Origin of the sequence: Ramlibacter albus (assembly GCF_014297445.1) — a bacterium.
Taxonomy (GTDB): Bacteria; Pseudomonadota; Gammaproteobacteria; order Burkholderiales; family Burkholderiaceae_C; genus Ramlibacter; species Ramlibacter albus.
The window spans coordinates 276,959-330,712 of record NZ_JACORU010000006.1; the positions used below are offsets into that span (position 1 = coordinate 276,959).

The 53,754-nt window shown below is 68.7% G+C and carries 62 protein-coding genes and 1 pseudogene (2 of these 63 only partly in view); 36 read left to right on the forward strand and 27 right to left on the reverse strand.

Annotation, left to right across the window (positions count from 1 at the left end):
• A protein-coding gene (locus tag H8R02_RS17830; RefSeq protein ID WP_187082810.1) for a transglutaminase family protein crosses the window boundary here: on the forward strand, window positions 1–286 show its 3' portion. 3,182 nt of this gene lie to the left of the window's left edge; the window shows 286 of its 3,468 coding nt (coding positions 3,183–3,468); its start codon lies off the left edge, out of view; the stop codon is at window positions 284–286.
• On the opposite strand, the gene queC is transcribed toward H8R02_RS17830, so the two are convergent.
• From queC to H8R02_RS17845, 3 genes are read right to left on the reverse strand one after another with little or no spacing between them, the layout of a single operon-like run.
• Window positions 252–974 carry a 7-cyano-7-deazaguanine synthase QueC gene (gene queC, locus H8R02_RS17835; protein ID WP_187082811.1) on the reverse strand — a complete coding sequence of 241 codons (723 nt, stop codon included), beginning with the start codon at window positions 972–974 and terminating at the stop codon, window positions 252–254. The two genes, H8R02_RS17830 and queC, sit on opposite strands and share 35 nt — an antisense overlap.
• Complete coding sequence (locus tag H8R02_RS17840) at window positions 974–1,477, reverse strand: DUF3237 domain-containing protein (protein WP_187082812.1); 504 nt, start codon at window positions 1,475–1,477, stop codon at window positions 974–976. Before H8R02_RS17840 ends, queC begins: the two co-directional genes overlap by 1 nt.
• Window positions 1,461–2,432 (reverse strand): LysR family transcriptional regulator, encoded by a 972-nt coding sequence (locus tag H8R02_RS17845; protein WP_187082813.1) that lies wholly within the window; start codon window positions 2,430–2,432, stop codon window positions 1,461–1,463. Before H8R02_RS17845 ends, H8R02_RS17840 begins: the two co-directional genes overlap by 17 nt.
• An 87-nt stretch (window positions 2,433–2,519) precedes the next feature.
• On the opposite strand from H8R02_RS17845, the gene H8R02_RS17850 reads away from it, so the two are divergent.
• Window positions 2,520–3,497 carry a Bug family tripartite tricarboxylate transporter substrate binding protein gene (locus H8R02_RS17850; RefSeq protein WP_187082814.1) on the forward strand — a complete coding sequence of 326 codons (978 nt, stop codon included), beginning with the start codon at window positions 2,520–2,522 and terminating at the stop codon, window positions 3,495–3,497.
• Complete coding sequence (locus tag H8R02_RS17855) at window positions 3,497–4,387, forward strand: alpha/beta fold hydrolase (RefSeq protein WP_187082815.1); 891 nt, start codon at window positions 3,497–3,499, stop codon at window positions 4,385–4,387. Before H8R02_RS17850 ends, H8R02_RS17855 begins: the two co-directional genes overlap by 1 nt.
• 12 nt (window positions 4,388–4,399) lie before the next feature.
• On the opposite strand, the gene H8R02_RS17860 is transcribed toward H8R02_RS17855, so the two are convergent.
• Window positions 4,400–5,269 (reverse strand): nucleotidyltransferase, encoded by an 870-nt coding sequence (locus tag H8R02_RS17860; RefSeq protein WP_187082816.1) that lies wholly within the window; start codon window positions 5,267–5,269, stop codon window positions 4,400–4,402.
• A 133-nt stretch (window positions 5,270–5,402) separates the two neighbouring features.
• Between H8R02_RS17860 and H8R02_RS17865 the strand changes: the two genes are divergently transcribed.
• The 6 genes from H8R02_RS17865 (at window position 5,403) to H8R02_RS17890 (ending at window position 10,892) form a co-directional block, all read left to right on the forward strand.
• Complete coding sequence (locus H8R02_RS17865; RefSeq protein ID WP_187082817.1) at window positions 5,403–6,143, forward strand: metallophosphoesterase family protein; 741 nt, start codon at window positions 5,403–5,405, stop codon at window positions 6,141–6,143.
• 64 nt (window positions 6,144–6,207) lie between these two features.
• Window positions 6,208–6,459: a type II toxin-antitoxin system Phd/YefM family antitoxin gene (locus tag H8R02_RS17870; protein WP_187082818.1), complete on the forward strand. Its 252-nt coding sequence runs from the start codon at window positions 6,208–6,210 to the stop codon at window positions 6,457–6,459.
• Window positions 6,456–6,872 (forward strand): type II toxin-antitoxin system VapC family toxin, encoded by a 417-nt coding sequence (locus H8R02_RS17875; protein WP_187082819.1) that lies wholly within the window; start codon window positions 6,456–6,458, stop codon window positions 6,870–6,872. Before H8R02_RS17870 ends, H8R02_RS17875 begins: the two co-directional genes overlap by 4 nt.
• Before the next feature lie 42 nt (window positions 6,873–6,914).
• Window positions 6,915–9,527 (forward strand): circularly permuted type 2 ATP-grasp protein, encoded by a 2,613-nt coding sequence (locus tag H8R02_RS17880; protein WP_187082820.1) that lies wholly within the window; start codon window positions 6,915–6,917, stop codon window positions 9,525–9,527.
• Window positions 9,528–9,529: 2 nt separating this feature from the next.
• Entirely contained in the window at window positions 9,530–10,414 is an 885-nt protein-coding gene (locus tag H8R02_RS17885; protein ID WP_187082821.1) for a transglutaminase family protein, read from the forward strand.
• A 25-nt stretch (window positions 10,415–10,439) separates the two neighbouring features.
• The gene (locus H8R02_RS17890) at window positions 10,440–10,892 is read left to right on the forward strand and encodes a RidA family protein (RefSeq protein ID WP_187082822.1); all 453 of its coding nucleotides are present in this window, start codon (window positions 10,440–10,442) and stop codon (window positions 10,890–10,892) included.
• Between the two features lie 4 nt (window positions 10,893–10,896).
• On the opposite strand, the gene H8R02_RS17895 is transcribed toward H8R02_RS17890, so the two are convergent.
• From H8R02_RS17895 to H8R02_RS17925, 7 genes are all read right to left on the reverse strand, one after another.
• Window positions 10,897–11,196 (reverse strand): hypothetical protein, encoded by a 300-nt coding sequence (locus H8R02_RS17895; RefSeq protein WP_255429392.1) that lies wholly within the window; start codon window positions 11,194–11,196, stop codon window positions 10,897–10,899.
• 122 nt (window positions 11,197–11,318) lie between these two features.
• A complete protein-coding gene (locus H8R02_RS17900) occupies window positions 11,319–11,519 on the reverse strand; it encodes a hypothetical protein (RefSeq protein WP_187082823.1) in 201 nt (66 codons plus the stop codon).
• A 2-nt stretch (window positions 11,520–11,521) separates the two neighbouring features.
• Window positions 11,522–13,861, reverse strand: coding sequence for a DNA topoisomerase IV subunit A (gene parC / locus H8R02_RS17905; RefSeq protein WP_187082824.1), 2,340 nt, complete (start codon window positions 13,859–13,861; stop codon window positions 11,522–11,524).
• 1 nt (window position 13,862) lies between these two features.
• Window positions 13,863–15,008, reverse strand: coding sequence for a GGDEF domain-containing protein (locus H8R02_RS30830; RefSeq protein ID WP_187082825.1), 1,146 nt, complete (start codon window positions 15,006–15,008; stop codon window positions 13,863–13,865).
• A gap of 4 nt (window positions 15,009–15,012) precedes the next feature.
• A complete protein-coding gene (locus H8R02_RS17915) occupies window positions 15,013–15,828 on the reverse strand; it encodes a lytic transglycosylase domain-containing protein (protein ID WP_187082826.1) in 816 nt (271 codons plus the stop codon).
• Window positions 15,825–16,382, reverse strand: a complete 558-nt coding sequence (locus H8R02_RS17920) for a GNAT family N-acetyltransferase (RefSeq protein ID WP_187082827.1) — start codon at window positions 16,380–16,382, stop codon at window positions 15,825–15,827. Before H8R02_RS17920 ends, H8R02_RS17915 begins: the two co-directional genes overlap by 4 nt.
• 3 nt (window positions 16,383–16,385) lie before the next feature.
• Window positions 16,386–18,353, reverse strand: a complete 1,968-nt coding sequence (locus tag H8R02_RS17925; protein WP_187082828.1) for a DNA topoisomerase IV subunit B — start codon at window positions 18,351–18,353, stop codon at window positions 16,386–16,388.
• A gap of 134 nt (window positions 18,354–18,487) precedes the next feature.
• Here H8R02_RS17925 and H8R02_RS17930 point away from each other — a divergent pair, with 134 nt between their 5' ends.
• Complete coding sequence (locus tag H8R02_RS17930; RefSeq protein WP_187082829.1) at window positions 18,488–19,708, forward strand: MFS transporter; 1,221 nt, start codon at window positions 18,488–18,490, stop codon at window positions 19,706–19,708.
• Window positions 19,708–19,839: a hypothetical protein gene (locus tag H8R02_RS30485; protein ID WP_255429393.1), complete on the forward strand. Its 132-nt coding sequence runs from the start codon at window positions 19,708–19,710 to the stop codon at window positions 19,837–19,839. Before H8R02_RS17930 ends, H8R02_RS30485 begins: the two co-directional genes overlap by 1 nt.
• Here the strand turns inward: H8R02_RS30485 and H8R02_RS17935 are convergent.
• The gene (locus H8R02_RS17935; RefSeq protein WP_187082830.1) at window positions 19,836–20,438 is read right to left on the reverse strand and encodes a YdeI/OmpD-associated family protein; all 603 of its coding nucleotides are present in this window, start codon (window positions 20,436–20,438) and stop codon (window positions 19,836–19,838) included. The genes H8R02_RS30485 and H8R02_RS17935 overlap by 4 nt on opposite strands.
• A gap of 16 nt (window positions 20,439–20,454) precedes the next feature.
• On the opposite strand from H8R02_RS17935, the gene H8R02_RS17940 reads away from it, so the two are divergent.
• The 5 genes from H8R02_RS17940 to H8R02_RS17960 are packed head-to-tail and all read left to right on the forward strand — an operon-like array spanning window position 20,455 to window position 24,590.
• The gene (locus tag H8R02_RS17940; protein WP_187082831.1) at window positions 20,455–21,267 is read left to right on the forward strand and encodes an SDR family oxidoreductase; all 813 of its coding nucleotides are present in this window, start codon (window positions 20,455–20,457) and stop codon (window positions 21,265–21,267) included.
• Entirely contained in the window at window positions 21,267–21,803 is a 537-nt protein-coding gene (locus H8R02_RS17945) for a class I SAM-dependent methyltransferase (RefSeq protein ID WP_187082832.1), read from the forward strand. Before H8R02_RS17940 ends, H8R02_RS17945 begins: the two co-directional genes overlap by 1 nt.
• Before the next feature lie 13 nt (window positions 21,804–21,816).
• Window positions 21,817–22,698: a 4-hydroxy-tetrahydrodipicolinate synthase gene (gene dapA / locus H8R02_RS17950; protein ID WP_187082833.1), complete on the forward strand. Its 882-nt coding sequence runs from the start codon at window positions 21,817–21,819 to the stop codon at window positions 22,696–22,698.
• A gap of 16 nt (window positions 22,699–22,714) precedes the next feature.
• Window positions 22,715–23,809, forward strand: a complete 1,095-nt coding sequence (gene bamC / locus H8R02_RS17955; RefSeq protein ID WP_187082834.1) for an NlpB/DapX family lipoprotein — start codon at window positions 22,715–22,717, stop codon at window positions 23,807–23,809.
• Window positions 23,810–23,819: 10 nt separating this feature from the next.
• Window positions 23,820–24,590, forward strand: coding sequence for an MBL fold metallo-hydrolase (locus H8R02_RS17960; protein ID WP_187082835.1), 771 nt, complete (start codon window positions 23,820–23,822; stop codon window positions 24,588–24,590).
• Window positions 24,591–24,676: 86 nt separating this feature from the next.
• On the opposite strand, the gene H8R02_RS17965 is transcribed toward H8R02_RS17960, so the two are convergent.
• The 3 genes from H8R02_RS17965 to H8R02_RS17975 all read right to left on the reverse strand — a co-directional run bounded on the left by H8R02_RS17965 (window position 24,677) and on the right by H8R02_RS17975 (window position 26,719).
• On the reverse strand, window positions 24,677–24,928 hold the full coding sequence (locus H8R02_RS17965) for a hypothetical protein (RefSeq protein ID WP_187082836.1): 252 nt from the start codon (window positions 24,926–24,928) through the stop codon (window positions 24,677–24,679).
• A gap of 166 nt (window positions 24,929–25,094) precedes the next feature.
• Window positions 25,095–25,601: a hypothetical protein gene (locus H8R02_RS17970; protein ID WP_354004942.1), complete on the reverse strand. Its 507-nt coding sequence runs from the start codon at window positions 25,599–25,601 to the stop codon at window positions 25,095–25,097.
• Window positions 25,598–26,719 carry a JmjC domain-containing protein gene (locus tag H8R02_RS17975; RefSeq protein WP_187082837.1) on the reverse strand — a complete coding sequence of 374 codons (1,122 nt, stop codon included), beginning with the start codon at window positions 26,717–26,719 and terminating at the stop codon, window positions 25,598–25,600. Before H8R02_RS17975 ends, H8R02_RS17970 begins: the two co-directional genes overlap by 4 nt.
• Before the next feature lie 104 nt (window positions 26,720–26,823).
• Between H8R02_RS17975 and H8R02_RS17980 the strand changes: the two genes are divergently transcribed.
• The gene (locus H8R02_RS17980; protein ID WP_187082838.1) at window positions 26,824–27,312 is read left to right on the forward strand and encodes an FKBP-type peptidyl-prolyl cis-trans isomerase; all 489 of its coding nucleotides are present in this window, start codon (window positions 26,824–26,826) and stop codon (window positions 27,310–27,312) included.
• 10 nt (window positions 27,313–27,322) lie between these two features.
• On the opposite strand, the gene H8R02_RS17985 is transcribed toward H8R02_RS17980, so the two are convergent.
• The 3 genes from H8R02_RS17985 to coaBC form a co-directional block, all read right to left on the reverse strand.
• Entirely contained in the window at window positions 27,323–27,826 is a 504-nt protein-coding gene (locus H8R02_RS17985) for an outer membrane lipoprotein (RefSeq protein WP_187082839.1), read from the reverse strand.
• Window positions 27,827–27,951: 125 nt separating this feature from the next.
• Window positions 27,952–28,398, reverse strand: a complete 447-nt coding sequence (gene dut / locus H8R02_RS17990; protein ID WP_187082840.1) for a dUTP diphosphatase — start codon at window positions 28,396–28,398, stop codon at window positions 27,952–27,954.
• Window positions 28,395–29,606, reverse strand: coding sequence for a bifunctional phosphopantothenoylcysteine decarboxylase/phosphopantothenate--cysteine ligase CoaBC (gene coaBC, locus H8R02_RS17995; RefSeq protein WP_187082841.1), 1,212 nt, complete (start codon window positions 29,604–29,606; stop codon window positions 28,395–28,397). Before coaBC ends, dut begins: the two co-directional genes overlap by 4 nt.
• A 70-nt stretch (window positions 29,607–29,676) precedes the next feature.
• Between coaBC and pyrG the strand changes: the two genes are divergently transcribed.
• The 8 genes from pyrG (at window position 29,677) to H8R02_RS18035 (ending at window position 35,610) form a co-directional block, all read left to right on the forward strand.
• A complete protein-coding gene (gene pyrG / locus H8R02_RS18000; RefSeq protein WP_187082842.1) occupies window positions 29,677–31,359 on the forward strand; it encodes a CTP synthase in 1,683 nt (560 codons plus the stop codon).
• Window positions 31,356–32,213: a 3-deoxy-8-phosphooctulonate synthase gene (kdsA, locus tag H8R02_RS18005; protein WP_187082843.1), complete on the forward strand. Its 858-nt coding sequence runs from the start codon at window positions 31,356–31,358 to the stop codon at window positions 32,211–32,213. The genes pyrG and kdsA overlap by 4 nt, the downstream gene beginning before the upstream one ends.
• 12 nt (window positions 32,214–32,225) lie before the next feature.
• The gene (locus H8R02_RS18010; RefSeq protein ID WP_187082844.1) at window positions 32,226–32,534 is read left to right on the forward strand and encodes a DUF1330 domain-containing protein; all 309 of its coding nucleotides are present in this window, start codon (window positions 32,226–32,228) and stop codon (window positions 32,532–32,534) included.
• A gap of 26 nt (window positions 32,535–32,560) precedes the next feature.
• The gene (gene eno, locus H8R02_RS18015; RefSeq protein ID WP_187082845.1) at window positions 32,561–33,844 is read left to right on the forward strand and encodes a phosphopyruvate hydratase; all 1,284 of its coding nucleotides are present in this window, start codon (window positions 32,561–32,563) and stop codon (window positions 33,842–33,844) included.
• Between the two features lie 6 nt (window positions 33,845–33,850).
• Window positions 33,851–34,126 (forward strand): septum formation initiator family protein, encoded by a 276-nt coding sequence (locus H8R02_RS18020; RefSeq protein ID WP_187082846.1) that lies wholly within the window; start codon window positions 33,851–33,853, stop codon window positions 34,124–34,126.
• Between the two features lies 1 nt (window position 34,127).
• Window positions 34,128–34,688, forward strand: a complete 561-nt coding sequence (pnuC, locus tag H8R02_RS18025) for a nicotinamide riboside transporter PnuC (RefSeq protein ID WP_354004943.1) — start codon at window positions 34,128–34,130, stop codon at window positions 34,686–34,688.
• Entirely contained in the window at window positions 34,685–35,311 is a 627-nt protein-coding gene (locus tag H8R02_RS18030) for an AAA family ATPase (protein WP_187082847.1), read from the forward strand. Before pnuC ends, H8R02_RS18030 begins: the two co-directional genes overlap by 4 nt.
• Before the next feature lie 95 nt (window positions 35,312–35,406).
• The gene (locus H8R02_RS18035) at window positions 35,407–35,610 is read left to right on the forward strand and encodes a signal peptidase (protein WP_187082848.1); all 204 of its coding nucleotides are present in this window, start codon (window positions 35,407–35,409) and stop codon (window positions 35,608–35,610) included.
• 1 nt (window position 35,611) lies between these two features.
• On the opposite strand, the gene hslO is transcribed toward H8R02_RS18035, so the two are convergent.
• Entirely contained in the window at window positions 35,612–36,583 is a 972-nt protein-coding gene (gene hslO / locus H8R02_RS18040; protein WP_187082849.1) for an Hsp33 family molecular chaperone HslO, read from the reverse strand.
• A complete protein-coding gene (locus tag H8R02_RS18045; RefSeq protein ID WP_187082850.1) occupies window positions 36,583–37,107 on the reverse strand; it encodes a gamma carbonic anhydrase family protein in 525 nt (174 codons plus the stop codon). Before H8R02_RS18045 ends, hslO begins: the two co-directional genes overlap by 1 nt.
• A 17-nt stretch (window positions 37,108–37,124) precedes the next feature.
• Here H8R02_RS18045 and H8R02_RS18050 point away from each other — a divergent pair, with 17 nt between their 5' ends.
• Window positions 37,125–37,931, forward strand: a complete 807-nt coding sequence (locus H8R02_RS18050) for a ferritin-like domain-containing protein (protein WP_187082851.1) — start codon at window positions 37,125–37,127, stop codon at window positions 37,929–37,931.
• A gap of 12 nt (window positions 37,932–37,943) precedes the next feature.
• On the opposite strand, the gene dinD is transcribed toward H8R02_RS18050, so the two are convergent.
• Window positions 37,944–38,798: a DNA damage-inducible protein D gene (dinD, locus tag H8R02_RS18055; protein ID WP_187082852.1), complete on the reverse strand. Its 855-nt coding sequence runs from the start codon at window positions 38,796–38,798 to the stop codon at window positions 37,944–37,946.
• A 113-nt stretch (window positions 38,799–38,911) separates the two neighbouring features.
• On the opposite strand from dinD, the gene H8R02_RS18060 reads away from it, so the two are divergent.
• The gene (locus tag H8R02_RS18060; RefSeq protein WP_187082853.1) at window positions 38,912–40,483 is read left to right on the forward strand and encodes an N-acyl-D-amino-acid deacylase family protein; all 1,572 of its coding nucleotides are present in this window, start codon (window positions 38,912–38,914) and stop codon (window positions 40,481–40,483) included.
• 33 nt (window positions 40,484–40,516) lie between these two features.
• On the opposite strand, the gene infA is transcribed toward H8R02_RS18060, so the two are convergent.
• The 5 genes and pseudogenes from infA to H8R02_RS18085 form a co-directional block, all read right to left on the reverse strand.
• Window positions 40,517–40,792, reverse strand: coding sequence for a translation initiation factor IF-1 (gene infA, locus H8R02_RS18065; RefSeq protein WP_187082854.1), 276 nt, complete (start codon window positions 40,790–40,792; stop codon window positions 40,517–40,519).
• 23 nt (window positions 40,793–40,815) lie between these two features.
• Window positions 40,816–41,145, reverse strand: a pseudogene (gene rbp, locus H8R02_RS18070) (RNA-binding regulator); the annotation flags it as partial.
• Window positions 41,146–41,306: 161 nt separating this feature from the next.
• A complete protein-coding gene (locus H8R02_RS18075; RefSeq protein ID WP_187082856.1) occupies window positions 41,307–42,413 on the reverse strand; it encodes an amidohydrolase family protein in 1,107 nt (368 codons plus the stop codon).
• Window positions 42,410–42,706, reverse strand: a complete 297-nt coding sequence (locus H8R02_RS18080; RefSeq protein ID WP_187082857.1) for a hypothetical protein — start codon at window positions 42,704–42,706, stop codon at window positions 42,410–42,412. Before H8R02_RS18080 ends, H8R02_RS18075 begins: the two co-directional genes overlap by 4 nt.
• A 78-nt stretch (window positions 42,707–42,784) precedes the next feature.
• On the reverse strand, window positions 42,785–44,335 hold the full coding sequence (locus tag H8R02_RS18085) for a class I adenylate-forming enzyme family protein (RefSeq protein WP_187082858.1): 1,551 nt from the start codon (window positions 44,333–44,335) through the stop codon (window positions 42,785–42,787).
• 105 nt (window positions 44,336–44,440) lie between these two features.
• Between H8R02_RS18085 and H8R02_RS18090 the strand changes: the two genes are divergently transcribed.
• The 4 genes from H8R02_RS18090 to H8R02_RS18105 are packed head-to-tail and all read left to right on the forward strand — an operon-like array spanning window position 44,441 to window position 48,815.
• Window positions 44,441–46,162, forward strand: a complete 1,722-nt coding sequence (locus H8R02_RS18090) for a 2-hydroxyacyl-CoA lyase (protein WP_187082859.1) — start codon at window positions 44,441–44,443, stop codon at window positions 46,160–46,162.
• A gap of 10 nt (window positions 46,163–46,172) precedes the next feature.
• On the forward strand, window positions 46,173–46,844 hold the full coding sequence (locus H8R02_RS18095; protein ID WP_255429394.1) for a GntR family transcriptional regulator: 672 nt from the start codon (window positions 46,173–46,175) through the stop codon (window positions 46,842–46,844).
• A gap of 41 nt (window positions 46,845–46,885) precedes the next feature.
• Window positions 46,886–48,049: a sialidase/neuraminidase family protein gene (locus H8R02_RS18100; protein WP_187082860.1), complete on the forward strand. Its 1,164-nt coding sequence runs from the start codon at window positions 46,886–46,888 to the stop codon at window positions 48,047–48,049.
• A gap of 37 nt (window positions 48,050–48,086) precedes the next feature.
• Window positions 48,087–48,815: a GntR family transcriptional regulator gene (locus H8R02_RS18105; RefSeq protein WP_187082861.1), complete on the forward strand. Its 729-nt coding sequence runs from the start codon at window positions 48,087–48,089 to the stop codon at window positions 48,813–48,815.
• Here H8R02_RS18105 and H8R02_RS18110 read toward each other — a convergent pair.
• A complete protein-coding gene (locus H8R02_RS18110) occupies window positions 48,808–49,722 on the reverse strand; it encodes a LysR substrate-binding domain-containing protein (protein ID WP_187082862.1) in 915 nt (304 codons plus the stop codon). The genes H8R02_RS18105 and H8R02_RS18110 overlap by 8 nt on opposite strands.
• Before the next feature lie 108 nt (window positions 49,723–49,830).
• Here H8R02_RS18110 and H8R02_RS18115 point away from each other — a divergent pair, with 108 nt between their 5' ends.
• The 5 genes in view from H8R02_RS18115 to H8R02_RS18135 are tightly spaced (at most 7 nt apart) and all read left to right on the forward strand, a layout consistent with a single transcriptional unit that may run on beyond the window.
• Complete coding sequence (locus tag H8R02_RS18115) at window positions 49,831–50,796, forward strand: Bug family tripartite tricarboxylate transporter substrate binding protein (RefSeq protein WP_187082863.1); 966 nt, start codon at window positions 49,831–49,833, stop codon at window positions 50,794–50,796.
• A gap of 7 nt (window positions 50,797–50,803) precedes the next feature.
• Window positions 50,804–52,486, forward strand: a complete 1,683-nt coding sequence (gene mdcA, locus H8R02_RS18120) for a malonate decarboxylase subunit alpha (RefSeq protein WP_435531284.1) — start codon at window positions 50,804–50,806, stop codon at window positions 52,484–52,486.
• Window positions 52,487–52,491: 5 nt separating this feature from the next.
• Window positions 52,492–52,824, forward strand: a complete 333-nt coding sequence (mdcC, locus tag H8R02_RS18125; RefSeq protein WP_187082865.1) for a malonate decarboxylase acyl carrier protein — start codon at window positions 52,492–52,494, stop codon at window positions 52,822–52,824.
• Window positions 52,821–53,633: a biotin-independent malonate decarboxylase subunit beta gene (locus H8R02_RS18130; RefSeq protein ID WP_187082866.1), complete on the forward strand. Its 813-nt coding sequence runs from the start codon at window positions 52,821–52,823 to the stop codon at window positions 53,631–53,633. Before mdcC ends, H8R02_RS18130 begins: the two co-directional genes overlap by 4 nt.
• Window positions 53,630–53,754 carry the beginning of a biotin-independent malonate decarboxylase subunit gamma gene (locus tag H8R02_RS18135; RefSeq protein WP_187082867.1) on the forward strand. 580 nt of this gene lie beyond the right edge of the window, so only the first 125 of its 705 coding nucleotides appear in the window; the start codon lies at window positions 53,630–53,632; its stop codon lies off the right edge, out of view. Before H8R02_RS18130 ends, H8R02_RS18135 begins: the two co-directional genes overlap by 4 nt.

The window sequence follows — 53,754 nt, forward strand, 5'->3', positions numbered from 1 at the left end:
GCTGCACCCGAGCATCGATGCGCACGCGCCGCTGACCATCGACCTCGTCGACACGTGGATGAGCCACTCGGTGGCCGGGTGCCAGTACCACGTGGCTCATCCGGGCGGGCGCAACTACGTGACCTTCCCCGTGAACGCCTACGAGGCCGAGAGCCGGCGCCTGGCGCGCTTCTTCCGCATGGGGCATTCGCCGGGGCGGCTGCAGGTGCCGCCGGCGACGATCGACGTGCCCGGCAGCAGGGAGTTCCCGTTCACGCTGGACTTGCGCCGCCCGCCGCGGGGCTGACCCGATACTGCTCCCATCCTCGCGCGCGCAGCGCGCACGCCGGGCACGTCCCGCAGCCGTAACCCCAGTCGTGCCGGTGCGCGCGGTCGCCGAGGTAGCAGGTGTGCGTGTGCTCGACGATGAGCTGCACAAGCGCTTCGCCGCCGAGCGATTCGGCCATCGCCCACGTCTGTGCCTTGTCGATCCACATGAGTGGCGTCTCGATGAGGATGCGCCGGTCCATGCCGAGCGAGAGCGCGACCTGCATCGCCTTCATGGTGTCGTCGCGACAATCCGGGTAGCCGGAGTAATCGGTCTCGCATACGCCCGTCACCAGCACTTGCAGGCCCCGCCGGTACGCCAGTGCCGCCGCCAACGTGAGGAACAGCAGGTTGCGGCCGGGAACGAAGGTGTTGGGCAGGCCGGAGCGCTCCATGTCGAATGCCATGTCGCGCGTGAGCGAGGTTTCGCTCACCTGGCCGAGCACGCCGAGGTCGAGCACGTGGTCGTCGCCCAGGCGCGCGGCCCAGGCGGGGAACTGCCTGCGCAGCTCTTCGAGCACCGTCTTGCGTGCTTGCAGCTCCACGGCGTGGCGCTGCCCGTAGTCGAACCCGATGGTTTCGACGCGCTGGTATTTCGCGAGCGCGTCGGCAAGGCAGGTCGTGGAGTCCTGGCCGCCGGAAAACAGGACGAGCGCCGTGGTGTGCATCACGCCTCCACGAGGTAGCCGCGAATGAGCACGGCCTCGCGCTGCGGCCGCAGCGACTGCAAGGTGCCAACGAACAGGCGGCGGTTCAGCCACTCGTGCCGGCCTTGCGGCGCCCGGACGGTGATGCGAGAGAGGGCATAGCGCTCGGGCTTCACGCTGTCATCGACCACCACTTCGTTCAGCACGGTCAGTACGGCGCCGTCGGCGGTTTCCATCTCGTACTCGGCGCGCAGCTCCTTCACGCCGTCGGCGCGCAGCAACTGGCGGTCGGCGCCACCCGCGCGCACAAGCCCGGCCATCGCCTCGAACCCCGCCGCTCCCCAGAAGCGGCCGCCGGTGATCGGAACGATGAAGCGCTCGCCCAGCGGGCCAGGCCCGAGCGCCTCGCGCGGCGCCACGTCGACGGCCGCCGTCCACACCAGCGTGGCCGTGGGCTGCGGCACCGTGAGCAGACCCGCCAGCTGCTGCAGCTCGCGCATCGCATCGTCACCGTGGTCTTGCATCTCTCGCCTTTCGCTTCACGGCCTTCGCCTCGTACTGTTCCAGGAACTGCGCCAGCCGCAACGCCGCCGCGCTGGCGTCGCGTTGCGGCAGCAGCAGGCCCAGCGGCTTGAAGGGCATCGGCTCCTTCATGCGCAGCACGGCGAGCTCGCCGCTTTCCACCAGGTGCCGCACCACGCTGTACGGTACCAGCGTCAACAAGCGCTGCCGCTTGAGCATCGCCCAGGTCGCGGCCGGCACCCGCGTTATGACCTGGCAGATGCGCAGCTCGCCCGGCAACGGCGCGGTGCGCGCATCGAATTCGACCCGCGCAGCGGCGCCGGCCGGGGCCGGTAGCCAGGTTTCTTCCAGCAGGTCCATCCAGCTGAGCTGGCGGCGCCGCGCGAGCGGATGCTGCGCGCTGCACGCTATCGCGAAAGTGTCCTCCAGCAGCGGCTTGAAAGCCCACCCCTCGGGCACCACGGCCGGCTCGCGGCAACCGACGAGGTCGACCTCGCCCCGCGCCACGGCGAGCATCGCGTCGTCGATCTCCGCCTCCTTCAGCTGCACCTGCACCAGCGGCCACTTCCCGTTGAACTCGGGAATGGCGCGCACCAGCAGGCCGTTGACCGTCGCAGTGGAAGCGACCAGCCGAACCACGCCCTCACCGAGCCCGCGCCGCGCGGCCACCGCCTCCGCGCTCGCGCCGAGGCCCACCAGCATCTGCCGCGCGAACGGAAGCACGTCGCTGCACGCCGGGGTGGGCCGCACGCCGCGCGCGTGGCGGTGGAACAGGGGCGTGTCCAGCAGGCGCTCCAGGTCCGCGAGCAGTTGCGTCACGCCCGGCTGCGTCATGCCCACCGATTCGGCCGTGCGGCGCACGCTGCCCAGCGTGGCCAGCTGCACCAGCACCTGGATGTGCCGGAAGCGCGCGCGAGCGAGCAGGCGGTTGGTGAGGACGGATGCGGGTGGGTGCACGTATAAGCAATGTTTATCGCAGGGCCTCCGATTCTATTTCTCGCTTAAGGGCGCGGCCAGCAGAATCCGGCCAGCAGGAGACAAGCCATGCCCACGACGTTCAACCGCCGCCAGGTCCTCGCGGCACTCGCCGGCACGCCGGTGTTCGCGCACGCCGCGGCCTACCCCTCGCGGCCCGTGAAGCTGGTGGTGGGTTCGCCCCCGGGTGGCCCGTCGGACTTCCTGGCGCGCACCTACGCGGACAACCTCGGCCCGCTGCTCGGCCAGAGCTTCCTCGTCGACAACAAGCCCGGTGCCAGCGGCACGCTCGCGGCCGAAGGCGCGGCGAAGGCCGCGCCGGACGGCCACACGCTGCTCGTCTCCGGCCCGGCCAGCGTGTCGGTGGCGCCGCACCTCTTCCCGAAACTCGGCTACGACCCCGAGCGCGACTTCATCCCGATCAACATGCTCGGCGCGGGCGCCTTCGTGATCGTGTCGCACCCGTCGCTGCCGGTGAAGACGATGGCCGAACTCATCGCGTACGCGAAAGCCAACCCGGGCAGGATCACCTACGGCTCCGGCGGCAACGGCTCGTCGGGCCACCTCGCCACCGAGCTGCTCTCCACCGTGGCCGGCATCAAGATGCTGCACGTGCCCTACAAGGGCGACGGCCAGGCCGTGAACGACCTGCTGGCCGGCCAGATCCAGCTGATGGTGACCGCGCCGAACGTGCCGGCAGCCAACGTCAAGGCCGGCAAGCTGCGCCTGCTGGCCGTGACCACGCGCGAGCGCGTGGCGTCGATGCCCGACACGCCGACGGTGCACGAGTCGGGCCTGCGCGACTTCGAGTACCTGGGCTGGATCGTCACCTTCGCACCGGCGGGCACGCCCAAGGCGGTGATCGAGCAGCTTTCCGCGGCGTGGAACAAGGTGCGCAACACGCCCACGGTGCGCCAGCGGCTCGAGGACCTCGCGATGGTCGCGCCCGACCGCCTGGTGTCGGGCGAGCCGCTCGCCACGTTCCTGCGCGCCGAGAGCGCGCGCCTGGGCAAGGTGATCCGCGACGCCGGCATCAAGTACGAGTGATGCAGCGCGTGCAATTGCCAAGCGGCGTCGAGCTGCACTACGAGCGCGCCGGCAGCGGCACGCCGCTGGTGTTCATCCACGGCGCGATGGGCGACTGGCGCTCGTGGGAGGCGCAGTGGGAGGCGTTCACCGCGCACTTCGACTGCATCGCCTACAGCCGGCGCTACAGCTTCCCGAACCGCAACGAGATGGCGTCGCCGGACCATTCGGCGCTGCATGAGGCCGAAGACCTGCGGCAGATGCTGGATGCGCTCGGCATCGAGCGCGCCATCCTGGTGGGCAGCTCCTATGGCGGTTTCACGGCGCTGGCCTTCGCCGTTTCGCACCCGCAGCGCGTGGTTTCGCTGGTGGCCGTGGAGCCGCCGATGATGCGCTATGCGCAGTTGAGCGAAGCGGGCCGCGCCGCGCGCGCGGCGTTTCGGCGCGACACGATCGAGCCTGCGAATGCCGCGTTCCGGGCCGGCAACGACGAACTCGCGGGCCGCATCATGACCGGCGGCATCAACGGCGCGAACGGCAGCGCGAACTCGCCCGAGCAGATGCAGCGCCGCCTGCAGAACCTGCGCGCGATGCGCATGCTGGCGCTGTCCACGGACGAGTTCCCCCTGCTTGCGCCGACGCAACTGGCCGCCTTGCCGATGCCGGTGCTGCTCATCTCCGGCGAGAACACGCCGCCGGTGCACCGCGAGATCTTCAACAACGTGGTGCAGGCGATGCCCCATGCCAGGGCCGTGCGCGTCCCCGGCGCGGGGCATGGCGTTAGCCGCGAACAGGCGGCGGTGTTCAACGAGCTGGTGCTGGGCTTCGTGCCGCGGGGAACCGTCATCCCGGACTCGATCCGGGATCCATGGCGGCGCGCCACGATGGATGCCGGGTCGGGCCCGGCATGACAGCCGGGCGCTTCAGTGCGCGGGCGGGTTCGCCTGCGCGCCATCGCTCGCGGGCGCGTCGACGGCGCGCGCCGGGATCGACGCCGTCCAGTGCTCCACATCCTCCTCGGTCATCGTGCTCAGGTCCGTGAGCCGGCCGTCCACGTAGCCCAGCTGCTCCACGTCGTGCAGGTACTGCTCGCGCGACAGCAGCGTGCCGGCGCACACGTGCGGGTCGCCGGGCAACGGTTGCCGCGTCTCGGCCGCCAGGCGCGCCAGGAGCTTGTGGATCACCCAGCTCGGGATGCGGTGGCGCTCGCCGGGGTAGATGAAGCCGAAGAGCGTAAGGTGCGCCAGCAGCACTCGCCAGTTGCCGTTGAAGCGGTCCACCAGGCCCGGCCAGTCGATCGTCTCCGCGTTCGCCTGGATCAGGTGCGCGATGTCCGCGCCGTCATAGCGCTCGCGCTCCATGATGAACGCCTTGGACAACAGGCTGTCCTCGAGGTTGGCCACGAGCACCGGCACGCCCAGCACGTCCGCGTGCAGGTTGCCGTGGAACCAGCGTTCGTCGACGGGGGTCAGGCCGTTGCCCGAATTGAAGATGAGGTCGATGAAGTCCTCGCCGTGGTAGACCTTCGCCAGCCAGTGCGGGTACGTCATGTCCACGCGCCACCCCTCGGCCTGCGCGAGGGCCGCTATGCGGTCGTAGTCCTCGCGGCGGATGAAGAGGTCCAGGTCCTTGGTGGAGCGGCGGATGCCCGTGTAGCAGGCATGCGCGAACGCGCCGCCCACCAGGAACGGGATCTTCGCGTCCACCAGCACCTGCAGCGCGCGCCGGTAGAACGCGGCGGTATCCGGGTCCACTTCCTCTTCGAGCGAGGGCGCCAATCGTGTCGAGCACATGGGGGAGAGGTTCGGGCAGGCGCCGGTGCCTATCAGGCGGCCGAACGCCCGAGTTGGACAGGACGATCCACCTCATGCAGCGTCAGCGCCGGACTACAGGTTTTCCGCGGCAGTAGCGGCAGCATCACGCCTCATGGGCAAATCGGCCGACAAGATCCGCTTCGCCGCCGTCGGCGACCTGCACGTCAACAAGGACGCGGCGGGCACGCTGCGCGCTTTCTTCGCACAGGCCGCCTCGGACGTGGACGCGCTGCTGCTGTGCGGCGACCTCACCGACTACGGCACCGCCGAGGAGGCGAAGGTGCTCGTGGACGAGCTTGCCCTCGTGAAGGTGCCCGTCGTCGCCGTGCTGGGCAACCACGACTACGAGTCGGGCACGCCCGAAGTGGTCGTCGACGCGCTCACGCATGCCGGCGTGAAGGTCCTGGACGGTGAGGCCGTCGAGATCGAAGGCGTGGGCATCGCCGGTGCCAAGGGCTTCGCGGGCGGCTTCGGCCGCGGCTCGCTCGGTGCGTGGGGCGAGCCGGCGATCAAGATGTTCGTGCAGGAGGCGCTGAACGAGGCGATGAAGCTGGAGTCGGCACTGGCCAAGCTGCGCACGCGGCGCAAGATCGCGCTGCTGCACTACTCGCCGATCGCGGGTACGGTCGAAGGCGAGCCCGTGGACATCTTCCCCTTCCTCGGCTCCAGCCGGCTCGAGGAGCCGCTGCTGCGCTACCCGGTCGATGCCATCTTCCACGGGCATGCGCACCGCGGGACGATGGAGGGCAAGACCATCAGCGGCGTGCCCGTCTACAACGTCGCCAAGCCGCTGCTCGCGCGCAGCCGGCCCAACGAGCCGCCGTTCCGGCTGTACGAAATCCCCCGGCAGTAGCTGGCTTCCCGTGCGGTGTCGCCGTAGAATATGACCAGTCTGGTCAGATTCGAGGAGTTCCGCCATGCGCAGTTGGCAGTTGCAGGATGCCAAGGCTCATATGTCCGAGCTGGTGAAGAGCGCGCAGCACGCTCCGCAGGGGATCACGCTGCACGGCAAACCAGTGGCGGTCGTCGTATCCCAATCCACTTTCGAAACCTTGTCTCAATCGAAACAATCGTTGCTCGACTTCATGCAGCAGTCGCCGCTCGCGGGTGACGACGAGCCCGACTTCGGGCGTGATCGCAGCAAGACGCGGCGGGTGCCGCGGCTTTGAGTTATCTCGTCGACACCAATGTGTTGTCCGAGCTGCGGCGCAAGGCGCCACACAAGGCCGTGCAGGCCTGGTTCGCTGACCGCCCCGCATCGACCCTGTTCCTGAGCGTGCTGACGCTCGGCGAATTGCGCAAGGGCATCGACGCTGTCACCGACGAAACGAGGCGCCTGAAGCTGCTCGACTGGCTCGAGGCCGACCTGCGCGCGTTCTTCACGGGCCGGGTCTTCGACGTGGATGCCGCCGTCGCGGACCGGTGGGGCAGGCTGCTCGCCGCGGCTGGCAGGCCGCTGCCGGCCATCGACAGCCTCCTTGCGGCGACCGCACTCCACCACGGGCTGGTACTCGTGACCCGCAACGTGCGTGACTTCAAGGATCTGGACGTCGAGGTCCTCGATCCGTGGGCGGCGGAGTGACGCACGCCTGCCACAACACAGGTTGCCCCGCCGCGCAAGCGGATGGGACAATGCCCGCGAGTGGACTCCTCCTTCAACGACTCGCTGTTCGGCGCCCCGCCCGATGAAAGCCCCGCGGACCTCGCGGCGGCACTGTCGCAGCCCGCGGTGCCGGGCCATTTCGACGAGTTGCGCGGCGCAGTCTTCGACGACTCCGCCACCGAAGACGCGGAGCTCGCGCCGTATTGGTCCCGCTTCTTCGAGCAGCTGGGCACCGAGGGCTTTCGCGACCTGAACCGCCGCACCGAGCAGCTGCAGCGGCAGGTTCGCGACAACGGCGTCACGTACAACGTCTACGCGGACTCGGGCGGCCCGCAGCGGCCCTGGTCGCTGGACCTCTTCCCGCTGATCGTGCCGCCCGCGAGCTGGCAGCGCATCGAAGCGGGCGTGCTGCAGCGCATGCGCCTGCTCGAAGACGTGATGGCCGACGTGTACGGCGCGCAGGAACTGCTCGCCGGCAACCTGCTGCCGCCCGCGCTGGTGCAAGGCCACCCCGGCTACCTGCGCGCGATGCATGGCGTGAAGCCGGCCGGCGGCACCTACCTGCACATCGGCGCCTTCGACCTCGCGCGCGGGCCGGACGGCAACTGGTGGGTGGTGTCGCAGCGCACGCAGGCGCCATCGGGCCTGGGCTACCTGCTCGAGAACCGCCTGATCATCTCGCGCCTGTTCCCCGATGCCTTCCGGGACCTGAAGGTGCAGCGCCTCGCCAGCACCTACCGCGCGCTGCTCGAAAGCCTCAAGTGGCAATGCCCCGGCGTCGGCGGCGAGCCGCGCATCGTGCTGCTCACGCCGGGCCCGTACAACGAGACCTACTTCGAGCACGCCTACCTCGCGCGTTACCTCGGCCTCACGCTGGTCGAAGGCAACGACCTCACCGTGCGAGACGAAAAGCTGTACCTCAAGACGCTCAAGGGCCTGCAGCGCGTGCACGGCGTGCTCAAGCGGCTTGACGACGAGTTCCTCGACCCGCTGGAGCTGCGCGCGGATTCCACGCTCGGCGTGCCCGGCCTGCTGCAGGCCATCCGCGCAGGCAACGTGCTCGTGGCCAATGCGCCGGGCTCGGGCTTCCTCGAATCGACCGCCGTCCTCGGCTTCCTGCCCGCGATCAGCCGCGAGCTGACCGGGCACGAGCTGCTGCTGCCCTCGCTGCCCACGTGGTGGTGCGGCGAGCGCGCGGCGATGGAGGCGGTGCTGCCGCAGATCGGCAGCAGCGTGATCAAGTCGACCTACGGCGCGCCGGGCGCGGGCGCGGTGCTGGGCCGATCGCTCGGGCGGCGCGGGCTCGACGAATGGGCCGGCCGCATCGTGCGCGACCCCGACGAGTACACGGTGCAGGCGTACATGCCGCTTTCGCAGATGCCGACCTGGGGCGGGCAGTACGGCCGCAGCCACCGGATCGTGCCGCACTCGCTGATGCTGCGGGTGATCGCGGTGTCCGACGGACCGGGCTCGTGGCGCGTGCTGCCGGGCGGGCTGACGCGCATCGCGAGCGGCGAGCGCGAGATCGCGTCGATGCAGCGCGGCGGCAGCAGCGCGGACACCTGGGTGATCACCGAAGGCGAAGTCGACACGACGAGCCTGCTGCACCACGAACATCCATCGGCGCAGACGGGGCATCGTGCGCGAGCGGTGACGAGCCGCGCCGCGGAGAACCTCTTCTGGCTGGGCCGCTACACCGAACGCACGGAGAATACCGCGCGGCTCGCACGCCTTGCACTGGAAGCACTCAATGGCGAGGACCAGGATTGCGAGCCACTGCTGGCGTGGGTTTCCGAACTCTCCGCGCTCAATGCACTGGTGCTGCCGGCGGTGCCACCCGCGACGCAGTCCACGCGCGTGTTCGAGCGGTCGCTGATCGCCAGCCTCGCCGACGTCGAGACCTCGACCAGCGTCGGCTTCAACCTGGGGGCCCTGGTCGGCGCGGCTTCGGCGGTGCGCGAGCGCTTGTCCAAGGAGCAATGGAACATCATCGTCGCCGCGGAGCAGGAGTTCATGCAGGGCTGCGAGCGCGCGGCGGACGAAGGCGATTTCTCCTCGGTGGAGGCGCTGCGCGTGCTGGAAGCCTTGTCGGGCCGCACGGCGGCGATGACGGGCGCGCAGACCGACCGCATGACGCGTGACGACGGCTGGCGGCTGCTGTCCACCGGCCGCCACCTGGAGCGCCTGGCCTTCCTCGCGCAGGCGCTGTCGTACAGCTTCAGCACTGGCGCGATCCACGAGGAGGCCGGTTTCGAGGCCGTGGTCGCGCTCTTCGACAGCACGATCACCTTCCACGCGCACTACCAGCAACGGCACGACATCCCCGCGCTGATCGACCTGCTCGTGCTCGACCGCGACAACCCGCGTTCGCTGGGCTGGGTGGCGCAGACGCTGCGCGGGCGCATCGCCAAGCTCACGGGCAGCGCGGCCAACGAGATCCCGGAGATCGCGAACAGCATCCCCGACCCGGCGGCGTGGTCCTTCGACGCGCTGTGCGCCCGCGACGAGGACGGCGAGCACGTCGCCCTGCTCCAGCTGCTGCAGCAATGCGTCAGTGGCGCGTACGAGCTCTCGGACGACCTCGGCTCGCGCTACTTCACGCACTCGGACACGCGCCGGACGGTGGGGGCGTGACCATGCGCTTGCACGTCCTGCACGAGACCACCTACGACTACACGCCGGCCGTGAAGACGGCGCAGCACATGGGGCACCTCAAGCCGGCGGACGATACTCGCCAGAAGCTGCTGTGCCACACCTTGCGCGTGGAGCCGGAGCCTGCCAAGCAGGACGAGCGCGTGGACATCTACGGCAACACGCGCACGTTCTTCAGCCTCCAGGTTGCGCATGACCGGCTCAAGGTGGTCGCCGAGAGCATGGTGGAGACGTCGGCGGCCGCGGCTCTGCCGGCGAGCATGCCGTGGGAAGCCGCGCGCGAACGCATGCGCTACCACGGCGCCGCGCACTACGACCCGGCCACCGAATTCGTCTTTGCCTCGCCTTACGTCCCGCGCGACACCCAGTTCGCCGACTATGCGCGCGCGAGTTTCGCGCCGGGGCGCCCGCTGCTGGAAGCCGCGACGGCGCTGATGCAGCGCATCCATGAGGATTTCGAATACGTCACGGCAGCGACCGATGCCACGACGCCGGCCCTCGACTCGCTCGCGTTGCGCAAGGGCGTGTGCCAGGACTTCGCGCACGTCATGACCGGCTGCCTGCGCAGCATGGGCCTTGCGGCACGCTATGTCAGCGGCTACCTGCTGACCGAGCCGCCGCCGGGGCAGGCGCGCCTCGTCGGCAGCGATGCGTCGCATGCGTGGGTCGCCGTGTATCTGCCGGCGGAGACAGGCCCCGGCGAGTGGGCCGAACTCGACCCCACCAACAACCGCGCGCCGGGTGAAGACTACGTGCGCCTCGCGGTCGGCCGCGACTATGGCGACGTGTCGCCTTTGCGCGGCGTGATCCATGGCGGGGCGAGCCATGCGCTGTCGGTGGCGGTCACGGTCTCGCCGGTCCCTCTCTAGAATCGAGGGCTTCCAAGGAGCCCCCATGAGCGTCTACGACAAGCTGAAGGAACTCGGCATCACCCTGCCGCCCGTTGCCACCCCCGCCGCCGCCTACGTGCCCTTCGTGCGCACCGGCAACCTCGTCTTCATCTCGGGCCATATCGCCAAGAAGGACGGCAAGGCCTGGGTGGGCCAGCTCGGCAGGACGATGCAGACCGAAGAAGGCAAGGCCGCGGCACGCGCGATCGCCGTCGACCTGATGGGCACGCTGCATGCCGCGGTGGGTGACCTGAACAACGTCAAGCGCATCGTCAAGGTGATGAGCCTCGTGAACAGCTCGCCCGACTTCACCGAGCAGCACCTCGTCACGAACGGCGCGAGCGAGCTGATCGGCCAGGTCTTCGGCGACAAGGGCGCGCATGCGCGCAGCGCCTTCGGCGTTGCGCAGATCCCGATGGGGGCGTGCGTGGAGATCGAGCTGATCGCGGAAGTCTGAGGCTTCAGCGCCGGTTCTCGACCAGCTGGATCACTTCGGCAAATTCGAGCGTCGGCGCCACGCCGTACAACTCGCCGAAGCGGCCCAGCACCTGCGGCGAGAAGAACGAGCGCGCCGCCTCCTCGTTGCTCCAGAGGAAGAAGTTCACCGCCTCGCGGTTCACCGCGTCGATGGCGTAGGCCTTGGAGCGCAGCCCCGGCATGTCCTCGAACGTCGCCCGCGAACTTTCCGCCAGCGCGCGCACGCGCTTCTCGTCGAAGTCGTCCCCGAAACGGAAACGCACGAGCGTGGCGTTCATGGGCATGGCGCGCAGGATGCTCCGCGCGGCCATGCATGTCAACCGGAGCGCCGCCGGGCCGCCCCAAGGCGCGACAGCCCCCTCGGGGGGCAGCGAACCTCGCGAAGCGGGGAGCGTGGGGTCCCTGTTTACTCGTCCAGCAAGCCGCCACGATAGAAGCTGTATGCCGTGCCGTCGTGAAGATAAAAGAACCCGTCCCCACACGCATCCTTGCCGGGAAAGAACTCGCGGTACCGCTTCGGCACGAGCCGCTCCAGCTCCTCGTCCGACAGCTCCTCGAATTCCTGCGGCGTGATCGGCTGGCCCGCACGCAGGCGGCGGCGCTCCACGCTCACTCCACGCGCTGGATCGCCAGCGGCTTGAAGCCCAGGTCCGCCTGCCTGCCCTTGCGGCCGCGATGGCCCTGCGCGTTGTTCAGCGAGCGGATCTCCAGCACCTCCTCGCGCTCCTTGTCGCCGCGGCCGAGGCCGGTGATCTTCACGCTGCGCGTGTACGCCGCCGCGCCCACCAGCTCCTCCTTCTTCTCCAGCTCCATCAGCATCAGGCCGCGGCCGCCATTGGGCATGGGCTTGAGCTCGCCGATGGCGAAGGTGAGGATGCGCTTGCCGGACGATGCGCAGGCCACGTGCGTGGCCGCGGGCTGCGGCGGCACGTTGGCCGGGGAAGGCCGGCACACCGTCTCACCCTCGCCCACCGTGATGAACGACTTGCCGCCCTTTTGCCGCGACACCATGTTCTCCACGGTGGCGAGGAAGCCGTAGCCGCCGGAGCCCGCGAGCAGCAGCCATGCGGTGCCCGCGCCGGCGAAGTAGTGCACGAGCTGCGTGCCGCTTTCGAGGTCGATGAACGTGGTGACGGGCTGCCCGTCACCGCGCGCGCCCGGCAGCACCGACACCGGCACCGAATACACGCGCCCGTTGCTGCCGAAGGCCAGCAAAGTGTCGACGGTGCGGCACTCGAACGTGCCGTACAAGCCATCGCCGGCCTTGAACGCGAACGACGAAGCATCGTGGCCATGGCCCTGCCGCGCGCGCACCCAGCCCTTCTGCGACACCACCACCGTCACCGGCTCGTCGACCACCTTCACTTCGGCCACGGCCTTCTTCTCGGCCTGGATCAGAGTTCGGCGCACGTCGCCGAACTGCTTCGTGTCGCCCTCGATCTCCTTGACCATCAGCCGGCGCAGCGCGGCGGGCGAGCCGAGGATCTCCTCCAGCTTCTTCTGGTCCTCGCGCAGTTCCTTCAGCTCCTGCTCGATCTTGATCGCTTCCAGCCGCGCGAGCTGGCGCAAGCGGATTTCGAGGATGTCTTCCGCCTGCCGGTCGGTGAGCTTGAAGCGGTCGATCAGCGCCGGCTTGGGCTCGTCGCTGCCCCGGATGATGCGGATCACCTCGTCGATGTTCAGCAGCACCAGCTGTCGGCCTTCGAGGATGTGGATGCGGTCCAGCACCTTGCCCAGCCGGTGCCGCGAACGCCGCTCGATTGTGCGCTGGCGGAACTCGATCCACTCCACCAGCATCTGCCGCAGCGACTTCTGCACGGGCTTGCCGTCCAGCCCCACCATCGTGAGGTTGATCGGCGCGCTGGTCTCCAGGCTCGTGTGCGCAAGCAGCGTGGTGGCGAGTTCGGCCTGGTCGATGCGGCTGGTCTTGGGCTCGAACACCAGGCGCACCGGTGCGTCCTTGCTCGACTCGTCGCGCACCGCATCGAGCACCGCGAGCACCGTCTGCTTCATCTGGACCTGGTCCTGCGACAGCGCCTTCTTGCCGGCCTTGACCTTCGGGTTGGTGAGCTCCTCGATCTCCTCCAGCACCCTCTGCGTGCTCACGCCGGGCGGCAGCTCGGTCACCACCATCTGCCACTGCCCGCGCGCGAGCTCCTCGACCTTCCAGCGCGCGCGCACCTTGAGCGAACCGCGGCCGGTGGCGTACGCCTCGGCGATGTCGGCCGCACTGCTGATCACCTGCCCGCCGCCGGGATAGTCCGGGCCGGGCAGCAACGCGAAGAGGTCCTCGTCGGAGAGCTTGGGGTTCTTCACCAGCGCCACGCAGGCCTCGGCGACTTCGCGCAGGTTGTGGCTGGGGATCTCCGTCGCCAAGCCAACGGCGATACCGCTCGCGCCATTGAGCAGCGTGAAGGGCAGCCGCGCCGGCAGCACCACCGGCTCCTGCGTGCTGCCGTCGTAATTGAGCACGAACTCCACCGTGCCCTCGTCGATCTCGTCGAGCAGCAGGTTGGAGATCTTCGCCAGGCGCGCCTCGGTGTAGCGCATCGCCGCCGCGCCGTCGCCGTCGCGGCTGCCGAAGTTGCCCTGCCCGTCGATCAGCGGGTAGCGCTGCGAGAAGTCCTGCGCCATGCGCACCAGCGCGTCGTACGCGGCCTGGTCGCCGTGCGGGTGGAAGCGGCCCAGCACGTCGCCGACCACGCGCGCGCTCTTCACCGGCTTGGCACCGGCGTTGCCGCCGCCGAAGCCCAGGCCCATGCGGTACATCGAGTACAGGATGCGCCGCTGCACCGGCTTCTGGCCGTCGGCCACGTCGGGCAGCGCGCGGCCCTTCACCACCGACAGCGCGTATTCGAGGTACGCGCGCTGGGCGTACGTCGCGAGGTCCAGGCCCTCGTCGCCGCCGTCGCCCGATTCGATCAATTCCCTGTTGTCCATAGCGTCCATGTCATTTTTCCGGCGGGAACAGTTCGTCGTTGCCCACTGTCACGATCCTGCGTTGCGAGGGTTCGGCCAGCTCGCGCTCCAGGCGCGCGGCCAGCCGCGAGATGAGCTGCTTGGCGGTGACGTCCGAAACCGGCACGCCCGTGAGCACGATGCGGAACTGCAGGAACTCCGCGCGCGCCGCCGGCAGCGGCTCCTTCAAGCCCGCGACGAGCATGCGGCTGGCCACGTTGCCGGCCGCCTCGGCCGCCGCCATGCCCTCCACCAGCACGGCGAAGCGCGAGTGCGCGAGGCGCGCCGCGACGTCGCCCTGCCGCAGCGAGTCGCGGATGCGATTGGCGGCCGTCAGCACCGCCTGCTCCGCCGTCTCCGGCCCGAACTCGTGCGCGATGCGCGGCAGGTTCTCGATGTGCACCATCATCAGCACGCTCGGGTGGCCGTAGCGCTGCATCATCGTGCGCGCGGCGTGGATGCGCTCCTGCAGCACCAGCGGCGTCGCAAGCCCGGTCAGGGGATCCACCGTGTTGCGCGCGTCGATGCGCACGCGCGTCTCGCCGAAGATGCGGCTGCGCCAGCCGGTCGCGAGGTACGTGCACGCCGACCACGCGGTGAAGAGGCCGCCGATCCACAGCACGATGTCGTCCGGCTCGGCCACCGAGCGCGCCGCGAGCGACCCCGCGGCCACGACCAGCAGCGCTACGGCGGGGAGCAGCCACCACATCCAGGGCCGGCTCTGCGGCCAGGCGCGCAGCATCAGCACCAGCACCACCGCGGTCCACACGCCCACGCCGGGCAGCAGCGCCCACGGTGTGAACACCGCGGCGACGGCCAGCAGCGTCAGCAGCACGCTGGCGCCCACGAGCAACCGGCGCGGCGTGCGCATCGCGCCGGCATGGCTCACGAGGTCGCGCAGCTGCAAGCCCGCGATCACGAGCACGAGCAGCATGCAAGCCTCGGGGTAGAACGGGTGAGAGCCGGAGAGCGACAGCACCGTCAGCACCGCCATCATCGTGGCGGCCGCGTGCAGCAGCAGCGGGCGCTCGCGGTAGTTGTTGGCACGCACCGCGCTGAAGAAGACCACCAGGATCTGCGCGCCCACGAAGGCGCCCAGCGCGACGAGTTCCAGCGGATCGGACAGTCCGGGCGCCACGCTTTCAGTTCTGGGCCGGCGTTTCGCCCGGAACTGCGGCGACGGGAACGGAAGGCGGCGGCTGCACCGCCGCGGGGAGGTTGCCGCGGCCCACGGCGCCGCCGACCGGGTGCGCCGGCAGCTCCATGTGCACGCGCTGCGGGAAGCGGCCGCCCCGGGCCGCCATGGCGGGCGGCTTGAGCATGGCGTAGAGCTGCAGAACGGTCTTGACGTAGTTCTGCGTCTCCTTGTAGTTCGGCACCTTGTTGCCGGCGCGCACGACGGCGCTCTCGCCGGCGTTGTAGGCCGCGATCGCAAGCTCCATCTGCCCGGGGAACATGCGCATCAGGTCCGCGAGGTAGCGCGTGCCGGTGCGGATGTTGGTCTTCGCGTCGAACAGGTTCTTCGCGTCGCCCGTCACGCCGTAGCGCGCGGCGGTCGCCGGCATCAGCTGCATCAGGCCCACCGCGCCCTTGGGCGAGACGGCCTGCGCGTCGAAGCCGGACTCGGTGGCGATCACGGCCTGCAGCAGCTCGTAGTCGATGCCGTGCGTCTTCGATGCTTCACGCAGGTGATGCTTCACGACCTTGTAGCCGGGCGACACTTCGAAGAAAGCGATGAGCTTGGACTGCGCCGTCGGCACGGCCACGGGGCGCGGCGTGCCGATGCCCTGCGACGTGTCGAAGCTCTCGCCGCCGCGGAAAAACAGCTGGTAGCGCTCGTCGACTTTCTCGGCGGCGAAGTGGGCCACGCCCTTCGCGTCGACGTAGCCCCACACCTCGGCGCGCGCGGCGGGCAGCAGCGCCAAAGCGAATGCAGCCGCAAGGAGCGCGCGCTTCATGCCACCTCCAGCGCCTGCTCGCGCCGGCGAGCGAACTCGGGCGCCAGCATGGACATCACGACCAGCGAGGCGAAACCCTCGTCGGTGAGCACCGCCTCGCGCAGCACGCCCTCGACCACGAAGCCTTCGCTGTCGTACAGGGCCTTGGCACGCTGGTTGACCGTCTTCACGTCCAGCCACAGCCGGTGCGCATGCAGGTCGTCGAAGGCGATCTTCTTCACCTCGCGCAGCGCGGCGCGGCCGAAGCCCTCGCCCTTGCTGCGCACCACCATGCGCTTGAGCTCCAGCGAGCGGTTGCGGCTCTTGCAGCCGATCAGGATGAGGAAGCCGACCGCGTCGTAGTTGTCGCCGCCTTCGATGATGAAGTGGCGGAAGTCCGGGAAGCGCACCGCCGCCTCGTGCTGCGTCTTCTCCCACGGCGTGATGAAGGGCAGGTTCAGCGGGTCCTGCTCCAGCGACAGCACGAACTCGATGTCGCTCGTCATCGTCGGGCGCAGCCGCACCCGCGCGGGCGTGCGCGCGGGTTGGGTGGCGGCGGCGTTGATGGCGGTCATTTCTTAAATGTCGATCTCGACGGCGTCGCCGTGCAGTTCCATCAGCTCGCGGCGCGCGGCGGCTTCGCCCTTGCCCATGAGCTTGGTGATCAGCCCCTGCGTCCCCTCGAAGTCGAACTTGCCCAGTTGTACCGGCAACAGGCGGCGGGTGTCCGGATTGAGCGTCGTTTCCCACAATTGTTCCGCGCTCATCTCGCCCAGGCCCTTGAAGCGGCTGATCGTCCACTTGCCCTCGGCCACGCCTTCCTTGCGCAGCTTGTCGAGGATGTGGGTGAGCTCGCCCTCGTCCAGCGCGTACATCTTGCCGGCCGGCTTCTTGCCGCGGGCCGGCACGTCCACGCGGAACAGCGGCGGCCGCGCGACGTACACGTGGCCCGCTTCGATCAGCTTGGGGAAGTGCCGGAAGAACAGCGTGAGCAGCAGCACCTGGATGTGCGAGCCGTCGACGTCCGCATCGGACAGGATGCAGATCTTGCCGTAGCGGATGCCCGAGAGGTCGGGCGTGTCGTTGGGGCCGTGCGGGTCCACGCCGATGGCCACGGCGATGTCGTGTATCTCGGTGTTGGCGAACAACCGGTCGCGCTCGACCTCCCAGGTGTTGAGCACCTTGCCGCGCAGGGGCAGCACGGCCTGGCATTCCTTGTCGCGGCCCATCTTGGCGGAGCCACCCGCGGAATCGCCCTCGACCAGGAACACCTCGTTGTGCGTGATGTCCTTGCTCTCGCAGTCGGTCAGCTTGCCGGGCAGCACGGCCACGCCGGAGCCCTTGCGCTTCTCGACCTTCTGGCCGGCGCGCTGGCGCGTCTGCGCGGCCTTGATCGCGAGCTCGGCGAGCTTCTTGCCGTATTCGACGTGCTGGTTGAGCCACAGCTCCAGCGCGGGGCGCACGAACGACGAGACGAGGCGCACCGCGTCGCGCGAATTGAGCCGCTCCTTGATCTGCCCCTGGAACTGCGGGTCCAGCACCTTGGCGCTGAGCACGTACGAGGCGCGCGCGAACACGTCCTCGGGCAGCAGCTTCACGCCCTTGGGCAGCAGGTTGTGCAGCTCGATGAAGCTCTTGACCGCGTTGAACAAGCCGTCGCGCAGGCCGCTGTCGTGCGTGCCGCCGGCCGTGGTGGGGATGAGGTTGACGTAGCTCTCGCGCACCGGCTGGCCGTCTTCGGTGAACGCAACGCACCACGCCGCGCCCTCGCCTTCGGCGAAGGTGTCGTTGTTCTCGGCAAAGCCCTCGCCTTCGAACAGCGGGATCACGGGGTCGGCCGTGAGCGTCTGCATCAGGTAGTCGCGCAGGCCGCCCTTGTACTGCCAGGTCTGCGTGTCCTTGGTTTTCTCGACGGTGAGCATGACCGTCACGCCCGGCATCAGCACCGCCTTGCTGCGCAGCAGGTGGGCCAACTCCTGCAGCGGCAGGTTGGTCGTCTCGAAATATTTGGGGTCGGGCCAGGCACGCACCGTGGTGCCTTGCTTGCGGTCACCCTCGCCGGCCTTGCGGACCTTCAGCTTCTCCTCGACGTCGCCGCCGGCGAAGGTGATCGTCGCGACCTGGCCCTCGCGGTACGTCGTCACTTCCAGGCGCTTCGACAGCGCGTTGGTGACGGACACGCCGACGCCGTGCAGGCCGCCCGAGAAGCTGTACGCGCCGCCCTTGCCCTTGTCGAACTTGCCGCCGGCGTGCAGCCGCGTATAGACGAGCTCGATGACGGGCGCCTTCTCTTCCGGGTGCAGGCCGAACGGGATGCCGCGGCCGTCGTCCTCCACGCTCACCGACCCGTCCGTGTGCAGCGTCACGCGCATGCGCTTGCCGTGGCCCGCGAGCGCCTCGTCGGCCGCGTTGTCGAGCACCTCCTGGATGATGTGCAGGGGGTTGTCGGTGCGCGTGTACATGCCGGGGCGCTGCTTGACGGGCTCGAGGCCCTTGAGCACCCGGATGGAGCCTTCGGAATAGTCGGACGGAAGTTTCGCTGCCATGGGAGGTCGGATTGTAGCCACTGGACATTCATCCAGTACATGCGTGGTACGCATCAATCCTTCCCGAAATTATCAAGACCGTTTTGCGTCCCATGGTGCGGCAGGGAAATGGCCTTGCCGATACATTCCCCCGCATGCAGTCCACTCGCAAGCTCTCGATGGCCCAGGTCCTTGCCTGCGGCGCCATGATCGTCACGCTCTCCATGGGCATCCGCCACGGCTTCGGCCTGTGGCTGCAGCCGCTCACGCAGGCCCAGGGCTGGACGCGCGAGAACTTCGCCTTCGCCATCGCGATCCAGAACCTCGCGTGGGGCACCTTCGGCATCTTCGCGGGGATGGTTGCAGACCGCTTCGGCGCGTTCCGGGTGCTCATCGGCGGCGCGGTGTTCTACGCGCTCGGGCTGGCGGGCATGGCGCTGTCGACCAACACCTTCGTGTTCACGTTGACAGCGGGCGTGCTGCTCGGCGCGGCCCAGGCGGGCACGACCTACGCCGTGGTCTACGGCGTGATCGGCCGGCAGGTGGACCCCGCGAAGCGTTCGTGGGCGATGGGCGTGGCTGCGGCCGCGGGCTCGTTCGGCCAGTTCCTGATGGTGCCGGTCGAAGGCTTCCTCATCTCCGGCTTCGGCTGGAAGGAGGCGCTGCTTGCGCTCGCCGTGTTCGTGCTGCTGATCGCGCCGCTGGCCTTCGGCCTGCGCGAGCCCGGTTTCGCGGGCGGCGCCGCGCCGCACCGCGAGCAGACCATCGGGCAGGCGCTGCGCGAGGCGTTCACCTATCCGAGCTTCCAGCTGCTGATGGCCGGCTACTTCGTGTGCGGCTTCCAGGTCGTGTTCATCGGCGTGCACATGCCCAGCTACCTCAAGGACAAGGGCCTGTCGCCGCAGGTGGCGAGCTACGCGCTGGCGCTTATAGGCCTGTTCAACGTGTTCGGCACCTACATCGCGGGCACGCTCGGCGAGAAGCTGGCCAAGCGCAAGATCCTCGCGTTCATCTACCTGGCGCGCGCGGCCGCGATCGCCGTCTTCCTGTGGGCGCCGCTGTCGCCGCTGTCGGTGTACCTCTTCGCCAGCGTCATGGGGCTGCTGTGGCTGTCGACCGTGCCGCCGACCAACGCCACCATCGCGCAGATCTTCGGCGTGGCGCACATGTCCATGCTGGGCGGCTTCGTGTTCTTCAGCCACCAGATCGGCTCGTTCCTCGGCGTGTGGCTGGGCGGCTACCTGTACGACCGCACGGGCAGCTACGACATCGTGTGGTACATCGCGATCGCGCTGGGTATCTTCGCGGCGATCGTGAACCTTCCGGTGCGCGAGGCGCCGATCTCCCGCGGCACCCCCGTGCCGCAGCCGGTGTGATGACCCTCAAGGCCCGCATCGCCGCGTACACGGCAGCGCTGCTCGCGTTGCTGGGCGTGTTCGTGCTCTACACGCAACCGCAGATGATGGTGACGGTGAGCGAGATGGTCTGGGCCTGCTTCGGCGCCTAGCAGCTCTCGTACTTCCAGTTCCGCTTCTTGCCTTCGGCCAGCCACTCGACGGCCTGCTCGATGCGCTTGGCACGCGTTTCCTCGCGCTTGGCGTCGGCGATCCACCCGACGTATTCGCGTTGCGCGCCTGGCGGGAAACCCTCGTAGGTCTTGCGCGCGGCGGCGTTCTTCCTGAGCGCCGCGAGCAGGTCGGCCGGCGCCTCGGGCGGCGGCTTCGGCGCGGCCTTGGGTTTGCGCTCCACCTTCTCGCCCGAGTCGATCAGCGCCGCCGCCTTCTTCACCATCTTCGTGAGCTCGGCCTTCGACGGCAGGTCCTTGACCTTCTCGATGCGGCCGAACTGGCCCATCGCGCTCGCACCTTCGCGCTCGCCCGTGACGGCCGCGCCCTGCCAGAACCCGAACGCGCAATGCGCCTTGAAGGCCGCCATGTGCGCGAGGATCTTCCCGCCGTACGTGAAGCTGGGCATGCCCCACTTGACCGTCTCCACCACATCCGGGCAGGCAGCGTGCACCACGCCGCGCAGGTGCGTGAGGATCGGCTGCGCGAAGTCCGCCGACTTCGCGATGTAGGCGTCGATACGGGGGTCTTCCGTGGGCATGCCTTAAAGTTTACGCATGAACGTCATCGTGATCACCGGGGCTTCCGACGGGATCGGCGCGGAGCTGGCGCGCCAGCTGGCGGCGCAGCACAAGGCCGATGCGGCGCTGGTGCTCGCGGGCCGCAGCGCGGAGAAGCTTGCGGCCGTCGGCGGGCAATGCCGCGGCCAGGGCGCGCAGGTGCTGGAGGTCTCGATGGACGTCGGCATCGAGGCGCAGTGCCGGGACCTGGTCGCGCAGGCGGTGGCGGTGTTCGGCCGCATCGACGCACTGGTCAACAACGCAGGCATGTCGGCCCAGGCCCTCTTCGAGGAAGTGAAGGCCGACGACCTGCACTGGTACGAAGACCTCATGCGCGTGAACCACTGGGGCGCGGTCTGGTGCACCCATGCAGCCTTGCCGCACCTGAAGGCAAGCCGCGGGCGAATCGTGGCGATCAGCTCGCTGGCCGGCCTGGTCGGCGTGCCGGGCCGCACCGCCTACAGTGCGACCAAGTTCGCGATGACTGGCTTCTTCGAAGCGCTGCGCGCCGAGCTGAAGGGCGCAGGCGTCAGCGTCACGACCGTGTTCGTCGGCGTGGTGAAGACGCAGCTGCGCCACCGCGGCTACAACGCCCGGGGCGAGCCGGCGGGTTCGAGCGGCCTGAAGGAAGACGATGCGATGCCGGTGGAGGAATGCGCGCGGCTGATCCGGGAAGGCATGAATGCCCGCAAGCGCGAGGTCGTGATGACCTCGAAGGGCAAGGTGGGCCGCTTCCTCAAGCTCGTCGCGCCCGGAATGGTCGAAGACATGGCGCTCGCGGCGCTGAAGCAGGAAGTGAGACCGCGCTGATGCACGGCGCCGAAGCCCGTTCACCCTGGATCGCCCGCTGGGCCCACCTCGTGCCCAAGGGTGGCGAGGTGCTCGACGTCGCCTGCGGCTTCGGGCGCCACATGCGCTTCTTCAAGGACCACGGCCATCCCGTGGTCGGCGTGGACCGTTCGCCCGAAGCGGTCGCAGCCGTGCGCGAACTGGGCGAAGCCCTGGAAGCCGACATCGAGAACGGCCCGTGGCCTTTCGCCGGCCGCCAGTTCGCGGGCGTGGTGGTCACCAACTACCTGTGGCGCCCGCTCATGCCGTCCATCGTCGCCAGCGTCGCGCCCGGCGGCGTGCTGCTCTACGAGACCTTCGCCGTGGGCAACGAAACCGTGGGCAAGCCTTCGCGCCCGGACTTCCTGCTGCAGGACGGAGAACTTCTGTCCGCCTGCGCGAAGCTGAGGGTCGTCGCCTACGAGCACGGCTTCCTCGACAGCCCGCCCCGCTTCGTCCAGCGCATCGCCGCCGTCCATCCCATAAAGCAGGCCGAACCGGCCCGTTACACGCTCTAGCTAGAATTCGGGGATGAAACCCATTACCGGCAGCATCGTCGCGCTCGTCACGCCGATGCTCGCAGACGGCAGCGTCGACTACCCGGCCCTGCGCAAGCTGATCGACTGGCACATCGCCGAGGGCACCGACTGCATCGGCGTCGTCGGCACCACGGGCGAGTCGCCCACGGTGGACGTCGAGGAGCACCAGGAGATCATCCGCGTGAGCGTGGAGCAGGCCGCCGGCCGCGTGCCGATCATGGCCGGATGCGGCGCCAACTCCACCAAGGAGGCGATCGCCCTCGCCCGCTACGCCAAGCAGGTCGGCGCCGACTGCCAGCTGCAGGTGGTGCCCTACTACAACAAGCCCACGCAGCAGGGCCAGTACGAGCACTTCAAGGCCATCGCCGAGGCGGTGGACCTGCCCAGCATCCTCTACAACGTGCCCGGCCGCACGGTGGCCGACATGCAGCACGAGACGGTGCTGCGGCTTGCCGAAGTGCCCGGCATCGTCGGCATCAAGGAAGCCACGGGCGACATCGCCCGCGCGCAATGGCTGGTTCGCGACGTGCCCAAGGGCTTTGCCGTCTACTCGGGCGACGACCCCACGGCCGTCGCGCTGATGCTGTGCGGCGGCCAGGGCAATGTGAGCGTGACGGCCAACGTCGCCCCGCGCCAGATGCACGAGCTGTGCGTGGCGGCCGTCGCGGGTGACGCGAAGCGGGCGATGGAAATCCAGCGCAAGCTGATGCCCGTGCACAAGCACCTGTTCTGCGAAGCCAACCCCATCCCCGTGAAGTGGGCGATGGCGCGCATGGGCCTGATCGGCGGCACGCTGCGCCTGCCGATGACCCCGCTTTCCAAGGCGAACGAAGCCGTGGTCGAAGGGGCGCTGCGCGCCTCGGGCCTGCTCTGAAGAGAATCCAAAGAGGATGCAAGTGAAGCAAATCGCAAAGTTGGGCGTGCTCGCCCTCGCCCTGTCGCTCGCAGGCTGTGCATGGATGGAAGGCGACAAGATCGACTACCGCAGCGCCGGCAAGGGCGTGCCGCTCGAAGTGCCGCCGGACCTCACGCAGCTGTCGCGCGACACGCGCTACCAGGTGCCCGGCGGCGTGGTCACCGCCAGCAGCTACAGCGTCGGCACCGTGGCTGCCGGCTTGCCGACGGCCGCGACGGCCCTGGGCGACGTGCGCGTGGAGCGCGCGGGCACGCAGCGCTGGCTGGTGGTCAACCGCCCGGCCGACCAGCTGTGGGGCCCCATCCGCGAGTTCTGGCAGGAAAGCGGTTTCCTGCTCACGCAGGACCAGCCCGCCCTGGGCATCATGGAGACGGACTGGGCCGAGAACCGCGCCAAGATCCCGCAGGACTTCATCCGCAACACGCTGGGCAAGGCCATCGACGCCGTGTACTCCACGGCCGAGCGCGACAGGTTCCGCACGCGCCTGGAGCGCACCGCCACCGGCGGTACGGAGATCTTCATCAGCCACCGCGGGATGATCGAGGTCTACAGCAGCTCGTCCAAGGACCAGACGGTGTGGCAGCCCCGCCCGGTGGACCCCGAGCTGGAAGCCGAATTCCTGCGCCGCATGATGGTCAAGCTCGGCGCGCCGCAAGAGCAGGCGCGCGCGCTCACCGCGTCGGGCGCGTCCAAGCCGACGTCCCGCATCGACAGCGTCAACAACCAGCCGGTCGTCGTCATCGACGAGGCCTTCGACCGCGCCTGGCGCCGCGTCGGCCTGGCGCTGGACCGCACCGGCTTCACGGTGGAAGACCGCGACCGTGCGCAGGGCACGTACTTCGTGCGCTACGTCGAGCCGAGCGCGGACAAGAAGGAAGGCAAGGGCTTCCTCGCGCGCCTCTTCAGCTTCGGCAGCTCCGACAAGGGCAACCCGCCGGTGAAGTACCGCATCGCGCTGAAGACCGAGGGCGAGAAGACCACCGTGTCCGTGCTCGACGAGAAGGGCGCGCCGGAGAAATCGGCCAATGCCCAGCGCATCGTCCAGGTGATCGCCGACGACTTGAAGTGACGGGCGTGCGGTGATCCGATTCAAGAGCCTGGGCAGCGGCAGCTCGGGCAACGCCACCGTCGTGCAGGTGCGGGGCGGCGCGCAAGTTGTACACCTGCTGATCGACTGCGGCCTCGGCATCCGCGAGCTGGACAAGCGGCTGGGCCGCGCCGGCATGCTCGCGGAGCAGCTCGACGCCATCTTCATCACGCACGAGCACGGCGACCACATCGGCTGCGCCGTGCAGGTGGCGCTGCGCGAGCGCATCCCGCTCCACATGAGCGAGGGCACCTACATGGCCATCGGCGAGCCCGAGCTCGAAGGCCTGCTGCGCATCGCGCGCGACAACACGCCGATCGAGCTGGGCCCGATGCGCGTGGACCCGTTCACGGTGCCGCACGACGCGCGCGAGCCGCTGCAGCTTTGCTGCTCCGACGGCGCCACGCGGCTGGGCGTGCTCACCGACCTCGGCCATGCATCGGCCCACGTGCTGCAGATGATGGCCGGCTGCCGGTCGCTGCTGCTCGAGTGCAACCACGACGAGGCGATGCTCGCCGCCGGCCCCTACCCGCCCTTCCTCAAGCGGCGTGTCGGGGGTGCCTACGGCCACCTCGCCAACAGCGCCGCGGCAGCCATTGCGCAATCGGTGAAGCCCTTCGGCATCGTCGTGGCCGCGCACCTGTCCGAGCAGAACAACAAGCCCGAGCTGGCGCGCGAAGCGCTGGCCGCGGCGCTCTCGTGCGGCGCGGGCGACCTCCACGTCGCGAACCAATCCACCGGCAGCGACTGGCTGGACGCCTGAACGACAAAGCCGCCCGAAGGCGGCCTGTGCATCACAAAAAGAAAAACCGCCCCCAGAAGGGGGCGGCTTTTCGTGCGGAACCCGATTTACTTCGTGCCCGAAGCGGCGCCGGACGCAGCGGCGGCCGCGCCGGAGGCAGCCATCGCGGCGCCGGAAGCGGCAGCAGCAGCGCCGGAAGCGGCGTCAGCGGCGGGGGCAGCGGCCGGCGCGGGAGCGGGCGCCGGCGCGGGGGCAGCGGCGGGGGCCGGAGCCGGAGCGGGCGCCGGCTCTTCCTTCTTGCCGCAGGCAGCCAGGGCAGCAGCAGCAATCAGCGTCGCCAGAACGAGCGATTTCTTCATTTCAGGTTTCCTTTGATCGGGGGTAGTGTTAAAACAATTTCCGGAAATCGTCGATGCGCCAAGACTTAGCGTATTGCCGCAATGACTGGGCACGAAGGACTCGAGCTCTTCATGCTCAGCCAAAGATTATAGCCCGCAAAGAAACGGGCTGCCGTAGGCTGTTCGCTTAAAGCCCGCTCGTGCTCGACGGGAACGAAGGTGTGCTCTTGAGCAGCCACTCCTTCAGCGCCTGGTGCAGCTCCAGCCGCCGCTGCGGCTCGCTGCCGCAGAAGCCCGCGCAGTCCTCGAGGTCCCGCCGCTCCATCACCCACGCCGGCGTCCAGATCGCGCTCGGCAGTTCCAGCGGCTCGGCGGCGGGCACGGCACGCGCCTCGATGATGTGGCTCCACGTCTTGCGCCAGGTGACGAAGCGTGCGTGCCGGCGGACCACTTCGTCGTACTTCTTCGCGAGGATGGTGAACCGGCGGCCGCTGCCGGCCCATGCGTTGAGCGACTCGGCAATGGCCCGCTCGCCGAGGGGCCAGTCGGCGAAGTACGCGTCACTGAGGATGATCTCGCGCCAGCCCTCGCGCGCGGCCGCGGCGAAGGCGTCGCGCACGAGCTGCTGGAAGTCCACGCGGCCCGCGAAGCGGCGGGAGGGCAGTTCGGTCGGCGGGGCCTGTTCTTCGTTCACGATGCGTCTCCGTTCTCGTGCAGCCACCCGGCCTCGCACCACGAGCGCAGCAACTCGAGCGCGCCATCGCTCGCGCGGGCCAGTTCACCAGCCTCAAGCGTACGCCTGTCGGCCAGCTTGCGCATCAGGGCGGCGTCGCGCCCGGACGCGCGCCAGCTCTCGCCGTTGACGAAGACGTGGCGCGCGTCGTACATCATTCGGGTTCGGGCATCGAGTGCCACGGCGCGCAGCTTGCGAGGTGCGCGGCGCGCCTCGAACCAGACGTGGGCCTTGGGCTCCGTGAGGTACTCGCCGAGGGCGCGGTCCAGAGATGAAGGGTCGCGCACCGCACGTGCGACGGCTTCGCGGGCGAAGCCTTGCAAGCCTTCGGGGATCGCCCCCGGGTTGGCGGTGGCAGCCTGGCCGGCATCGCGGTACAGCCCGGCACCCTGCTCTTCCTCATCGTCCGCGAGCCGCTGCAGCAGCTCGCGCGCCAGCTCGCTGCGCGCGGGGGCGCGAAAGCCGATGGACCACGTCTGGCACTCGCCCTCGGCAATGCCGTCGTGGGCATAGCGCGGCGGCAGGTAGAGCATGTCGCCGGGCTCCAGCACCTCGTCGTGCTCGGGCTCGAAGTTCGCGAGGATCTTCAGCGGCAGGTCGTCCCGCAACGCAAGGTCGCGCTGCCGCCCATAGCGCCAGCGCCGCCGGCCGTCGGCCTGCAGCAGGAACACGTCGTAGCTGTCGAAGTGCGGCCCCACGCCGCCGCCGTCGCTGGCCCAGCTGATCATCACGTCGTCCAGCCGCGCCTCGGGCACGAAGCGGAAGCGCTGCAGCACCTCGTGCGCAGCGGGCTCGTGCAGGTCGGCGCCCTGGACCAGGAGCGTCCAGTCGGGTCGCTTCACGGCGGGCAGCCGCGCGTGCGGCCCGCGCCTGACCTGCCAGCGGCCGTCGTCCTGCGCAACGACGCGCGACTCGACTTCGTCCGACGCCGCCAGCTCGAACAGCCGAGCCCTTGGGACCGGCGAGCGAAAACCCGGGATCGCGCCGCGCACGAGCAGCGGCTTGCGCTGCCAGTGGCGTTGCATGAACTGCGCGGGCGTGAGCCCGCCGAGCAGGGGCAGCGGTGAATCGACGTTCATCATCCGCCGCCGGGCCGCCCCAAGGCGGATGAAGCCCCCTCGGGGGGCAGCGAACCTCGCGAAGCGGGGAGCGTGGGGGCCAACATACCTGAGAGAATTCTCCCATGGACATCACTTCGAACTGCGTCGTCGCCCTCACCTGGACCCTCAAGGACACGCTGGGCGAAGTGCTGGACGTGCTGGAGGACCCTGTCGAATTCCTGGTCGGCGGCGACGACCTGCTCGCCAAGATCGAGGAGGCGCTGCAGGGCCACACGGTGGGCGACCGCGTCGACCTGCACCTGGAGCCCGAGGACGCTTTCGGCGACTACGACGAGCAGCTCGTGTACCTGGAGCCGCGCGGCATCTTCCCCAAGGAGCTGCTGGAAGGCATGACCTACGAGGGCCTGCCGCCCGGCGCGACCAGCGCGGACGCGCCCAAGGACGCCATCTACACGGTCACGGAAATCTATCCCGAGCACGTGGTGCTCGATGGCAACCACCCGCTCGCAGGGATGGCGCTGCGCCTGCACCTCAAGGTGGAAGGCGTGCGGGAGGCCACGGAAGAAGAAACCGGCCGCGGCAGTGCCGGGGCCGGCTTCTTCAAGGTGTGATGAAGCGCGTTTACCCGCGATAGATCACGTTGTTTTCCACGCGCACGCGGTCGCCGACGCGCAGGTCACCGGTCGAGCCGACTTCGTAGATGCGCATCGCGCCGCTGTCCGTCTGCACCGTCACGCGGTAGCCGGGCGCCGTGGTCACGCCGGCCTGGTTGCGCGCGATGTGGCTGCCCACCGCCGCGCCCGCCACGCCACCCAGCACCGTCGCCGCGGTACGGCCGCTGCCGCCGCCGATCGTGCTGCCCAGGGCCGCACCCGCCAGGCCGCCGATCACCGCGCCGATGATGTTGTTGTTGCCCGAGATCGGGGCGCTCGTGCCCACGGGCATGTATTCGATGTTCGACACGCGGCCGTATTCGAGAGCGGCGGTCGTGGAATAGACCGGCGCCGTCGTGACGGTCGTCGCGGGATAGTTGGAGCCGTACATCGGCGTGTTGGTGGCGCAGCCGACGACGGAAGCGAGCATCGTGACGGCGAGGGCCGAGGCGGTGAGACGCATGGAACGCATGGATTTTCTCCTTCAATGGGGTACGCGGCGGCCCCCAGCGGGCGCGCCTTGTGACGACATTGAAAGTCCCTGCTGCTGGCGTACGTTCCAGCCTTCTTCGGCAGTTTCTGTAGGAAAGCGGCTACTCAGCCCTTGCCCGTCGAACCGTAACCGCCTGCACCGCGCTCGGTGGGCGGGAAGTCGGTGACAACGTTGAGCTCGGCCTGCACCACCGGGACGATCACCAGTTGCGCGAGCCGCTCCATCGGCTGCAGCGTGAATGCCACGTCGCTGCGGTTCCACGCGCTCACCATCAGCTGGCCCTGGTAGTCGCTGTCGATCAGCCCCACCAGGTTGCCCAGCACGATGCCGTGCTTGTGGCCCAGGCCCGAGCGCGGGAGGATGAGCGCCGCATAACCGGGGTCCTTCAGCCAGATGGCGATGCCGGTGGGCACGAGCTTCCACGCATTGGGCGCGAGCACCAGCGGCTCGTCGATGCACGCGCGCAGGTCGAGGCCGGCGCTGCCGGGCGTGGCGTAGTGGGGCAACTGATCCGCCATGCGCGGATCGAGGATCTTCACATCGAGTTTCATGGGTTTCGTTTCGCGATCTCGCGCACGAGCTGGCGCGCGAGCGAGATTTTGGATGCGCGGGGCAGGGCCTGCACGCCGTTCGCATCGACCAGGATCATCTCGTTGTCGTCCTTGCCGAAGGTGGTGGGGCCGATATTGCCCACCAGAAGCGGGATGCCCTTGCGCGCGCGCTTGGCCTGGGCGTTGTTCTCGAGGTCGTGGCTTTCGGCCGCGAAGCCCACGCAGAACAGCCGGCCGGTTTTCGCGCGGTCACTTTTCGCGACGGTGGCAAGGATGTCCGGGTTCTCGGTGAAGGACAGCGTGGGCGCGACACCGGAGCCGTCCTTCTTGATCTTCTGGTCGGACTCGGTGGCAGGGCGCCAGTCCGCCACGGCCGCAGTGGCGATGAACACATCGGCGTTGGCGGTGCCCGCGAGCGTGGCATCGAGCATCTGGCGCGCCGACTTCACGTCGACGCGGGTCACGCCGCGCGGCGTCTGCAAGTGTACAGGGCCGGCCACGACTGTCACATCAGCGCCCGCTTCGCGCGCCGCGCGAGCGATCGCAAACCCCATCTTCCCCGACGAATGATTGGTGATGCCGCGGATCGGGTCCAGCGCCTCGAAGGTCGGGCCCGCGGTCACCAGCACGCGCTTGCCCTTCAGCACCTTCGGCTGGAAGAACGCGACGATGTCTTCCAGCAACTCCGCCGGCTCCAGCATGCGCCCGTCCCCGGTCTCGCCGCAGGCCTGGAACCCGCTGCCCACGCCGAGGATGTGCGCACCGTCTTCCGCCAGCTGCCGCATGTTGCGCTGCGTCGCCGGATGCGCCCACATTTCACGGTTCATCGCCGGCGCCACGAGCAGCGGCACCTTGTCGATGGGCCGGGCCAGGCACATCAGCGAGAGCAGTTCGTCCGCCCGCCCCTGCACCAGCCTGGCCATGAAGTCCGCGCTGCACGGCGCCAGCACGATCGCATCGGCCTCGCGCGAGAGGTTGATGTGCGGCATGTTGTTCGGCTCGCGCGCGTCCCACTGCGAGGTGTACACGGGCCGGTTCGAGAGCGCCTGCATCGTGACGGCGGTGATGAACTGCTCCGCCGCTTCGGTCATGACGACCTGCACGGTCGCGCCTTCCTTCACGAAGCCGCGGCACAGCTCCGCGGCCTTGTAGCACGCGATGCCGCCCGTCAAACCAAGAAGGATGTGCTTGCCCGAAAGGTCTTCCATGGGCCGGGATGTTACTAGCCCCGTATAATTCCGCTTTACCACCGAACGGGAAGCACCCTTCCCACCTGACATGACCAAATTCGTCTTCGTCACCGGCGGTGTGGTGAGTTCCCTGGGCAAGGGGATCGCCTCAGCCTCCCTCGCAGCGATCCTGGAGTCGCGGGGCCTCAAAGTCACCCTCATCAAGCTCGACCCGTACATCAACGTCGACCCCGGCACGATGTCGCCGTTCCAGCATGGCGAAGTGTTCGTGACCGACGACGGCGCCGAGACCGACCTGGACCTGGGCCACTACGAGCGCTTCGTCACCACGCGGATGCGCAAGGCCAACAACTTCACCACGGGCCAGATCTACAAGAGCGTGCTGGAGAAGGAACGCCGGGGGGACTACCTCGGCAAGACCGTGCAGGTCATCCCGCACATCACCAACGAAATCCAGGACTACATCCGCCGCGGCGCCGGCATCGGCACGCAGAACGAGGCGGACGTCGCCATCGTGGAGATCGGCGGCACGGTGGGCGACATCGAATCCCTGCCCTTCCTCGAAGCGGTGCGCCAGATGAGCCTGAAGATGGGCTCCAACAATTCGGCTTTCGTGCACCTCACCTACGTGCCGTGGATCGCCGCGGCCGGCGAGCTCAAGACCAAGCCGACGCAGCACACCGTGCAGAAGCTGCGCGAGATCGGTATCCAGCCCGACGCGCTGCTGTGCCGCGCCGACCGCCGCGTGCCCGACGACGAGGCCGAGAAGATCAGCCTGTTCACCAACGTGCCGCGCTGGGGCGTGATCAGCATGTGGGACGTGGACACCATCTACAAGGTGCCGCGCCTGCTGCACGAGCAGGGGCTCGACGGCCTCATCTGCGACAAGCTGCGCCTGAACACGCCGCCGGCCAACCTGCGCCGCTGGGACGACCTGGTGTACGAGGTGGAGCACCCGAAGGGCGAGGTCACCATCGCCATGGTCGGCAAGTACGTGGACCTGTCGGACAGCTACAAGTCGCTCAACGAGGCGCTGCGCCACGCGGGCCTGAAGAACCACGTGCGCGTGCAGATCGAGTACGTCGATTCCGAAACCATCACGCACGACACGGTGGCGCAGCTTGGCAAGTACGACGCGGTGCTGGTGCCCGGCGGCTTCGGCAAGCGCGGGATCGAGGGCAAGATCGCCGCGGCCCGCTTCGCGCGCGAGCAGAAGGTGCCTTACCTCGGCATCTGCCTGGGCATGCAGGTCGCGACGATCGAGTACGCGCGCGACGTCGCCGGCCTCGAGGGCGCGAACAGCACCGAGTTCGACCCGCACGCGCCGCACCCGGTCATCGCGCTCATCACCGAGTGGCAGGACAAGGACGGCAGCATCCAGACGCGCACCGAGAGCTCCGACCTCGGCGGCACCATGCGGCTTGGCGCGCAGAGCTCCGACGTGGCGCGCGGCACGCTCGCGCACAAGATCTACGGCGACGTGGTCACCGAGCGCCACCGCCACCGCTACGAAGCCAACGTGCACTACCTCGACCGCCTGCGCAATGCGGGCCTGGTGATCTCCGCGCTGACGCAGCGCGAGCACCTCACCGAGATCGTGGAGCTGCCGCAGGACGTGCACCCGTGGTTCATGGGCGTGCAGTTCCACCCCGAGTTCAAGTCCACGCCGTGGGACGGCCACCCGCTGTTCAACTCGTTCATCAAGGCGGCTTGCGAGCACCAGAAGGTCCGCGCGGGCGGGTCGGGCAAGACGCTCAAGGCGGTGGCATGAAGCTCTGCGGGTTCGACGCGGGGCTGGACAAGCCCTTCTTCCTGATCGCCGGCCCCTGCGTGGTGGAGAGCGAGCAGCTGCAGATGGACGTGGCGGGGCAGCTGAAGGAGATCACCTCCTCGCTCGGCATCAACTACATCTTCAAGAGCAGCTACGACAAGGCCAACCGCACGTCCGGAAGCAGCTTTCGCGGGCCGGGCATGGAAAAAGGCCTGGAGATCCTCGCGAAGGTGAAGAAGGAACTGAACGTTCCCATCATCACCGACGTGCACACCGAGGCCGAAGTGCCCGACGTGGCGAAGGTCGTGGACGTGCTGCAGACGCCCGCGTTCCTGTGCCGCCAGACCGATTTCATCCGCGCCGTCGCGCAATCGGGCAAGCCGGTGAACATCAAGAAGGGCCAGTTCCTCGCGCCGCACGAGATGAAGAACGTCATCGACAAGGCACGCGCCGCGGCGCGTGAGAAGGGGCTGGAGGAAGACGCCTTCATGGCCTGCGAGCGCGGCGCGAGCTTCGGCTACAACAACCTCGTCTCCGACATGCGCTCGCTCGCGATCATGCGCGAGACCGGCGCCCCGGTGGTCTTCGACGCCACGCACTCGGTGCAGCTGCCCGGCGGGCAAGGCACCAGCTCGGGCGGCATGCGCGAGATGGTGCCGGTGCTGTCGCGCGCGGCTGTGGCCGTCGGCATTGCGGGCCTGTTCATGGAGACGCACCCCGATCCGGCGAAGGCGCTGTCCGACGGCCCGAACGCCGTGCCGCTGAAGCACATGAAGGCCTTGCTGGAGACGCTGCAGGCGCTGGACCGCGTCACCAAGAAGAACGGCTACCTCGAGAACAGCTTCAACAACTGAAAGGTCACCGCCATGGCTGCACCCGGCTACCTGATCGTCGAGATGAACATCAAGGACATGGAGCAGTACAGGAAGTACATGGCCGAGGCGCCTGCGGCCGTCAAGGCGGCCGGCGGCGAATACCTCGTTCGCGGCGGCAGGAGCGAAACGCTGGAAGGCGACTGGCAGCCGCACCGCGTGGCCGTGCTCAGGTTTCCGAGTTACGAAACCGCAAAGAGCTTTTACGACGGCGAGCAATACACGAAGATCCGCAAGTTGCGCGCCGGCGCAACGGATTACTTCAACATGGTGCTGGTGGAAGGTGTCGCCGCGCCCGTCTGATTCCTTGACTACAGAGAAAACTTGAAATGAGTGCAATCGTTGACATCGTCGGCCGCGAGATCCTCGACTCGCGCGGCAACCCCACCGTGGAATGCGACGTGCTGCTGGAGTCCGGCACCATGGGCCGCGCCGCCGTGCCCTCCGGTGCGTCCACCGGCTCGCGTGAAGCCATCGAGCTGCGCGACGGCGACCCCAAGCGCTACCTCGGCAAAGGCGTGCTGAAGGCCGTCGAGCACATCAACACCGAGATCAGCGAAAGCGTCCTCGGCCTCGATGCCAGCGAGCAGAACTTCCTGGACAAGACCCTGATCGACCTGGACGGCACCGAGAACAAGAGCCGCCTGGGCGCCAACGCGATGCTGGCCGTGTCGATGGCCGTCGCACGCGCGGCTGCTGAAGAATCCGGCCTGCCCCTGTACCGCTACTTCGGCGGCATGAACGGCTGCATGCTGCCGGTGCCGATGATGAACGTGGTCAACGGCGGCGCGCACGCCAACAACAACCTCGACCTGCAGGAGCTGATGATCATCCCCGTGGGCGCGCCGAGCTTCCGCGAGGCGATGCGCTACGGCGCCGAGGTGTTCCACGCGCTCAAGAAGATCATCCACGACAAGAACATGTCGGTGGCGGTGGGCGACGAAGGCGGCTTCGCGCCGAACGTGGAGAACCACGAAGCCGCGATCCAGATGATCCTGGCCGCGATCGAGAAGGCCGGCTACAAGCCCGGCGAGCAGATCGCGCTGGGCCTGGACTGCGCGTCGAGCGAGTTCTACAAGGACGGGGTGTACGACGTGACGGCCGAAGGCCTGAAGCTCAACTCCGCCGACTGGGCCGGCGTGCTGGCCAGCTGGGTCGACAAGTACCCGATCATCAGCATCGAGGACGGCATGGCCGAGGGCGACTGGGACGGATGGAAGCTGCTGACCGAGCGCCTGGGCCGCAAGGTGCAGCTGGTGGGCGACGACCTCTTCGTCACCAACACGAAGATCCTGAAGGAAGGCATCGACAAGCAGATTGCCAACTCGATCCTCATCAAGATCAACCAGATCGGCACGCTGACCGAGACCTTCGCCGCGATCGAGATGGCCAAGCGCGCCAACTACACGGCCGTGATCTCGCACCGCTCCGGCGAAACGGAGGACAGCACCATCTCCGACATCGCCGTGGGTACGAACGCGGGCCAGATCAAGACCGGTTCGCTCTCGCGCTCCGACCGCATGGCCAAGTACAACCAGCTGCTGCGCATCGAAGAGGATCTCGGCGACATCGCCCAGTACCCCGGCCGCGCGGCCTTCTACAACCTGCGCTAACCGGGTTTGAACCGCCGCACCGTCGCTGCCGTCCTCGTCTTCCTGCTGCTGGTGCTGCATGCGCAGCTCTGGTTCGGGCGCGGCAGCGTCGGCAACGTGGCGGAACTGCAGCAGAAGCTGGACGAGCAGAAGGCGAAGAACTCGGCGCAGCAGCAGGCCAACGAGCGGCTCGCCGCCGAGGTGCGCGACCTGCAGGAAGGGCTGGAAATGGTCGAGGAGCGGGCGCGCACCGAGCTCGGGATGGTGAAGCCGAACGAGATCCTCGTGCAGATCGCCAAATAACGTGGACTGGTTCGAACTCACCGCGGTGGCCATCGCGCTGGCCATGGTCTTCTGCAACGTCAGGGAAATCCACTGGGGCTGGCCGCTGGCCATCGTCAGCTCGGTGATGTACGTCAAGGTGTTCGCCGATGCGAAGCTCTATGGCGACGCGGGCCTGAACGTCTTCTACGCGGCTGTCGGGTGCTGGGGCTGGTACCAGTGGCTGCGCGGCCACCGCGCCGACGGCTCGGCGCTGCACGTGGCGAAGCTCTCGCGCCGCGGGCTTGCGTTGCTGGTGCTGGCCTGTGCGGTCGCCTGGCCCGCCACCGGCTGGTTCCTCGCGACGTACACCAACACCGACGTGCCGTGGTGGGACGGCTTCACCACGGGCCTGTCCGTCGTCGCGCAGTTCCTGCTCGGGCGCAAGTTCATCGAGAACTGGCTGCTGTGGGCCGTGGTCAACACCGTGAGCATCGCGCTTTATGCGTACAAGGGCCTCTACCCCACGGTGGGGCTGTACGTCGTCCTGCTCGTCATGAGCTTCGTGGGCTTCGCGGCGTGGCGCGCGAAGCTGCCGAGATGAAGAAGATCGCACTGCTCGGCGCCGAGAGCACGGGCAAGACGCAGCTGTCGCAGGAGATCGCGGCGCATTACCGGGCGCGCGGCCTGCGCGCGGAGGTGGTGGGCGAAGTGCTGCGCGAATGGTGCGCGCGCGAAGGCCGCACGCCCCGGCCCGAGGAGCAGTTGCCGATCGCGCAGGAGCACGAGCGCCGCGTGGACGCCGCCGCCGCGAGCGGCGCCGAGGTCGTGATCGCCGACACCACGTCGGTGATGGTCGCGATCTACAGCGCGATGCTGTTCAAGGACGGCAGCCTTTACCGCTTCGCGCTGGAGCGCCAGCGCGGCTACGACGTCACCTTGGTGACGGGCCTGGACATCCCGTGGGTGGCCGACGGCATGCAGCGCGACGGCCCGCACGTGCGCGAGCCCATCGACGCGCAGGTGCGGCACGCGCTCGCGGACGCCGGACTGCCCTTCCGGGTGGTGTACGGCAGCGGCGAGCAACGTGTCGCCAATGCGCTCGCCGCGATCGATGCGAGCCTGCGCGAGCAGCTGCCGCAAGGCAACTGGACCTGGTCCTGCGAGAAGTGCGGCGACCCCGAGTGCGAGCACCGGCTGTTCACGGGCCTGCTCAAGAACAACTAGACACGAATCGTTGTCCTCCGTTTGGCTGGACGGCGCGTTATGGATCGAGCGGCGCATTGGCGCGCCGCATCAACGACACCAGGAAACCCGCAGTCATGAAAAAGCTTCTGATCGCCATTGCCGCCTCCGCCGTGTTCGGTGGCGCCTTCGCGCAAGCCACCCCGGCCACGCCGGCCACCCCCGCCACCCCGGCCGCTGCCGCCTCGGGCGCGAAGCCCGCCGCCAAGGCGGAGAAGAAGGCCGCCCCGAAGAAGGCCAAGAAGGCGAAGAAGGCGAAGAAGGCCGCCAGCGCTTCCTAAATCACTGGACCGCTGAACTCACCGGGGGCTGGTCCCCCGGTGCGGTGAAGATGCGGGCCGCATCCACCGCGTCGAAGCGGTAGTGCTGCCCGCAGAAGTCGCAGCCCACGTCGATGGCCTCGCGTTCGGACAGGATGCTCTCGGCCTCTTCGCGCCCCAACCCCCGGATCATGCTCGCCACCCGCTCGCGGCTGCACGTGCACGCGAAGCGCGGCGTCTGCGGCTCGAAGCGCAGCATCTTTTCCTGCCAGAACAGGCGCCGCAGGATCGTCTCCACGTCCAGCTCCAGCAGCTCGGCCGGCGTGATGCTCGAAGCGAGTGTCGCGATGCGGTTGAAGTGCTCCTTCATCTCGCCCTCGTCGACGTCCTTCGCCGCGCCTTCGATGTTGGCGCCGCCCTCGTGCGGCAGGCGCTGGATCAGGATCCCGGCCGCGACAGTGGCATCGGCCGCCAGCACCATCTTCGTGTCCAGCTGCTCCGACTGCCGCATGTAGTGCTCCAGGACGTCGGACAGCTTGTCCAGGCTCTCGCCGTGCGGGCCGCGCAGCGGCACCACGCCCTGGTAGGCCTGCTGGCCCGGGCGCTTGTCCTTCGGGTCGAGCGTGATCGCGCAGCGCCCGCCCCCGCCGGTGTTGACCATGTCGGCAAGCCGCGCGTCGATGCCGACGTCACCCACCACCTTGGCCGTCACGCGCAGTGCGAGGTCATGCTGCACCTCGGCCACCGCCACCTTCACCGGCCCGTCGCCGTAGATCTGCATCACGAGCGCGCCGTTGAACTTGATGTTGGACTGCATCAGCGCGCCGGCCGCCGCCATCTCGCCGAGCAGTTCGGCGACCGGAGGCGGCCACGCGCCCGTGTCCTCGTTGGCGCGGCGCCGCGCGAGGATCTCGGTCCACGCGTCGTCCAGCCGCACGATCATGCCGCGCACCGGCAGGCCGTCGAACAGGAACTTGTGCAGTTCGTTGGCCATCAGGAAATTTTCTTCAGGCCCTTGGCGAAACGCTGGCCGTTGCCGACGTAATGCTTCGCGATGCCGGCCAGCATCGCATGGCCCTTCTCGTCGAGCGTGCGCACCACTTTTGCCGGCGCGCCGATGATCAGCGAGTTGTCCGGGAACTCCTTGCCTTCGGTGACGATGGAGCCGGCGCCGACGATGCAGTTCCTGCCGATCTTCACGTTGTTCAGCACGACGGCCTGGATGCCGATCAGCGAGCCGTCGCCGATGGTGCAGCCATGCAGCATCACCTGGTGGCCCACGCTCACGTTCTCGCCGAGCGTGAGCGGCACGCCTGCGTCGGCGTGCAGGATCGCGCCGTCCTGCACGTTGCTGCCCTTGCCGATGCGCAGCCAGTCGGAGTCGCCGCGAAGGATCGCGCCGAACCAGACGCTGACGTTGTCGCCCAGTTCCACCGTGCCGATGACCTGCGCCGAATCGGCGATGTAGACGCCTTCACCGATCTTCGGTGCGACGCCGTCGAGTTCGTAGATTGCCATGGGAGACAATTGTAGGGATGGAGCTGAGGCAACAGGCGCTGCAGGTGCTCTGCAGTGCCGATCCGGGTGAAAAGGTTCGTGCCGCGCGCGAGCTGGGCACCGCCGCGGCCAGCTTGCCTGTCTCGCAGGCGGCGCCTGCCGCCACGCTGCCCGTCCCCGGCCGTCCGCAGCGCCCGGCGCTGGTGCACGCCGCACGCGTACCCAAACGTTCGCCCTTCAAGCCCGAGGGCCTGGCCGCGCTGCTGCACGCCATCGCGCACATCGAGTTCAATGCGATCAACCTCGCCGCCGACGCCGCATGGCGCTTCGACGGCATGCCGCGCGAGTTCCATCTCGACTGGGTGCGCGTGATGGCCGAGGAGGCGTATCACTTCACGCTGCTGCAGGACCACCTGCGCACACTGGGATACGACTACGGTGACTTCGACGCGCACGACGGCCTGTGGGCCATGTGCGAGAAGACGAAGGACGACGTGGTCGCGCGCATGGCGCTCGTGCCGCGCACGCTCGAAGCACGCGGGCTCGACGCCACGCCGCAGATCCAGGAGAAGCTGCGCAACGTGGGCACGCCCGCGGCGATGCGCGCGGTGGAGATCCTCGACGTGATCCTGCGGGACGAGGTGGGGCACGTCGCCATCGGCAATCGCTGGTACCGCTGGTTGTGCGAGCGCGAGGGGTACGACCCCGTCGCGCACTACGGCGTAGTGGCCGCGAAGTTCGACGCGCCGCGGCTGTATCCGCCCTTCAATGAGGAAGCGCGGCTGCGCGCAGGATTCACCAACGAAGAATTTGCGTCGCTGTCGTCGAATGCACGCGACGCATGACGCGTTTGCGGCTTACGGACTACGGCGCGTCGCGAGCCGCGGCGCCTGCTTCGGCAACCGCTTTTCCTCCGACTTCAACCTTCGCTCCAGCCTCTTGACGTCTTCTGCCGGCGGCAGTTCCTCGGGAACGATCCGTCGACTCGTGAGGATCTTGCGTACGTCGCGATTGTTCTCGACGTGTTCCTTCGTGATGTCCGGCTCTCCGCGCAGGTCGTTCTGCTTCACCTGCGTGTTCGTGACCTCGTTGGCGAAGTCCTTGGCCTTGATCGTGATCGTGGGCAGAAAGTCGGCCAGCGGCCGGCCCTCGGGAACCGCGAGCCGCTCCTTCATGTTCTGCGTCGTGAGGCCACCGAAGAGTGCGGCATCACCCCTGCTCAAGATGCGGCAGAACCCCTGGCTGTCGATCCCGCGTTCGAACAGCACTGCCGAGAGCTCCTTCTGGGATAGCGAAAGCTTGCCCCGGGCCTGCAGGCGCTCCCACTCCGAGAGTCGCAGCTCGATCAATTCCTGTCGCCGCGTCTGAACGGCGAAGTACGTCATCGCGAAAGCAATCGAGTCCTTGCGCGGATCGCCGTTCTGCGCGATCAAATAGCACGCGTATCGGGTCAGCGCGAAGTCCTCGATTTCACGCTGGCCTCCTTTCGCAATCCCGATCATTTTGCTGACGTCAGCAAAATGATCGGCAGTCGCCTGACCCGCCTTCTCGCATGCGATCCTCGCCTTGTCGATGACTGCTTCGAAGTTGCGCCACTGCGTGTAGCCAAGGAGGACTTGCAGCTCTCTGGCGAGCCAGTACTCAACACCGCCCTGCTCGTGTGCGCACCCTTCGAAGCTCTTGTGCAAGCGCTGGATCAGCTCTTTCTTCATCGGGTCCCCTGGAAGTTCACGGCAGAATTTACTGTATAAATAATCAGGCGTCCATGACCCCGTCGGGGGCGCTTGGCGTGCAGCCGATACCATTCCGCCCGGAGGTCCGAACCATGTCATTCGCACGTGTCCTCAGTGTGGCCCTGTTCGGCTGCGCACTGGCCGCACACGCCGCAACATTCGACCTGCTGATCCGCGGCGGTACGGTCGTCGACGGCAGCGGCGCACCCGGCCGCACGGCCGACATCGGCATCCAGCAGGACCGCATCGCGTTCATCGGCGACGCCGCGCGCGAGGGCCACGAGGGCCGGCGCGTGCTGCAGGCCGGCGGGCTCGCCGTCGCGCCGGGCTTCATCGACCCGCACACGCATGCCTTCCGCGACCTCGTGAATGCCGGCGGCAACGCCAACCTGCCCTACCTGCTGCAAGGCATCACCACGGTGTTCATCGGCAATGACGGCATCGTGCTGGAAAGCGACGGCAACGAGCTGGGCCGCATCGGGCCCACGCTGGCGCGGCTCGAATCGATGGGTGTCGGAACCAACGTCGCCATGCTCCTCGGGCACAACATCGTGCGCAGCCGAGTGCTCGGCTTCGCCAACCGCGCGCCGACAGCGGCCGAGCTCGACGCGATGAAGCAACTCGTGGACGAGGGCATGCGCGAGGGCGCGTTCGGGTTTTCGACGGGGCTCACCTACACGCCCGGCGTGTTCTCCGAGACCGCGGAGCTCGTCGAGCTGTCCAAAGTGGCGGCGGCGCGCGGCGGCCTCTACGACTCGCACATCCGCGACGAGGGCAACTTCCGCGTCGGCCTCATCCCCTCCGTGCAGGAAGTGCTGCGCATCGGGCGCGAAGCGAAGATCCCCGTGCACATCTCGCACATCAAGGCGCTCGGCGTGGACGTCTGGGGCAAGAGCGCGGAAGTCATCGCCCTGATGAAGGCCGCACGCGCGGAAGGAGTCGACGCAACCGCCAGCCAGTACCCCTACACCGCGTCTGCAACGCACATCATCCCCGGCCTCTTCCCGGGCTGGGCGCGCGAAGGCGGCAACGACAAGCTGCTCGAACGCATGAAGGACCCCGCGACGCGCCAGCGCATCGCGGCCGACATCGACAAGAACCTCGCGCAGCGCAACGGCCCGGCCGCGCAGACGATCAACGGGCCGCGCAACCCGGCCTACGCCGGCAAGAACCTGGAGGCGATCGCGAAAGAGCTGGGGGTTGCACCCGCCGAGGCCGCGATGCGCATCGTCGAAGACGGCGGCGCCGGGATCATCTCGTACAACATGAGCGACCGCGACCTCGACGCCTTCATGGTGCAGGACTTCGTCGTCGGCGGTTCGGACGGCGGCGCCGGCCACCCGCGCCGCGCGGGGACCTTCGCGCGCCGCATCGGCGAATACGTCACGCGCAGGAAGCTGCTCACGCTGCCGCAGGCGGTGCACATGGCAAGCGCGCGGACGGCGGAAATCTTCGGCGTGAAGGAGCGCGGCCTGCTGAAGACAGGCAACTTCGCCGACATCGTGGTGTTCGACCCGGCCACCTACGCGGACGGGGCGACCTACGCCCAACCCGACCTGCCGCCCACGGGCGTGCGGTGGGTGGTCGTCAACGGGCGCGTGGCGGTCGAGGACGGCCGGCACGTCCCCGGCGTGCTCGCAGGCCGGTCGCTCAGGAAGAACTAGGGGCGCCTTGCGGGCGCCCCTGGTGAACTTTCCCTAGCGCCCGCCCGGCTTGCGGTGCTGCGAATGCGCCGGCGGCCCGGGCCGCCGCTCCGGCAGGTGCCGGAACATGATGCGGCCCTTGGTCAGGTCGTACGGGGACAGCTCGAGCGTCACGTCGTCACCCGCGATGATGCGGATGCGGTGCTTCTTCATCTTGCCGCCCGTATAGGCCACGAGCTCGTGGCCGTTGGTCAGCACGACGCGGCAGCGGGAGTCCGGCAGGATCTCCGCGACCGTGCCGCGCATTTCGATGAGTTCTTCCTTGGCCAATGCTTGGCTCAATAACGGCGGTTGCCGCCGCCGCTGTTGCCGCCGCCGTAACCACCACCGCCGCCGCCGCCGTAGCCGCCGCCACCACCGGTGCGCGGGCGCTGCTCCATCGGGCGGGCTTCGTTGACCACGAGGGCGCGGCCGTTGACTTCCTGGCCGGCCATGCCGGAGATGGCGGACTGCGCCTCGGCGGCACTGCCCATCTCGACGAAACCGAAGCCCTTGGAACGGCCGCTGTCGCGGTCCATCATGACCTTGGCGCTGCTGACGGCGCCAAAACGGCTGAAAGCCTGCTCGAGGTCGCTGTCGCGGAAGGTGTACGGCAGGTTGCCGACGTAAAGTTTGTTGCCCAAGTGGGACTCCATGAAAAAACGCTTGATACGCGATGGAGCCCGGATGCAATCACAAACTAGATTCACTCATCCACAACCGAAACCGAATTCAACCGCACGAATGCCCCATGGGGGACACGCGCGCATTATCCCCCTAAAACGCAAGGCGCGTACGGCAAGGTTCATTTCGGCCGGCCGTTGAAGCCCGCCAGCTGCCTCAGCTCATCGGCGTTCATCAACGCGCCACCCTGCATGACCCACCTCGTGTGGCGCATCGCGCCGACGTCGCGCGAGGCATCGCCCGCGATGAGCACGAGGTCGGCCTGCTTGCCGACGGCGATCGAGCCGGTGGCCTTGTCCGCGCCGACGAGCTGCGCGGGATGCAGCGTTGCCGTCCTGAGCGCCTGCGCGGGCGTGAGGCCCGCCTGCACGTAAAGCTCGAGCTCGCGCACGAGCTCGGCGCCGCTACCGTCGGTGCCTGCCACGAGCGGCACGCCGGCTTCGTGCAGGCGCCGGGTCAGCTCGAGCATCTTGCGGAAGCTCGCTTCGTAGTCGGCCAGGGTCACACCCGAGGGCGGCGCCGCGGCATTGTTCCTCAAGGCGCGCTGCGTGGCCGGCGGAAGCGACGCTTCGAAGGGCGCGAACGCGGGCGGCACGGTGCCGCGCCGGTTGGTGTAGAGGCCCTCGTAGACCACCAGCGTCGGGTCCACCACGACCTTCTTCGCGCCGAGCTCGCGGATGAACGACGCCATCGGTTCCTTGTCGAGGTCCACGTCCTTGCCGTAACGGCCCGGCCCCTCGAAGGGGGCCACCGTGTTGGAGACGCTGACGACATTGCCGGGCAGCGCTTCCATCAGCACGAAGTTGATGTGCGTCAATTCCTCGATCACGCGTGCGCCCGCGGGCACCGGCGTCGAGGCGGCGGGCCCCGCGGCGACGATCTTGCCGGCCTCCACCACGACGGTCTGGTCGTCGAGGAAGCGCGTGCCTTCCGCGTCGAACATCTTCACGTGCGCGAAAGCCACCGCGGTGGCCGGCAGCTGCCGGAAGCGCCGTGCGATGCCCGGCTCCTGCGCGGCCATCGCTTCGATCTGCGCCTTCTGCAGCTTCAGGTGGTCGCCCGCGTACGCCTCGGGCAGGAACGCCATGGTGCCGGCCCAGCCGAAGAAGCGCCCCTGCGCATCCAGCAGCACGAGCCCCGGTTCGAGGCTGAGGCCTTCGATGGCCCAGGACGTGACCGTCTTCGCGGTTGCGCCGGTGCCCACCTCGATGTCCGCGAGCTTCCTCATGCGCGCCCTGCCGGCCGGCAGCAGCGGCACTTCACGGCCCGCGCGGCGTACAACAGCTCCGTGAGGAGCGGTGCCGCCCACGTGCCGCCCGCCGGCACGTAGTGGCTGCGGCCGTCGTCGGGTACGCGGCCGCTGTCCATGCCGGACTTCCATTCGGCCTGCCCGTTCGCGGCGGTGAAGGTTTCGGACGAGTCGCCCGCGGGCGTCTTGCCGCGCACGACGATCCGGTCCGCCCGCTGCCCGCTGCCGGCGCGCACGCGCAGCTCCTGCTCCCAGCTGTTGCCACGCAGCACGATGCTTTCGCGCAGGTCGTCGGTGCCATCGGCTTCGCGTGCGCGCAGGCTAGCACGCAGGGGGCGGCGGCACCAGCGTCAGGCGACGAGCCGCTGCTTCAGCACGCGGTGCAGGATCTTGCCGGTGGCGGTGCGCGGCATGTCGGCGTCCGCCACGAACATCACGGACGTGGGGCACTTGTAGCCGGCGAGCCGCTCCTTGCACCAGGCCCGGATCTCTTCCGGCGTGGCGCTCGCGCCTTCGTGGAGCACGATCACGGCCTGCACCGACTCGCCCCACTTCTCGTGCGGCACGCCGACGATGGCCACGTCCTTGACCTTCGGATGGCCGCCGAGCACGCCCTCGACCTCCGACGGGTAGATGTTCTCGCCGCCGCTGATGATCATGTTGCTCTTGCGGTCCACGAGCCAGATGTAGCCCTCTTCGTCGCGCCGCGCCATGTCGCCCACGCTGCACCAGTCGCCGCGAAAGGCCTCGGCGGTCTTCTCCGGGTTCTTCCAGTAGCCGTCGAACACGTACGACGTGCGTGAATAGAGCTCGCCCACTTCGCCGTCCGGCACTTCGTTGCCGTGCTCGTCCAGCAGCCTGATCGCGCCGCTGCCGGCCCATTCGCGGCCGACCGAGCCCAGCTTGTCGATCTGCTCGTGCGGGCGCAGCAGCGTCACCCAGCCGTGCTCGGTGGAGCCGTACAGCTCGTGCAGCTTGCCGTTGCGGAAGAACTCCAGGATGGCGAGCTTGGTGTCCTTGCGCACGGGCGCCGAGGAAACCAGCAGCTTGCCGACGCTGCTGACGTCGTACTTGCGCTTCACCTCGTCGGGCAGCGCCAGCACCATGATGTAGTGCGTGGGCACGAGCGAGGTGAAGGTCACCTTGTCCTTCGACAGCGTGGCGAGCAGCGCCTCGGGGTCGAAGCTGCGGCGGTCGTCGATGACGCACGTGGCGCCGAGGTGGATGAACGTGGTGCCGAAGTACAGCGAGTTCGCGTGACACAGCGGCATCACCAGCAGCGCGGTGTCGTCGCGCGTGAAGCCCATCTCGAGCGCCGTGGCGAGGGCCATCAGGCTGCTGCCGCCGTGGCTGCGGATCGCGCCCTTGGGGCGCCCGGTGGTGCCGGACGTGTACATGAGCGCGCACATGTCGTCCTGCATCATGCGTTCGAACGGCTGTGCCGGGTCGCCCGAGGCAATCACGCTCTCGTAGGTGACCCAGCCTTGCGGCGCGTCGGTGCCGAGCGAGATGAAGTGACCGTCGGGCACGGGCAGCCCGGCGCGGATGCCGTCGACCAGCGCGGTGAATTCGGGCCCTGCGATCAACGCGGCCGCTTCGGCGTGCTCGACGATGTACGCCACCTCCGGGCCCATCAGGCGGAAGTTGATCGGCACCGCGACCAGCCCGGCGCGTGCGAGCGCCACGTACATCTCCATCCACTCGACGCAGTTGTAGGCGAGCACGCAGACTCGGTCGCCCTTCTTCAGCCCGAGCGCCAGCAGGCCGGACGCGAGGCGTGTGGCACGCGCATTCCACTCCGCATAAGTGAGCCCGCGGCGCGAGTCGTGGGTGCCGATCTTGTTCGGCGTGAGACGGGCATGGGTGGCGACGGCATCGGAAATCGTCAGCAGGCGGGTCATCGGCGTCCTTGAAAAAAATTCAGAACTCTGAATTCAGAGTTCGGTTATGATACCCACCAGCCCGGCGAAATCAAGCGCCGCTCGTCCACCTACTCGGAGACCTCCATGCCCGTCCCGCCCCTTGCCGAGCAGTCCGCCGCCGCCGTCATCGCGCGCATCCTCAAGGCGCGAGGCGTCCAGCGCGTCTACGCCCTGTGCGGCGGCCACGTCATGCCGATCTGGATGCGGCTGGACGCGGAGGGCATCCGCATCGTGGACGTGCGCGACGAGCGCGCCGCCATCTACATGGCGCATGCGGAAGCGCAGCTCACCGGGATGGTCGGCGTGGCGCTCGTCACGGCAGGGCCTGGCGTGACGAATGCCATGACGGGCATCGCCAACGCGCACGTCGCGCGCGTCCCCGTGCTCGTGTTGTCCGGCACGCCGCCGCGGCCGCAGGAGAACCGCGGCGCGTTGCAGGACATGGTGCACACGGACCTGGTCCGCTCGATCACGCGCTATGCGCGCACAGTGCGCGAGCCTGCGCTCGTGCCGCAGGAACTGGACGAGGCGTTCTCGCGCGCCGTCGGCCAGGGTGGCGAGCCGGGGCCGGTGTACCTCGACTTCCCCGTGGACACATTGCGCGCCGAAGTGCCCAAGGCCGTGCAGTTGCCCGAGCACTTCGCGCCGAAGCGCGCGACGCGCATTGCGCCGGATGCCGAGGCGGTGCAGGAGGCGGTGGAGCTGCTGTGGTCGGCGAAGCGGCCGCTGTTCATCTCGGGGCGCGGGGCGCAGGGGTCGGGCGATGCACTCGGCAAGCTGCTGACGCGCTTGAATGCCGCGTATCTCGACACGGGCGAGAGCCGTGGGCTCATTCCGGAAGACCATGCATCGGTCGTCGCCGCCATGCGCGGCGGGGTGATGGGCCAAGCCGATGTCGTCGTGACCGTCGGCCGCCGGCTCGACTTCCAGCTGGCGTACGGTTCGCCCGCCGTGTTCGGCGACGCGAAGTTCCTGCGCATCGCCGATGCGCCCTCCGAGCTGCGCGACAACCGGCGCGGTGCGGTGGAAATCTTTGCGACACCTTCGATCGCACTCGAAGCAATCCTCGAAGCCGCGGGCGACCGCAAGCCCGCGAGTGACGGCGACTGGCTCGCCACGCTGCGCGGCAAGCACGTCGAACGTTCGGAGAAGCTGGTGACGACGATGCGCAACGCCGCGCCCGGCTCGGACGGGCGTATGCATCCCAACAAGGCACTCGCGGCCGTACGCGACGCGCTGCCGGACGATGCGATCGTGGTGGCCGACGGCGGCGACTTCCTCAGCTTCGCCCGCGTGGGCTTGCCCGCGTCGACCTACCTCGACCCCGGCCCGCTGGGCTGCATCGGCGTGGGAACGCCGTTCGGCATCGCGGCGTCGCTCGCGTGTCCTGACCGCACCGTGGTCGTTGCGACCGGCGACGGCGCTTTCGGCTTCAACGCGATGGAGATCGACACGGCCGTGCGCCACAAGGCGCCCCTGCTCGTCGTGGTGGCCAACAACGGTTCGTGGGCCATCGAAGTGCGCGACCAGCAGGAGACCCACGGCAAGGTGGTGGGCACGCGTTTGCAGTACGCCGACCATGCGGCGATGGCGCGCGCCTTCGGCATGCATGCGGAGCGAGTGGAGAAGGCCGAGGACCTGCCCGGTGCGATCCAGCGTGCGCTTGCCAACCGCCCTGCCCTGCTCGACGTCATCGTCACGCCTGAAGCTGCTTCTTCGGATGCGAAGTCCGGCCTCGCGTGGGTGCCCGACCTGCAGCCGCTGGAGGCGTGGGACGACGCCGAGCGCAAGTGGCGCAACGGCTAGCATTGGCACCATGATGAAAGTCCTGGCCGCACAACCCAAGCTGGTCGAGCTGGTGCAGGACGCGATCCTGGCCGAGATCGCGTCCGGCAAGCTGCCGCCCGGCGCCCGCATCATCCAGGAGCAGATCGCGCAGGAGCTCGGCGTTTCGCGCCAGCCGGTGCAGCAGGCGCTGCTGGTGCTGCGCAACCTCGGCGTGCTGCGCGAGGCGCCCGGGCGCGGCTTGCAGGTGGCGCCGCTGGACCTGGACCACGTACGCGACATGTACGACATGCGCGCCGTCATCGAAGGCCTCGCCTTCCGCAAGGCCGCGGAGCGCAACGCGAAGCGTGCTTCCGAAGAGGGGCCGGCGCTCATTGCCGAAGGGCGTGACGCCGTCGCGGCAGGCGATGTCGCGCGGATGATCTCCGCCGACATGGCCTTCCACTCCTTCATCTACTCGCTCTCGGGCAACCCGATGGTCGCGCCCGCGATGGAGACGCACTGGACCAACACGCAGCGCGTGATGGGCGAGGTGCTGATGCGCGACGAGCGCCCGCGCGACATCTGGGACCAGCACGAGGCGCTGCTGCAGGCGGTGATGGCGGGCGACGGCAAGAAAGCCGAGCGCCTCGCGCGCCAGCACATCGAGCAGGCGGCGGATTTCATGATCGAGCGGCTACGTCGCGAGCAGGCGCCCGCCTGAGGGCGTTGACGCCGCGGTGGCCCGGGCGCTTAAATGTGCCCATGGACGCGCGGCTCGCCTCGCTCGTGTTGGCGCTCCCGCTCGCTTGCGGATGCGGCGGCGGTGGTGGCGGCGGCTCGCCGGCGTCCCCCACTGCCTCGACCCCCACGGCACCAGCCACAACAACGACAACCACAACGACACCTGCGGCGGCAGCGACCGCGGGCACCGCCTTCTTCTACCAGGACGTCGGCATCGGCGGCAACAGCGTGCGCGCGGGCATCACCACCGACGGCCGCAACATCACCTCGTACAACAGCAGCGTGCTGCGCTGGACCTTGCCCAGCGCCACCGGCGTTTATGCCGATGCCGTCTTCAGCCGCCTGTCCAACGGCCGCTGGGTGATGGCAGCTGCCACCACGCTCACGGACCCGCGCGGCGCACTCGCGCTGCAGATCCACGAGAGCTCGTGCCCCGCCGTCACCGACGCCAACGTGAAGGTGCTGGGCCGCTCCAGCGCGAGCGGTTGCGAAAACGCCGGCGCTCTCGCGATGGGCAAGCACTCGCAGGTGTTCGAGGTGAACGGCAGCCGCTACATGTTCGGCATGACGAACAGCCGCGTGATCCTGATGCGGCTGACCGACGCCACGCGCGGCATCGCGAACCTCTCGTCCATCTGCGTGCGGCGCACGGCCGCAACGACACTGTCAGAACTCGCCTGGGGCGAAGCCACCACGGTCCTCGACAGCGCACGCGCGCCCGGCCTCTTCCTGTCCGACACGGCGATTGCGCGCCGCACCGACGGCACCTGGGTGCTGTTCGTCAAGGGCATCGCCAGCAACAACGGCTGTACCGAAGCCAGCCTGTGCGAGCTGTGCGCGCGCGGCATCTACCGCAGCACAAGCACCGACCTGATCAACTGGAGCACCCCCGAGCGCGTCGTGTCGCAGGCCAGCGTACCCGACGCGTACACCGCGCCCGATGGCCGCGTGTGGCTGTACTGGCAGGACTTCGGCCCCGCATGCACCGCGCAGAACGTGCAGCTCGCCGGCCGTGCGCCGATCCGCGGCGCACCCGAAAGCGACTTCACGGCGTCGGCACCGGTCAGCATCCCCGGCGAGGCGTTCGAGGCCAACACCAACCTGCACTACCCCACCAACGGCAACCCGGTGCTGCTGCCCGACGCGGCGGCCACGGCGGCTTTCAATGCGTGTTTCGGCCGCTGAAATCGGGTAAGCTCCAGTCCTCTAGAGGACTAAGCGGTTGCCTGCAGACATCGTCCCCATCGAACCCGGTGTGAGCCGCTACGCCGCGCTCGCCGCCGCCCTGCGCGCGCGCATCGTCGCCGGCGAATGGCCGGCCGGCACGGCGATCCCCGCGGAGCAGCAGCTGGCCGCGGAACACAAGGTGGCGCTGGGCACGATGCGCCGGGCGCTGGAGCTGCTGGTGGAGCAGGGGCTGATCGAGCGCGTGCACGGCCGCGGCACCTTCGTGCGGCAAAGTCTGTCGGGCGCGCCGATGCTGCGGTTCTTCCGCTTCGGCGACAGCGGCGAGGCGCCGCTGTCGCGCATCCTCGGTCGCGACCGCATCGCGGCGCCCGCGCCGGTTGCGCGCCAGCTCGACATCGCCAACGGCACCGAGTGCCTGCGCCTCAAGCGCCTGCGCCTGCTGGGCGGCCAGCCTTGCCTGTACGAGGAGATCTGGCTGCCGCTGCCGCTCTTCGCGGCGCTGGCGAAGTCGGACACCGCGAAGTGGCCCGATCTCCTGTACCCGATGTTCGCCACGAAGTGCGGCGTGCACGTGCACCGCGCGCGCGACGAGATCGGCTTCGGCAGCCTCACCGCCGCGCAGGCGCGGCAGCTTGCGCTGCCGGCCGGGCACCCTTGCGCCATCGTCAACCGCACCGCTTACGACCTGCAGGGCCGCGCCATCGAAGCGCGCACCAGCCGGGGCGATGCGCACGCGTTCCACTACACCGTCACGATCACCTAGGCAGAAGCGGGGCCTCGGCTTCGATCATTTCCACCAGCGCAACCGCGGTCGCGGAAAGGTCCGCGCGCTTGCGCATTGCGAGCAACAGCCGCCGCTCCACCTCGATGCCTTCCAGCGCAACGATCGCGAGCCCCAGCGCATCCGCATACAACCGCGCCGCCGCCGACGGCATGATCGCGAGCCCCAGTCTGCACCCCACCATCCGGCACATCGAGTCGAAGCTGCGCACCTGCACGCGAATGCGCAGGCTCTTGCCCACCGCCTCCGCAGCGGCAATCACCTTGCGCGTCAACGACGCACTGCGCGCCAGCGCGATCTGGTCTTCCGCCACGGCCAGCTCGACCGGAACTGAAGCCATCGACGCAAAGCGATGGTCCCGCGGCACCAGCAGCACGAGGCGGTCGACGTTGCAGACCAGTGTCTCCAGCCCCTCCGACGGCACGTTGTCGCCGATGATGGCCAGCTCCGCCTCGCCTTTCTGGATCGCGCGCACCGCGTCTTCGCTCAACGCATCTTCCAGCTCGATGCGCACGTCCGGGTAGCGCTGCGCAAAACGCGAGAGCAGGTCCGGCAGGAAGCCGCCGAACGCCGATGGGTTGGCCCACAGCCGCAGGTGGCCTGACACGCCGGCCTGCAGGTCGTCCACGGCCTGCGCCAACTGCTCCAGCCGCGCGATCACTTCGATCGCATGCCGGTGCAGCGTCTGCCCATCCGCCGTCGCCCGAACGCCGCGCTGCCCGCGTTGCAGCAGCGACACACCCACGTGCTGCTCCAGCTCGGCAATGCGCTTGCTCGCCGCAGCAAGCGAGATGCCGAAGCGGTCCGCGCCGGCGGTGAGGCTGCCGGCGTCCACCACCGCGACGAAGAGGCGCAGCGTGACGAGGTCGAAGCGGTTCAGGTTGATCAAAGGCAGAGGTCCTCAACGCAGGCCGAAGGCGGCCTCAACGCAATGCGAATTTCTTTCGCGGCGCGTCTCGCGGACCATTTGAGCATCGACAACGCGGAGACACAACCCATGCGCCTGATCGCTTCCCTTCTTGCCGCGGCATCGCTCACCGCCCTTGCGGCGCCGGCAGCCGCACAGTCGTGGCCGACCAAACCCGTGACGGTGATCGTGCCCTTCCCCGCCGGCGGCGGCACCGACGCATTCGCGCGGCCGCTGTACGCGCAGCTCACGAAGCAGTTCGGCCAGCAGGTGATCGTCGACAACCGCGGCGGCGCGGGCGGCAACATCGGCGCGACGCTGGCCGCGAAAGCCGCACCCGACGGCTACACCTGGTTCATGGGCGCGGTGCACCACGCGATCGCGCCCGCCGTGTACCCGAAGCTGGACTACAACCTGGCCAAGGACTTCATTCCCGTCGCGCTCGTTGCGAGCGTGCCGCAGGTCATCGTGGTCAACCCGCAGAAGGTGGCGGCGAAAGACCTGAAGGAACTGCTCGCCACGCTCAAGAACAACACCAAGCTGCACTACGCCTCCGCCGGCAACGGCACTTCGCACCACCTCGCGGGCGAGCTGTTCAAGCTCGAGACGAAGACGCAGATCGACCACATCCCGTACAAAGGCGCGGGCCCTGCGCTGCAGGACCTCGTGGGCGGGCAGGTCGAGATGATGTTCGACGGGCTCGGCTCCTCCGCATCGCACATCCGCAGCGGCAAGCTCAAGGCGATCGCAGTCGCAAGCGCGAAGCGTGCCTCCGGCTTCCCGGACATCCCCACCACCGTGGAAGGCGGCGTGCCCGGTTACCAGACGGGCACGTGGTACGGCCTGTGGGCGCCGAAGGGCACGCCGCAGCCCGTCGTCGACCGCATGACGGAGGAGCTGAAGAAGGCGTTCGCGGTCGAGACGCTCAGGAAGCAGTGGCAGGACCTGGGCGCGGAAGTGCCCAACCTGTATGGCGCGCAGTTCGGGGACTTCGTCGCGGGTGAAACGAAGCGCTGGGCCGCGGTCGTCAAGGCGGCCAACGTCAGGCTCGACTGAGATGGACATGTCCACCGGCGCCACCACCCCCAGCTGGGACACGCGCGCCCGCAACCGCGAGGCCCGCCTCGCGCGCGCCGCGCAGGTGCTCGGCTCGCGCCTGCAGGGCAAGTGCGCGCCGGCCGCCGCGGCGGTGGAGCTGCTTACCGCGGTCATCGAATGCGGCGACCGCGTCTGCCTCGAAGGCAACAACCAGAAGCAGGCGGACTTTCTCGCGGGTGCGCTCGCGCAGCTCGACCCGAAGCGCACGAACAACCTGCACATGGTGCAGTCGGTGCTGGCGCTGCCGCAGCACCTGGACCTCTTCGAGCGTGGCATCGCGTCGCGTCTCGACTTCTCCTTCTCCGGCCCGCAAGGCGCGCGGCTCGCGCGCATGGTCAGCGCGGGGCAGATCGAAATCGGCGCGATCCACACCTACCTCGAACTCTTCGGCCGCTACTTCGTGGACCTGTCGCCGCAGGTGTCGCTGGTTTGCGCGCAGGCCGCGGACCGCCACGGCAACCTCTACACCGGCCCCAACACCGAGGACACGCCCGCCATCGTGGAGGCGACGGCCTTCCGCGGCGGCATCGTGATCGCGCAGGTGAACGAGCTCGTGGACGAATTGCCGCGAGTGGACATCCCCGGCGACTGGGTGAGCTTCGTCATCCCGAGCCCCAAGCCGCACTTCATCGAGCCGCTCTTCACGCGCGACCCTGCGCAGATCTCGGAGATCCAGGTGCTGATGGCGATGATGGCCATCAAGGGCATCTATGCCGAGTACGGCGTTCAGCGGCTGAACCACGGCATCGGCTTCGACACCGCCGCCATCGAGCTGCTGTTGCCCACCTACGCGCAGTCGCTGGGCCTCAAAGGGAAGATCTGCAAGCACTGGGCGCTGAACCCGCACCCGGCCCTCATTCCTGCCATCGAAGCCGGCTGGGTGGAGTCGATCCACTCCTTCGGCTCCGAGATCGGCATGGAGAACTACATCCGCGCGCGCAGCGACGTCTTCTTCACCGGTCCCGACGGTTCGATGCGCAGCAACCGGGCCTTCTCGCAGGCAGCAGGCCACTACGCGTGCGACTTGTTCATCGGCTCGACACTGCAGATGGACCTGGCCGCGAACAGCTCCACGGCCACGATGGACCGCATCACCGGTTTCGGCGGTGCCCCCAACATGGGCGCCGACGCGCGCGGCCGCCGCCACGCAAGCCCCGCTTGGCTCAAGGCGGGCCGCGAAGCACGGCAGGGCCGCACCGGCGCCGCCGGCACGCCGCGCGGCCAGAAGCTGGTGGTGCAGATGGTGGAAACCTTCCGCGAGCACATGCAGCCCGCTTTCGTCGACAAGCTCGACGCGTGGACGCTGCAGGAGCGCGCCGGTTTCGAGCTGCCGCCGATCATGATCTACGGCGACGACGTCACGCACATCCTCACCGAGGAGGGCATCGCCAACCTGCTCCTCGTGCGCAATGACGAGGAGCGCGAGCAGGCCGTGCGCGGCGTTGCCGGCTACACACCGGTGGGTATGGCGCGCGACCGCCGCATGGTGGAGAACCTGCGCGACCGCGGCGTGATCCGCCGGCCGGAGGACCTCGGAATCGACACGCGCCTGGCCACGCGCAACCTGCTGGCGGCGCGTTCGATGCGCGACCTGGTCGATGCGTCGGGCGGGCTGTATGCGCCGCCGGCGCGGTTTCGCAACTGGTGACGCACATGGACAGCAAGACACCTGGACTCGAGCAACTCGACTTCCGCTTCGACGGGCGGCGCGCCGTCGGCAGCTTCGCGCCCGTGCTCGTGGGCGTGGTCGGCTCGGGCAACCTCGAAGTGATGATGGAGCCCGGCAGCGCCGGCGCGTGCAGCTTCCACGTGGAGACGTCGGCGCGCGGCTTCGGCGCGATCTGGGAAGCGGTGTGCCGCGATTTCCAGGAGCGGCATGGGCTTGCCGGCGTCGACGTATCGATTCACGACATGGGCGCGACGCCTGCGGTCGTGTCGTTGCGGCTGATGCAGGCCGCGGCCGAATTGCCGGGAGCAGCGCCATGAACCGGGAGAACTTCGAATTGCACGCGAGCCGCGCCGCGACTCGCACCAGCTATGCCGAGTGCACCGCCCGCGAGCGGCTCGCCCACGTCGTGGACGCCGGCAGCTTCCGCGAGTGGCTGCCGCCCGCCGAGCGCATCATGAGCCCGCATCTGGCGCAATTGGGGGTGCCCGGCGCTTTCGACGACGGCGTCGCCATCGGCGAGGCGCGGCTGGCGGGGCAGCGCGTGTTCGCGGCGGCCCAGGAAGGCGCGTTCATGGGCGGCGGCGTCGGTGAGGTGCATGGCGCCAAGCTCGTCGGCCTCTTCCAGCGCGCGCTGCGCGACAAGCCCGCCGCCGTGCTCCTGCTTGCGGATTCCGGCGGCGTGCGCCTGCACGAAGCCAACGCGGGCCTCATCGGCGTGTCGGAAGTGATGCGCGCGCTGCTCGACGTGCGCGCGGCCGGCATCCCGGTCATCGTGCTGATCGGCGGCGCCAACGGCTGCTTCGGCGGCATGGGCATCGTGGCGCGTTGCGCGGACCGCATCGTGATGAGCGATGCAGGGCGGCTCGGCATGTCCGGGCCGGAAGTGATCGAGGCTTCGCACGGCGTGGAGGAGTTCGACTCGCGCGACCGCGCGCTGGTGTGGCGCACGACCGGCGGCGCGCATCGCCACCGCACGGGCGATTGCGACGTGCTGGTTGCCGACGACGTCGTTGCGTTCCGCGATGCGGCCATCGACGCGCTCGGCTGCACGCCCGTCTTCACGCTCGAAGCCCTGCAAGCCGAGCACCGCCTGCTCGTGGACCGCCTGGACACCTTGCAGCCATGAACTGGAATGACCTCGCGACCCGGCTTTTCGGGGACCGGCACGACATCCGCGAAGAGCGCGACCTGCTCCGCGGCACGGCGACGTTCGACGGCGCGACGCTCTGCGTGCTGGGCACCACGAA

Coding starts and splice junctions, on each gene's coding strand:
- queC (WP_187082811.1), bottom strand. CDS start 974: ATGCACACCACGGCGCTCGTCCTGTTTTCCGGCGGCCAGGACTCCACG.
- H8R02_RS17840 (WP_187082812.1), bottom strand. CDS start 1,477: ATGCAAGACCACGGTGACGATGCGATGCGCGAGCTGCAGCAGCTGGCG.
- H8R02_RS17850 (WP_187082814.1), top strand. CDS start 2,520: ATGCCCACGACGTTCAACCGCCGCCAGGTCCTCGCGGCACTCGCCGGC.
- H8R02_RS17855 (WP_187082815.1), top strand. CDS start 3,497: ATGCAGCGCGTGCAATTGCCAAGCGGCGTCGAGCTGCACTACGAGCGC.
- H8R02_RS17860 (WP_187082816.1), bottom strand. CDS start 5,269: ATGTGCTCGACACGATTGGCGCCCTCGCTCGAAGAGGAAGTGGACCCG.
- H8R02_RS17865 (WP_187082817.1), top strand. CDS start 5,403: ATGGGCAAATCGGCCGACAAGATCCGCTTCGCCGCCGTCGGCGACCTG.
- H8R02_RS17870 (WP_187082818.1), top strand. CDS start 6,208: ATGCGCAGTTGGCAGTTGCAGGATGCCAAGGCTCATATGTCCGAGCTG.
- H8R02_RS17880 (WP_187082820.1), top strand. CDS start 6,915: ATGGGACAATGCCCGCGAGTGGACTCCTCCTTCAACGACTCGCTGTTC.
- H8R02_RS17885 (WP_187082821.1), top strand. CDS start 9,530: ATGCGCTTGCACGTCCTGCACGAGACCACCTACGACTACACGCCGGCC.
- H8R02_RS17890 (WP_187082822.1), top strand. CDS start 10,440: ATGAGCGTCTACGACAAGCTGAAGGAACTCGGCATCACCCTGCCGCCC.
- H8R02_RS17895 (WP_255429392.1), bottom strand. CDS start 11,196: ATGCCCATGAACGCCACGCTCGTGCGTTTCCGTTTCGGGGACGACTTC.
- parC (WP_187082824.1), bottom strand. CDS start 13,861: ATGGACGCTATGGACAACAGGGAATTGATCGAATCGGGCGACGGCGGC.
- H8R02_RS17915 (WP_187082826.1), bottom strand. CDS start 15,828: ATGAAGCGCGCGCTCCTTGCGGCTGCATTCGCTTTGGCGCTGCTGCCC.
- H8R02_RS17920 (WP_187082827.1), bottom strand. CDS start 16,382: ATGACCGCCATCAACGCCGCCGCCACCCAACCCGCGCGCACGCCCGCG.
- H8R02_RS17925 (WP_187082828.1), bottom strand. CDS start 18,353: ATGGCAGCGAAACTTCCGTCCGACTATTCCGAAGGCTCCATCCGGGTG.
- H8R02_RS17930 (WP_187082829.1), top strand. CDS start 18,488: ATGCAGTCCACTCGCAAGCTCTCGATGGCCCAGGTCCTTGCCTGCGGC.
- H8R02_RS30485 (WP_255429393.1), top strand. CDS start 19,708: ATGACCCTCAAGGCCCGCATCGCCGCGTACACGGCAGCGCTGCTCGCG.
- H8R02_RS17935 (WP_187082830.1), bottom strand. CDS start 20,438: ATGCCCACGGAAGACCCCCGTATCGACGCCTACATCGCGAAGTCGGCG.
- H8R02_RS17940 (WP_187082831.1), top strand. CDS start 20,455: ATGAACGTCATCGTGATCACCGGGGCTTCCGACGGGATCGGCGCGGAG.
- H8R02_RS17945 (WP_187082832.1), top strand. CDS start 21,267: ATGCACGGCGCCGAAGCCCGTTCACCCTGGATCGCCCGCTGGGCCCAC.
- dapA (WP_187082833.1), top strand. CDS start 21,817: ATGAAACCCATTACCGGCAGCATCGTCGCGCTCGTCACGCCGATGCTC.
- bamC (WP_187082834.1), top strand. CDS start 22,715: ATGCAAGTGAAGCAAATCGCAAAGTTGGGCGTGCTCGCCCTCGCCCTG.
- H8R02_RS17965 (WP_187082836.1), bottom strand. CDS start 24,928: ATGAAGAAATCGCTCGTTCTGGCGACGCTGATTGCTGCTGCTGCCCTG.
- H8R02_RS17975 (WP_187082837.1), bottom strand. CDS start 26,719: ATGAACGTCGATTCACCGCTGCCCCTGCTCGGCGGGCTCACGCCCGCG.
- H8R02_RS17980 (WP_187082838.1), top strand. CDS start 26,824: ATGGACATCACTTCGAACTGCGTCGTCGCCCTCACCTGGACCCTCAAG.
- H8R02_RS17985 (WP_187082839.1), bottom strand. CDS start 27,826: ATGCGTTCCATGCGTCTCACCGCCTCGGCCCTCGCCGTCACGATGCTC.
- dut (WP_187082840.1), bottom strand. CDS start 28,398: ATGAAACTCGATGTGAAGATCCTCGATCCGCGCATGGCGGATCAGTTG.
- coaBC (WP_187082841.1), bottom strand. CDS start 29,606: ATGGAAGACCTTTCGGGCAAGCACATCCTTCTTGGTTTGACGGGCGGC.
- pyrG (WP_187082842.1), top strand. CDS start 29,677: ATGACCAAATTCGTCTTCGTCACCGGCGGTGTGGTGAGTTCCCTGGGC.
- kdsA (WP_187082843.1), top strand. CDS start 31,356: ATGAAGCTCTGCGGGTTCGACGCGGGGCTGGACAAGCCCTTCTTCCTG.
- H8R02_RS18010 (WP_187082844.1), top strand. CDS start 32,226: ATGGCTGCACCCGGCTACCTGATCGTCGAGATGAACATCAAGGACATG.
- eno (WP_187082845.1), top strand. CDS start 32,561: ATGAGTGCAATCGTTGACATCGTCGGCCGCGAGATCCTCGACTCGCGC.
- H8R02_RS18030 (WP_187082847.1), top strand. CDS start 34,685: ATGAAGAAGATCGCACTGCTCGGCGCCGAGAGCACGGGCAAGACGCAG.
- H8R02_RS18035 (WP_187082848.1), top strand. CDS start 35,407: ATGAAAAAGCTTCTGATCGCCATTGCCGCCTCCGCCGTGTTCGGTGGC.
- hslO (WP_187082849.1), bottom strand. CDS start 36,583: ATGGCCAACGAACTGCACAAGTTCCTGTTCGACGGCCTGCCGGTGCGC.
- H8R02_RS18045 (WP_187082850.1), bottom strand. CDS start 37,107: ATGGCAATCTACGAACTCGACGGCGTCGCACCGAAGATCGGTGAAGGC.
- H8R02_RS18050 (WP_187082851.1), top strand. CDS start 37,125: ATGGAGCTGAGGCAACAGGCGCTGCAGGTGCTCTGCAGTGCCGATCCG.
- dinD (WP_187082852.1), bottom strand. CDS start 38,798: ATGAAGAAAGAGCTGATCCAGCGCTTGCACAAGAGCTTCGAAGGGTGC.
- H8R02_RS18060 (WP_187082853.1), top strand. CDS start 38,912: ATGTCATTCGCACGTGTCCTCAGTGTGGCCCTGTTCGGCTGCGCACTG.
- H8R02_RS18075 (WP_187082856.1), bottom strand. CDS start 42,413: ATGAGGAAGCTCGCGGACATCGAGGTGGGCACCGGCGCAACCGCGAAG.
- H8R02_RS18085 (WP_187082858.1), bottom strand. CDS start 44,335: ATGACCCGCCTGCTGACGATTTCCGATGCCGTCGCCACCCATGCCCGT.
- H8R02_RS18090 (WP_187082859.1), top strand. CDS start 44,441: ATGCCCGTCCCGCCCCTTGCCGAGCAGTCCGCCGCCGCCGTCATCGCG.
- H8R02_RS18095 (WP_255429394.1), top strand. CDS start 46,173: ATGATGAAAGTCCTGGCCGCACAACCCAAGCTGGTCGAGCTGGTGCAG.
- H8R02_RS18100 (WP_187082860.1), top strand. CDS start 46,886: ATGGACGCGCGGCTCGCCTCGCTCGTGTTGGCGCTCCCGCTCGCTTGC.
- H8R02_RS18115 (WP_187082863.1), top strand. CDS start 49,831: ATGCGCCTGATCGCTTCCCTTCTTGCCGCGGCATCGCTCACCGCCCTT.
- mdcA (WP_435531284.1), top strand. CDS start 50,804: ATGTCCACCGGCGCCACCACCCCCAGCTGGGACACGCGCGCCCGCAAC.
- mdcC (WP_187082865.1), top strand. CDS start 52,492: ATGGACAGCAAGACACCTGGACTCGAGCAACTCGACTTCCGCTTCGAC.
- H8R02_RS18130 (WP_187082866.1), top strand. CDS start 52,821: ATGAACCGGGAGAACTTCGAATTGCACGCGAGCCGCGCCGCGACTCGC.